This window comes from Polaribacter uvawellassae, from assembly GCF_039748955.1.
GTDB classification, from domain to species: Bacteria; Bacteroidota; Bacteroidia; order Flavobacteriales; family Flavobacteriaceae; genus Polaribacter; species Polaribacter uvawellassae.
Map to the genome: position 1 here is coordinate 403,700 of NZ_JBDIZN010000003.1, position 57,671 is coordinate 461,370.

The 57,671-nt window shown below is 30.4% G+C and carries 55 protein-coding genes (2 of these 55 running past the window's edge); 24 read left to right on the top strand and 31 right to left on the bottom strand.

The features are described 5' to 3' along the window. Positions 1–1,161: the 5' portion of an FUSC family protein gene (locus ABDX67_RS09015; protein WP_347174684.1), read on the bottom strand. It extends 972 nt beyond the left edge of the window; the window shows 1,161 of its 2,133 coding nt (coding positions 1–1,161); the start codon lies at positions 1,159–1,161; the stop codon falls past the left edge of the window. Between the two features lie 300 nt (positions 1,162–1,461). Here ABDX67_RS09015 and ABDX67_RS09020 point away from each other — a divergent pair, with 300 nt between their 5' ends. From ABDX67_RS09020 to ABDX67_RS09050, 7 genes are all read left to right on the top strand, one after another. After that, on the top strand, positions 1,462–1,893 hold the full coding sequence (locus tag ABDX67_RS09020; RefSeq protein ID WP_347174685.1) for a DoxX family protein: 432 nt from the start codon (positions 1,462–1,464) through the stop codon (positions 1,891–1,893). A 6-nt stretch (positions 1,894–1,899) separates the two neighbouring features. Then, positions 1,900–2,205: a phosphoribosylpyrophosphate synthetase gene (locus ABDX67_RS09025; protein WP_347174686.1), complete on the top strand. Its 306-nt coding sequence runs from the start codon at positions 1,900–1,902 to the stop codon at positions 2,203–2,205. An 18-nt stretch (positions 2,206–2,223) separates the two neighbouring features. Then, complete coding sequence (locus ABDX67_RS09030; RefSeq protein ID WP_347174687.1) at positions 2,224–3,108, top strand: pirin family protein; 885 nt, start codon at positions 2,224–2,226, stop codon at positions 3,106–3,108. A 134-nt stretch (positions 3,109–3,242) separates the two neighbouring features. Beyond that, positions 3,243–3,791 carry an RNA polymerase sigma factor gene (locus tag ABDX67_RS09035; protein ID WP_347174688.1) on the top strand — a complete coding sequence of 183 codons (549 nt, stop codon included), beginning with the start codon at positions 3,243–3,245 and terminating at the stop codon, positions 3,789–3,791. Positions 3,792–3,802: 11 nt separating this feature from the next. Next, positions 3,803–4,333 (top strand): hypothetical protein, encoded by a 531-nt coding sequence (locus ABDX67_RS09040; RefSeq protein WP_347174689.1) that lies wholly within the window; start codon positions 3,803–3,805, stop codon positions 4,331–4,333. Next, complete coding sequence (locus tag ABDX67_RS09045; protein WP_347174690.1) at positions 4,314–5,399, top strand: hypothetical protein; 1,086 nt, start codon at positions 4,314–4,316, stop codon at positions 5,397–5,399. Before ABDX67_RS09040 ends, ABDX67_RS09045 begins: the two co-directional genes overlap by 20 nt. A 24-nt stretch (positions 5,400–5,423) precedes the next feature. Beyond that, the gene (locus ABDX67_RS09050) at positions 5,424–6,152 is read left to right on the top strand and encodes a head GIN domain-containing protein (protein WP_347174691.1); all 729 of its coding nucleotides are present in this window, start codon (positions 5,424–5,426) and stop codon (positions 6,150–6,152) included. Positions 6,153–6,206: 54 nt separating this feature from the next. Here ABDX67_RS09050 and ABDX67_RS09055 read toward each other — a convergent pair whose 3' ends face one another. The 4 genes from ABDX67_RS09055 to ABDX67_RS09070 all read right to left on the bottom strand — a co-directional run bounded on the left by ABDX67_RS09055 (position 6,207) and on the right by ABDX67_RS09070 (position 9,597). Further along, positions 6,207–7,382: a GlmU family protein gene (locus ABDX67_RS09055; RefSeq protein ID WP_347174692.1), complete on the bottom strand. Its 1,176-nt coding sequence runs from the start codon at positions 7,380–7,382 to the stop codon at positions 6,207–6,209. Positions 7,383–7,488: 106 nt separating this feature from the next. Beyond that, entirely contained in the window at positions 7,489–8,343 is an 855-nt protein-coding gene (locus tag ABDX67_RS09060) for a DUF5777 family beta-barrel protein (RefSeq protein WP_347174693.1), read from the bottom strand. A gap of 62 nt (positions 8,344–8,405) precedes the next feature. After that, positions 8,406–9,194, bottom strand: coding sequence for a choice-of-anchor V domain-containing protein (locus tag ABDX67_RS09065; protein ID WP_347174694.1), 789 nt, complete (start codon positions 9,192–9,194; stop codon positions 8,406–8,408). 10 nt (positions 9,195–9,204) lie between these two features. Further along, positions 9,205–9,597, bottom strand: a complete 393-nt coding sequence (locus ABDX67_RS09070) for an OB-fold protein (RefSeq protein WP_347174695.1) — start codon at positions 9,595–9,597, stop codon at positions 9,205–9,207. 90 nt (positions 9,598–9,687) lie between these two features. On the opposite strand from ABDX67_RS09070, the gene ABDX67_RS09075 reads away from it, so the two are divergent. Together ABDX67_RS09075 and ABDX67_RS09080 are read left to right on the top strand one after the other, a co-directional pair. Further along, positions 9,688–9,822 (top strand): hypothetical protein, encoded by a 135-nt coding sequence (locus ABDX67_RS09075; RefSeq protein ID WP_347174696.1) that lies wholly within the window; start codon positions 9,688–9,690, stop codon positions 9,820–9,822. Between the two features lie 223 nt (positions 9,823–10,045). After that, positions 10,046–10,588: a YceI family protein gene (locus ABDX67_RS09080; protein ID WP_347174697.1), complete on the top strand. Its 543-nt coding sequence runs from the start codon at positions 10,046–10,048 to the stop codon at positions 10,586–10,588. Positions 10,589–10,650: 62 nt separating this feature from the next. Here the strand turns inward: ABDX67_RS09080 and carB are convergent, their stop codons facing one another. Further along, a complete protein-coding gene (gene carB / locus ABDX67_RS09085) occupies positions 10,651–13,506 on the bottom strand; it encodes a carbamoyl-phosphate synthase large subunit (RefSeq protein WP_347174698.1) in 2,856 nt (951 codons plus the stop codon). 104 nt (positions 13,507–13,610) lie between these two features. Then, positions 13,611–13,772 carry a 50S ribosomal protein L34 gene (rpmH, locus tag ABDX67_RS09090; protein ID WP_301400877.1) on the bottom strand — a complete coding sequence of 54 codons (162 nt, stop codon included), beginning with the start codon at positions 13,770–13,772 and terminating at the stop codon, positions 13,611–13,613. A 227-nt stretch (positions 13,773–13,999) separates the two neighbouring features. On the opposite strand from rpmH, the gene pyrG reads away from it, so the two are divergent. The 3 genes from pyrG to ABDX67_RS09105 all read left to right on the top strand — a co-directional run bounded on the left by pyrG (position 14,000) and on the right by ABDX67_RS09105 (position 18,873). Beyond that, positions 14,000–15,610 (top strand): CTP synthase, encoded by a 1,611-nt coding sequence (pyrG, locus tag ABDX67_RS09095; RefSeq protein WP_347174699.1) that lies wholly within the window; start codon positions 14,000–14,002, stop codon positions 15,608–15,610. Between the two features lie 272 nt (positions 15,611–15,882). Next, complete coding sequence (gene yidC / locus ABDX67_RS09100; protein WP_347174700.1) at positions 15,883–17,760, top strand: membrane protein insertase YidC; 1,878 nt, start codon at positions 15,883–15,885, stop codon at positions 17,758–17,760. 240 nt (positions 17,761–18,000) lie between these two features. After that, positions 18,001–18,873: an Abi family protein gene (locus tag ABDX67_RS09105; RefSeq protein WP_347174701.1), complete on the top strand. Its 873-nt coding sequence runs from the start codon at positions 18,001–18,003 to the stop codon at positions 18,871–18,873. A 191-nt stretch (positions 18,874–19,064) separates the two neighbouring features. Here ABDX67_RS09105 and ABDX67_RS09110 read toward each other — a convergent pair whose 3' ends face one another. The 3 genes from ABDX67_RS09110 to ABDX67_RS09120 all read right to left on the bottom strand — a co-directional run bounded on the left by ABDX67_RS09110 (position 19,065) and on the right by ABDX67_RS09120 (position 24,638). Next, positions 19,065–20,381 (bottom strand): sugar MFS transporter, encoded by a 1,317-nt coding sequence (locus ABDX67_RS09110; RefSeq protein ID WP_347174702.1) that lies wholly within the window; start codon positions 20,379–20,381, stop codon positions 19,065–19,067. Positions 20,382–20,547: 166 nt separating this feature from the next. Next, on the bottom strand, positions 20,548–21,546 hold the full coding sequence (locus ABDX67_RS09115) for a glycosylasparaginase (protein WP_347174703.1): 999 nt from the start codon (positions 21,544–21,546) through the stop codon (positions 20,548–20,550). A 161-nt stretch (positions 21,547–21,707) separates the two neighbouring features. After that, positions 21,708–24,638 carry a GH92 family glycosyl hydrolase gene (locus tag ABDX67_RS09120; protein ID WP_347174704.1) on the bottom strand — a complete coding sequence of 977 codons (2,931 nt, stop codon included), beginning with the start codon at positions 24,636–24,638 and terminating at the stop codon, positions 21,708–21,710. 63 nt (positions 24,639–24,701) lie between these two features. Here ABDX67_RS09120 and ABDX67_RS09125 point away from each other — a divergent pair, with 63 nt between their 5' ends. The 3 genes from ABDX67_RS09125 to ABDX67_RS09135 all read left to right on the top strand — a co-directional run bounded on the left by ABDX67_RS09125 (position 24,702) and on the right by ABDX67_RS09135 (position 30,281). Next, the gene (locus ABDX67_RS09125; RefSeq protein ID WP_347174705.1) at positions 24,702–26,996 is read left to right on the top strand and encodes a glycoside hydrolase family 20 protein; all 2,295 of its coding nucleotides are present in this window, start codon (positions 24,702–24,704) and stop codon (positions 26,994–26,996) included. Positions 26,997–27,088: 92 nt separating this feature from the next. Continuing rightward, the gene (locus tag ABDX67_RS09130; RefSeq protein WP_347174706.1) at positions 27,089–27,817 is read left to right on the top strand and encodes a copper homeostasis protein CutC; all 729 of its coding nucleotides are present in this window, start codon (positions 27,089–27,091) and stop codon (positions 27,815–27,817) included. Then, positions 27,807–30,281, top strand: a complete 2,475-nt coding sequence (locus ABDX67_RS09135; protein WP_347174707.1) for a beta-mannosidase — start codon at positions 27,807–27,809, stop codon at positions 30,279–30,281. The genes ABDX67_RS09130 and ABDX67_RS09135 overlap by 11 nt, the downstream gene beginning before the upstream one ends. 209 nt (positions 30,282–30,490) lie before the next feature. On the opposite strand, the gene ABDX67_RS09140 is transcribed toward ABDX67_RS09135, so the two are convergent. The 10 genes from ABDX67_RS09140 to ABDX67_RS09185 form a co-directional block, all read right to left on the bottom strand. Then, positions 30,491–31,495, bottom strand: coding sequence for a glycosyltransferase family 2 protein (locus tag ABDX67_RS09140; protein ID WP_347174708.1), 1,005 nt, complete (start codon positions 31,493–31,495; stop codon positions 30,491–30,493). After that, entirely contained in the window at positions 31,449–31,811 is a 363-nt protein-coding gene (locus tag ABDX67_RS09145; RefSeq protein ID WP_347174709.1) for a VOC family protein, read from the bottom strand. Before ABDX67_RS09145 ends, ABDX67_RS09140 begins: the two co-directional genes overlap by 47 nt. Positions 31,812–31,885: 74 nt before the next feature. Then, positions 31,886–32,989, bottom strand: a complete 1,104-nt coding sequence (locus ABDX67_RS09150) for a T9SS type A sorting domain-containing protein (RefSeq protein ID WP_347174710.1) — start codon at positions 32,987–32,989, stop codon at positions 31,886–31,888. Positions 32,990–33,197: 208 nt separating this feature from the next. After that, positions 33,198–34,850: a DNA repair protein RecN gene (gene recN / locus ABDX67_RS09155; RefSeq protein WP_347174711.1), complete on the bottom strand. Its 1,653-nt coding sequence runs from the start codon at positions 34,848–34,850 to the stop codon at positions 33,198–33,200. A gap of 25 nt (positions 34,851–34,875) precedes the next feature. After that, the gene (gene porD / locus ABDX67_RS09160; protein ID WP_347174712.1) at positions 34,876–35,769 is read right to left on the bottom strand and encodes a type IX secretion system protein PorD; all 894 of its coding nucleotides are present in this window, start codon (positions 35,767–35,769) and stop codon (positions 34,876–34,878) included. Positions 35,770–35,867: 98 nt separating this feature from the next. Then, positions 35,868–37,085 (bottom strand): bifunctional phosphopantothenoylcysteine decarboxylase/phosphopantothenate--cysteine ligase CoaBC, encoded by a 1,218-nt coding sequence (gene coaBC / locus ABDX67_RS09165; RefSeq protein WP_347174713.1) that lies wholly within the window; start codon positions 37,083–37,085, stop codon positions 35,868–35,870. Then, entirely contained in the window at positions 37,085–37,405 is a 321-nt protein-coding gene (locus ABDX67_RS09170; RefSeq protein ID WP_347174714.1) for a DNA-directed RNA polymerase subunit omega, read from the bottom strand. The genes coaBC and ABDX67_RS09170 overlap by 1 nt, the downstream gene beginning before the upstream one ends. Before the next feature lie 2 nt (positions 37,406–37,407). Next, positions 37,408–38,223, bottom strand: coding sequence for an outer membrane protein assembly factor BamD (locus ABDX67_RS09175; protein ID WP_347174715.1), 816 nt, complete (start codon positions 38,221–38,223; stop codon positions 37,408–37,410). Between the two features lie 158 nt (positions 38,224–38,381). Continuing rightward, on the bottom strand, positions 38,382–39,260 hold the full coding sequence (gene dapA / locus ABDX67_RS09180; RefSeq protein ID WP_347174716.1) for a 4-hydroxy-tetrahydrodipicolinate synthase: 879 nt from the start codon (positions 39,258–39,260) through the stop codon (positions 38,382–38,384). A gap of 131 nt (positions 39,261–39,391) precedes the next feature. Continuing rightward, on the bottom strand, positions 39,392–39,910 hold the full coding sequence (locus tag ABDX67_RS09185; protein WP_347174717.1) for a DUF6913 domain-containing protein: 519 nt from the start codon (positions 39,908–39,910) through the stop codon (positions 39,392–39,394). Between the two features lie 56 nt (positions 39,911–39,966). Here ABDX67_RS09185 and ABDX67_RS09190 point away from each other — a divergent pair, with 56 nt between their 5' ends. Further along, positions 39,967–40,728: a 5'-nucleotidase C-terminal domain-containing protein gene (locus tag ABDX67_RS09190; protein WP_347174718.1), complete on the top strand. Its 762-nt coding sequence runs from the start codon at positions 39,967–39,969 to the stop codon at positions 40,726–40,728. 3 nt (positions 40,729–40,731) lie between these two features. After that, the gene (locus tag ABDX67_RS09195; RefSeq protein WP_347174719.1) at positions 40,732–41,646 is read left to right on the top strand and encodes a bifunctional metallophosphatase/5'-nucleotidase; all 915 of its coding nucleotides are present in this window, start codon (positions 40,732–40,734) and stop codon (positions 41,644–41,646) included. Between the two features lie 6 nt (positions 41,647–41,652). On the opposite strand, the gene ABDX67_RS09200 is transcribed toward ABDX67_RS09195, so the two are convergent. The 3 genes from ABDX67_RS09200 to ligA are packed head-to-tail and all read right to left on the bottom strand — an operon-like array spanning position 41,653 to position 44,624. Further along, positions 41,653–42,315 carry a lysoplasmalogenase gene (locus tag ABDX67_RS09200; RefSeq protein ID WP_347174720.1) on the bottom strand — a complete coding sequence of 221 codons (663 nt, stop codon included), beginning with the start codon at positions 42,313–42,315 and terminating at the stop codon, positions 41,653–41,655. A 9-nt stretch (positions 42,316–42,324) separates the two neighbouring features. Then, a complete protein-coding gene (locus ABDX67_RS09205) occupies positions 42,325–42,627 on the bottom strand; it encodes a hypothetical protein (RefSeq protein WP_347174721.1) in 303 nt (100 codons plus the stop codon). Then, positions 42,627–44,624, bottom strand: a complete 1,998-nt coding sequence (ligA, locus tag ABDX67_RS09210; RefSeq protein WP_347174877.1) for an NAD-dependent DNA ligase LigA — start codon at positions 44,622–44,624, stop codon at positions 42,627–42,629. The genes ABDX67_RS09205 and ligA overlap by 1 nt, the downstream gene beginning before the upstream one ends. Positions 44,625–44,699: 75 nt before the next feature. On the opposite strand from ligA, the gene ABDX67_RS09215 reads away from it, so the two are divergent. Beyond that, positions 44,700–45,362 carry a hypothetical protein gene (locus tag ABDX67_RS09215; protein WP_347174722.1) on the top strand — a complete coding sequence of 221 codons (663 nt, stop codon included), beginning with the start codon at positions 44,700–44,702 and terminating at the stop codon, positions 45,360–45,362. 329 nt (positions 45,363–45,691) lie between these two features. Here ABDX67_RS09215 and ABDX67_RS09220 read toward each other — a convergent pair whose 3' ends face one another. Together ABDX67_RS09220 and ABDX67_RS09225 are read right to left on the bottom strand one after the other, a co-directional pair. Beyond that, complete coding sequence (locus ABDX67_RS09220) at positions 45,692–47,134, bottom strand: glyceraldehyde-3-phosphate dehydrogenase (protein ID WP_347174723.1); 1,443 nt, start codon at positions 47,132–47,134, stop codon at positions 45,692–45,694. Between the two features lie 137 nt (positions 47,135–47,271). Further along, entirely contained in the window at positions 47,272–48,651 is a 1,380-nt protein-coding gene (locus ABDX67_RS09225) for a trypsin-like peptidase domain-containing protein (RefSeq protein ID WP_347174724.1), read from the bottom strand. Between the two features lie 138 nt (positions 48,652–48,789). Here ABDX67_RS09225 and dapF point away from each other — a divergent pair, with 138 nt between their 5' ends. From dapF to ABDX67_RS09250, 5 genes are all read left to right on the top strand, one after another. Beyond that, positions 48,790–49,578: a diaminopimelate epimerase gene (dapF, locus tag ABDX67_RS09230; RefSeq protein ID WP_347174725.1), complete on the top strand. Its 789-nt coding sequence runs from the start codon at positions 48,790–48,792 to the stop codon at positions 49,576–49,578. Positions 49,579–49,602: 24 nt separating this feature from the next. After that, positions 49,603–50,019 carry a GxxExxY protein gene (locus tag ABDX67_RS09235; protein WP_347174726.1) on the top strand — a complete coding sequence of 139 codons (417 nt, stop codon included), beginning with the start codon at positions 49,603–49,605 and terminating at the stop codon, positions 50,017–50,019. Between the two features lie 12 nt (positions 50,020–50,031). Next, on the top strand, positions 50,032–50,553 hold the full coding sequence (locus tag ABDX67_RS09240) for a GNAT family N-acetyltransferase (RefSeq protein ID WP_430438128.1): 522 nt from the start codon (positions 50,032–50,034) through the stop codon (positions 50,551–50,553). Next, a complete protein-coding gene (gene mltG, locus ABDX67_RS09245; protein ID WP_347174728.1) occupies positions 50,522–51,580 on the top strand; it encodes an endolytic transglycosylase MltG in 1,059 nt (352 codons plus the stop codon). Before ABDX67_RS09240 ends, mltG begins: the two co-directional genes overlap by 32 nt. Before the next feature lie 79 nt (positions 51,581–51,659). After that, positions 51,660–52,535, top strand: a complete 876-nt coding sequence (locus tag ABDX67_RS09250) for a DUF2279 domain-containing protein (protein ID WP_347174729.1) — start codon at positions 51,660–51,662, stop codon at positions 52,533–52,535. Here the strand turns inward: ABDX67_RS09250 and ABDX67_RS09255 are convergent. Genes ABDX67_RS09255 through dnaA form a run of 3 tightly spaced genes read right to left on the bottom strand, consistent with a single transcriptional unit; the run spans position 52,532 to position 55,128 of the window. After that, positions 52,532–53,242 (bottom strand): SAM-dependent methyltransferase, encoded by a 711-nt coding sequence (locus tag ABDX67_RS09255; protein WP_347174878.1) that lies wholly within the window; start codon positions 53,240–53,242, stop codon positions 52,532–52,534. The genes ABDX67_RS09250 and ABDX67_RS09255 overlap by 4 nt on opposite strands. After that, the gene (locus ABDX67_RS09260; protein ID WP_347174730.1) at positions 53,232–53,690 is read right to left on the bottom strand and encodes a low molecular weight protein-tyrosine-phosphatase; all 459 of its coding nucleotides are present in this window, start codon (positions 53,688–53,690) and stop codon (positions 53,232–53,234) included. Before ABDX67_RS09260 ends, ABDX67_RS09255 begins: the two co-directional genes overlap by 11 nt. Before the next feature lie 10 nt (positions 53,691–53,700). Further along, the gene (gene dnaA / locus ABDX67_RS09265) at positions 53,701–55,128 is read right to left on the bottom strand and encodes a chromosomal replication initiator protein DnaA (RefSeq protein WP_347174731.1); all 1,428 of its coding nucleotides are present in this window, start codon (positions 55,126–55,128) and stop codon (positions 53,701–53,703) included. Between the two features lie 172 nt (positions 55,129–55,300). Here dnaA and ABDX67_RS09270 point away from each other — a divergent pair, with 172 nt between their 5' ends. Beyond that, on the top strand, positions 55,301–55,696 hold the full coding sequence (locus tag ABDX67_RS09270) for an acyl-CoA thioesterase (protein WP_347174732.1): 396 nt from the start codon (positions 55,301–55,303) through the stop codon (positions 55,694–55,696). Here the strand turns inward: ABDX67_RS09270 and ABDX67_RS09275 are convergent. The 3 genes in view from ABDX67_RS09275 to ABDX67_RS09285 are tightly spaced (at most 2 nt apart) and all read right to left on the bottom strand, a layout consistent with a single transcriptional unit that may run on beyond the window. Continuing rightward, entirely contained in the window at positions 55,688–56,299 is a 612-nt protein-coding gene (locus tag ABDX67_RS09275; RefSeq protein ID WP_347174733.1) for an IMPACT family protein, read from the bottom strand. The genes ABDX67_RS09270 and ABDX67_RS09275 overlap by 9 nt on opposite strands. 2 nt (positions 56,300–56,301) lie before the next feature. Next, positions 56,302–57,162, bottom strand: a complete 861-nt coding sequence (locus ABDX67_RS09280; protein ID WP_347174734.1) for an EamA/RhaT family transporter — start codon at positions 57,160–57,162, stop codon at positions 56,302–56,304. Beyond that, positions 57,159–57,671 carry the 3' portion of an HAD family hydrolase gene (locus ABDX67_RS09285; RefSeq protein ID WP_347174735.1) on the bottom strand. Its footprint extends 99 nt past the window's final position, so the window shows 513 of its 612 coding nt (coding positions 100–612); the start codon falls outside the window, past its right edge; the stop codon is at positions 57,159–57,161. The genes ABDX67_RS09280 and ABDX67_RS09285 overlap by 4 nt, the downstream gene beginning before the upstream one ends.

Consider the following 57,671-nt stretch of genomic DNA (forward strand, 5'->3'; position numbering starts at 1 on the left):
TAATGTGTAACCGATCATAATAGTTACGGCTAATCGTAAGGAATGTCTAAAAATAATAGATTTAAAGCTAAAATTTCTTATTAATAACTTAGGATTATAATCTTGAGGTTCTACAAAGCGTTTAGCAACTTTTTTATCGATAATATCGAGCTCCATTGTGTTTGTATCTCCTAACAATCTTTTAATTCTTGTAAGTTTTTTGAACTGTTTTTCTTGATATTCTAGAAAACTTTGAAGCATTAGATATTCTCCATAATTCATTTTTTTACGAAGTACAGATATTTCAAACTTTACAGCCTTAAAACATGTTCTGATTTCATCATTATTTGGCAACTTTTTTTTATCATTTCCTGCGTCTGAGATAACTCGCAATTGCATCGCCATTTTAAAAATCAGATCCTGAAACAATTTAATGTATTGCGGATAATCTTTAAAAAGTGCATCCATTCGGTTGTAATTTACCGGATTGGCAATTGCCATTTCTAGCATATCAACTAGCTGCACAAAAACTAACAAACGTTTGTCTTGGTAATTAGACCAACCAGAAATCTTTTTAGAAAGAATTAGTATTTCTCTCAAAGTTTCATGATTTTCGGTAAGCTGGCTTTGAAGATTTAATAATTTAGATTGTAGTTTTTCATGGTCGTCATGTGGCCCAATTAATTTACCTCTTGTATCTAAAAATTCGGCTGTAAGTTCATACGTTTTAGTCAATATTTCTTCGGTCTCAGCTTTAGGGTTTATCAGATGCCAAATCTTAGCCAAAAGCAAATACCAAAGTCCACCAACACCAATCAACAAAGCATATTGATAAATTTCTAATTCTTCTGAATCATGAGCAAAACTTAGAACCAAAGCCAAAAGACCAGAAAAACTGATTAGAGAAGCTCGAAAACCATAGACAGAAATAAAAGCAATTCCAAAGCCAAGAACACCTAAAACTGGTAACGAAAGCCAAGTTTCGTAATGCAAATAACCTCCAATAAAACTGACGAACATTATCAATGCCGCTGAAATAAGAATACCATTTTTTTTATGCTGAAAACTACCAATAGTATCACTTGGCGAACTCCAAAAAGCTCCAAAACAAAGTGCCAATCCAATTTCAAAATGTCCAAATTGTATTCCTAAAATTATTGGTAACGTAACCGCAATTCCCATAAGGATTGCTTTTGAAAAACTAGTGCTTTTTAAAAACTGCTGAAGTTCTTTAAAGTTCTCTGAAAAAAAAGTGTAATTGTGTTCAAGACAGATTGTTTCAACTGCTAATATAAGGTTTATTAAAAATAAATTTTATTCTACCTTTAGAAATAAATAAATTTCGTTAAACATATAATTTGGTGTTTCCATAAGAAAAACTAATATCAAAAAAAAGCTGTATTTTCACAAATAAATAACCAAATTGTAATGATTTTTGGTTAAACAAAAAGAACTATATTATAATATGTAAAAAAGTAAAAAATGAAAGAAATAACAAAAAATTTATTCAATCCAGGAAATTACGAAAATAAAATAAATGTAGCATTATTTCTGCTTCGCTTGTCAGTTGGAATTTTAATGTTAACACACGGTTTTGGTAAACTTACTTCTTTATTTGGAAGCGAACCTATACGATTTGGTGACCCAATTGGTTTAGGTGTAACCGCATCATTGGCACTTGCTACTTTTTCTGAGTTTTTGTGTTCAATACTCCTAATCTTTGGACTTGGAACACGCTTTGCTGCAGTTCCTTTACTAATAACCATGTTGGTTGCTGCGTTAATAGTTCATGCAGATGATCCGTTTAGAAGACAAGAATTACCATTACTTTATGCAACTATTTACATGGTTATTCTAATAGTTGGTGCAGGTAAAATTTCTATTGATAATTGGATATATAACAAGAAAAAATAAGATAAAATGAAAACAATATATACGAGTTTATCTGAAGCTATTAATGCTTTAACAAAAAAAGGATACACGCATAATTTTAGTGTGAAGAAAGATTTGATTGAATGTAAAAGCCATGATTTAGAACTACAAATTGATGAATTTGAGGTTGATGGAGTCTTTCGTTTTCAAGAAATGTCTGATGTTGATAATGAAAGTATTTTATATGCTATTTCTGCAACAAATGGAGACATAAAAGGACTTTTAGTAAATTCCTATAGTATGTATTCAAAATCTGTTTCAAGAAAAATGATTGCAAAATTGCACAAACGTTAAATTAATTTCTCACTTACTATGTCAAATATTAAACTAATAATAGAAGAAAGAGCAGCCAATATTGGCAAATTTATGGTAGGTCGTTTATTACCATTCAGACAAAAAAGAATGGTTGGTCCTTTTATTTATATTGATCATATGGGACCAGTTAAATTAAGTGAGCGAGAAAATTTTGATGTTTTGCCACATCCACATATTGGGCTTTCAACATTAACTTTTTTATTTGAAGGAAGTATTATGCATCGTGATACTCTTGGCAATGAAGTAGAGATAAAACCCGGAGCAGTTAATTGGATGACTGCTGGAAAAGGAATTGTACATTCTGAACGCACGCCAGAATATTTACGACATTCTCAATTATTTATGCACGGTTTGCAAATTTGGGTAGCTTTACCAAAAGAATTAGAACAAATGGAACCCGCATTTTCTCATATAGAAGAGAAAGAAATTCCGAGTTGGACAGAAGGAGATTTGGAGTTTAAATTAGTAGCTGGAGAAGCCTTTGGAAAAAAATCACCTGTTCCTGTTTTTAGCAAGCTGTTTATGATTGAAATAAAAAGTAAATCAAAACAAGTTGTAAATATTGGCGATCAACTTTATGGCGAATCTGGTTTGTACATTCTTAAAGGAGCCATAGAAAGTGATGGAAATATTTATGAACCAAAACAATTATTAGTAGCAAAAGACACCAGCTTATGCCAATTTACAATTGCTAAAAATAGTACCATTTATATTTTTGGTGGAGATGCTTTTCCTGAAAAACGCTTTATTGATTGGAACTTTGTTTCTTCAAACAAAGAACTGATTGAAGAAGCTAAACAAAAATGGGAATCACAATCATTTCCTAAAATAGAAGGAGACGAAACTGAATTTATTCCTTATCCAACTTTTCCTAAAAAATAAAAACTTATTATAAAATAAGTGAATCTTCAAACGATTTTTGCTCAAAAAAACGCCTCAACTAAAAAAATGTATTTTTATTGTGTATAACTGTCACAAATCGAAAAGCATTTTGTCTATAGTATAGAAACGTTTCATTGAAGGAAAATAATCAACATATCAACCAACTATTAGAACGCTGTAAAAAAGGCGATAATTCTGCTCAAATGCAGATTTATAAAGACTATTACAGAGCAATGTATAATACATCGTTAAGAATACTTAAAGATGAGTTTGAGGCAGAAGACATCATGCAAGAAGCATTTTTAACTGCCTTTACAAAGTTGGATACATTTATTGGAGAAGTTACTTTTGGAGCTTGGTTAAAACGAATTGTTATCAATAAAAGTTTAACTCAGTTAAAAAAAAATAACAAATACCAGGATGTAAAAATGGAAGTAATTAAAGACACTTCTATAGAAAATGAAGACGCTATAGATTACACTACATTACATGCCAGTAAAGTGTTAGAAAGATTAAATTCTTTAAAAGATAATTATAGAGTTGTATTAACGCTAAACCTAATTGAAGGATATGATTATGAAGAAATTGCACAGATATTAGGATATACAAACGAAAATGTGAGAACCACAATTTCTAGAGCAAAAAAGAAATTAAAACAAGAATTAGTTTTAGAAACAGCATAAAAAACCAAGTAATGAAAGATCAGTTTAATCAATTTTTTAAAAATACCGACTTCGATATAGAAGAGCCAAGATTTGGTCATCTAGAAAGATTTCAGGAAAGATTAAAAAATCCAGCAAAAAAGAAAAAAACTTTTTCATATAAATGGATGAGCGTTGCAGCATCAGTAATATTAATAGTTGGTTTTTGGTTGGGAGCAAATGTTACCAATAAAACACTAGTACTAGCTGATGTTTCACCAGAAATGCAAGAAGCAGAAATGTTCTTTGTATCTACCATAAAACAAGAATTAAGAACTATAGAAAAATTTAGAAATCCAACTACAGAGCGTGTAATTGAAGATGCACTTAATCAGTTAGAGAAATTGGATGATAAATACCAAGACCTAGTAGAAGCACTAAATAAAAGCAATAGCGACAGACGTGTTGTCTATGCTATGATAAGTAATTATCAGAACAGAATAGAGATTTTACAAAATGTCTTAACACAAATAGATGAAATAAAAAATTTAAAAGTAAACAACAATGATGAAATCTACATTTAAAATAGCACTCCTACTTTTTTTAATCCCTTTGGTGAGTTTTGCTTATAATGATACAAATCCGAAGCAAGAAAAAAGCAAGACAATTAAAAAACAATATGCTGTTGATAGAAACGCAACGGTAGATATTGACAATAAATACGGAAATATTAATATTGTTACTTGGAATAAAAATAGTGTTGAAATTACAGTGGTAATTACTGTAAAAGGAAACGATTTAAGAACTGTTGAAAAAAAATTAAGTGGAATTACTGTCGATTTTAACGCAAATTCTGATTTGGTTTCTGCAAAAACAAGGTTCGAAAATTCTTCTAGCAGTTGGAGCTTCTGGGGAAAATCTAAAAGCACTAGTTATAAAGTGAATTACACCATAAAAATGCCGGTTTCTAACAACGTAAAGTTAGATAACGATTACGGAAATATTTTAATCAATGAAATTAATGGAACGGCAGATATTAATTGTGATTATGGAAAATTGATTATCGGTGATTTAAACAGTTCTAATAATAATATCAATATTGATTATTGTAATAGTTCTACAATCAACTTTATGAAATCTGGATCTATTAATGCTGATTATTCTAAACTTTCTGTTGATAAAACGGATGTAGTAAAAATCAATTCAGATTATTCAAATATAAATATTGGAACTGCAAATACAGTTTCTTACAATGCTGATTACGGAAGTATTGCTGTTGATGATGTAAATAATATTACAGGAAATTCAGATTATGTAAGCATCCGACTAGGAACTGTTTCTAAAAACTTAAATATTAAAGCTGATTACGGATCAATTAGAATAAGTGAATTAGCAAGAGGATTTAACAAAGCAGAAATTTCAAGTGAATATGCAGGCATCACAATTGGAACAAGAACAAGCAACAATTTTAACTTTGAAATGGACCTACAATACTCTAGTTTTAGGTATAACGACGACAATGTAGAAATGTTTAAAAGCATAGAAAAAGGATCTAAAAAGCATTACGAAGGAGTTTACGGAAAAGGAAAATCTAATTCAAGATTAATTATCAAATCGCAATATGGCGGAGTAAATTTAAAAGAACTATAATCTAAAAAATAAAATTAAACAATCATGAAAAAATTAATCATAACAAGTATCATCTTAACATTGAGTTTCTCAGTAAATGCACAAAGTTGGTGGAATACCAAAAAAGTAAGAGGAAACGGAAATGTTACAACAGAAACTAGAAAAACATCAGATTATGATGGCGTAAGTTTTGGCGGAAATTTTGATGTAGAATTAGTAACAGGAAAAGAAGGAAAAATCACTCTAAAAGGAGAAGAAAATTTATTAAAATATATTGAAGTTGATGTTAAAAGAGGCATCTTAAAAATTCAAGTTCAAAAAGGTGTAAACATTAGAACAACAAGAAAATTAGTAGTTACTGTTCCTTATAAAGACATCGAAAAAGTTTCTTTGAGTGGTTCTGGAGATTTAACAAGCAACGGAACGATAAAAGCTGATAAATTGTCTTTTTCTATTGCTGGATCTGGTGACATGAATGTAACTGTTGATGCAAATGAAGTAAAAACAAATATTGCAGGTTCTGGAAACATTAAAGTAGATGGTAAAACAATGGATCTAAGCTGCAATATTGCTGGCTCTGGAGATATTAATGCTTACGGATTAAAAGCTACTTCTACTTCTGCAAAAATAGCAGGTTCTGGAAACATAAGAACTTCCGTTTCTGATAAAATAGTTGCAAAAGTTGTAGGTTCTGGAAACATTTACTACAAAGGAAATCCAGATAAAATTGATAGTAAATCTCTTGGTTCTGGAAGTGTAGTTAGTAGAAATTAATTTCTATTTCTAATAAATTAAGAAAGCCTCGGATAATTTCGAGGCTATTTTAATTTAATCTTTTCTATATTGAGAAGACAACTCAAATACTTTTTCTAGTATTTTTTTGTCTTGTTCTTCAAATATTAAACTTCTACGTTTTAAAACAACTTCTGCAACTTCAAAAACCTTAGGTAATTGATAGGTTGTAAATCCAGAAGCACCGCCCCAACTAAAAGACGGAATAAAATTTCTTGGAAATCCGCTACCAAAGATATTGGCAGAAACTCCAACTACAGTTCCAGTATTAAACATGGTGTTGATTCCACATTTAGAATGATCGCCCATAATTAATCCACAAAACTGCAAACCCGTTTTAGCAAAACGTTCTGTTTCATAACTCCAAATTCTAACTTCAGCATAATTATTCTTTAAATTAGAGTTGTTAGAATCTGCGCCAATATTACACCATTCTCCAAGTACAGAATTTCCTAAAAATCCTTCATGTCCTTTATTAGAATAACCAAATAAAACCGAATTATTGAGTTCTCCAGCTACTTTACAATATGGACCCAAAGTTGTAGCTCCATAAATTTTTGCGCCCATTTTTACTACAGCATTTTCGCACATTGCAAACGGGCCACGAATTAAACTACCTTCTAAGACTTGCGCATTTTTACCAATATAAATAGGTCCTTCAGAAGCATTTAAAGAAGAATACAAAACGGTTGCGCCTTCTTCAATAAAAATATTTTCTTTGTTAATTGCATGAACATCTTTCGGAATTTCTTGCGAAGTTCTATCTTCTGTCAGCAAATCAAAATCTAACTGAATTGCTTTATCGTTTAATGAGAAAATATCCCAAGTATTTTTAATTTGTAAAATTTCTTCCTCAAACTCAATTTGTTTGTATGATGAAAAATCTACTTCTTCTTGTGTATCTGTGGTGTAAAAAGCAATGACATTATCGCCTTTAAAAATAGCTTCATTTTCTGATAGCCTTTTTACATTTTCTACCAAGTTTTTAGTTGGAATATAAGAAGCATTTATTAAGATATTTTGCTCCATTTCTACCATCGGATATTTTTCTTCTAAATATTCCTCTGTAATTGTAGTTGTTGTCAATCCAAGTTGATTCTCCCATTTTTCTCTAATGGTTAAAATTCCAACTCTAATATCTGCCACAGGTCTTGTATATGTGAAAGGTAACAATGCATTTCTAACATCGCTATCAAATAAAATATAATTCATTTTTTGTAAAGCTTTTTACAAATATAAAGCAAAAAAGCCGAAGCACTTGTGCTGAATTTAATTCAGTAAAGCTTCGACTTGTTAGAAAATAAATTCATTTTTAGGTTTAAAAAACTCTCCAAATATTAAATCCGAAATAAATATTTCCAGAACCCCAATCTCCTATAGCACTTGTCATATAACCAGATTCGTTCATTAATTGAGCATTAGTTACATGTAATTGAAAAACGTGTCCACCGGTTTCTATATCAACTCCTAATGATAATGGATTTTTAAATTTACTGTTTGCAACACGATTCATATGTGCATGATATTCTGCATTTATCGTTACTCTTTTGCTTATTTTATACCTTCCTCCAAAACCTAAAATATATTGTGTATTATCTTGCAAATCATTTTCTACAAAATTTTGGTGTAAATAAATAGGTGTAACTTCTAAAGATAAATTCTCATTAAATTTTCTAGAAATTAAGATTTCATGAGCATAAGTATATCTATGTTTAGACTCTAATAATGGATAATTAACCTTATCTAAACCTGTATTAAATTCTATACTATTAAAACCAACTATTGTAAAAGGAAATTTGCCTTCTTCTTGATGCATTAACCTATATTTTAAATGTGCGTCATAGGTTTTATTTGATGAACTTCTAGATAAACCTACATTTAACCAATCATTTAAACCATAAACAAAACTAAATCTAATATTAGAATTATCTAATCCAAAAAGATCTTTAATTCCAGATTTTATTGAACCAAATCGATGTGAAATCACAAAATAGAAATCCTTCTTGGCTGCCAATTTGGTAGATTCCATATTGATTATTTTCAGCCCTTTAAATACCGATGAAGTTTTATTATCAATCTTTACATCGTTATTTAACTCGTCTAGTAAATCATCTTGAGCAACTAAAGATGCATTGATAAAGAACATGATTAATAATAATCCTATTTTTTTCATATTTTTTGATATTAAAAAAGTCAACCAAATAAATGATTGACTTTTTATAAGTTGATTTTGTCTTATTTTTTAATAAATTGTCTAGATCCTAATTTTCCTTCAGAATTTAATTTCAAAATATAAACTCCTGTACTTAATTCAGAAACATTTATTGTATTGTTCTGAGCAGAAATATTTACATTTCTAATTAATTTTCCAGACATATCAAAAACACTAACATCGGCTTTTATTACTCCTGTTGGTAATTGAATATTCAAATTATCTCTAACTGGATTTGGATACACTGTAAAATCTAATTGATTTTCTTTTGCCAAACTAAGTACATTAAAATTACTAGAAGTTGCAGTAACAACCTGATCTCCACTAGTGCTTCCATTTGCGTTTGCTGCTAAAGCTGCCACATAAAACTTTACCTCTCCAACATCTGTTGTAGGTGAAGTCCAATTAAAGTTCCAAGTATTTTTTGTGTTTCCTGCTGAAGTATGTGTAACATGAGTTCCACCATTTACAAGTTTATTGTCTGTTCCGCTTACAGTAAAAGTACCTACTTTAGCATTATCGCTTACACGTTCTGCGGTAATTTGAAATCCATGTTTAGTTGCAGATGACCCTGTAACATCAACCTGAATTCCGTAAGAAGTATTTAAAGCATATCCGCCTGTTGGTAATTCTGTTTGTATAGCAACTGAAGCTCCGAAGTTACCACCACTATGACAACTTGTACATGAGTTCGAGGAATCTCCAGGTGATCCAGAAAATCCGCCATCTCTACCACTAGAAACTGCCATTAAGACAAAAGCGGTTAAAGGAATTAAAAATAAAAATGTTTTAAAAATGTAATTTTTTTTCATGCCTGATAATTTAATTGTTAATAAAAGTTACTTGATCTAATTTTATATATTCTAAAAGTTCGTCGTACCCAATATTTCTCCCTTTTACAATAATTATTGATTTTTCTTGAATTTGTGTTAAAGTTAAACTATCTGTATAGCAAACAATAAAATCATCCAACATAAAATTACTTTGCTCTACCTCTGTTACTTTTCCTTTTAACTGAATTGTTTTATCTAAATATTTTGTAATTGCTATTTTTGAATTTGTATTGAATTCTTTAATAAAATCAGTCGTATTTAAGGTAAACTCTGCTTTTTCTGCGGAGATATTTCTATGGTCTTTGTAGATATAATTATATCCAAATATTCCTAAAAAAAGAACGAATATAAAAGCTAAAATTAAAATCTTACGCTTGTTCATGAAGCTAATATAATAAGTTTTTACTATTTTTAATCATTATAAATAATTAATTTACAGCAAACTATAATATTATCAACCAAAAAAAAAGAAATGAGAAAACTACTTACGCTACTTTTACTTGCCATTTTATTTACTAATTGTACATTAGATAGCACTGACGATTTAACTTTGCCAACACCAACTTCTATTACGTATACAATAAATGTAAAAACAATAATAGATTAAAGTTGTGCAACTAGTGGTTGTCATAATGCAACTGGTAATTCAGGCGGTTTAACTTTAGAAACCTTTGCCCAAGTTAAAAATGCGTTTATAAACAGAAATGCTTTAGGCAGAATGGAAAGCACAAATAATCCTATGCCTGCAAGCGGGAATTTACCAAATACTTCAATTCAGATTATTAAAAACTGGAGAGATCAAGGGTATATAGAGTAATAAATCAACTATTATGAAACATAAAATATTATTACTAGCATTTCTATTTTCTGCAATTTCATTTTCACAAGATAAATACTACACAAAATCTGGTTCAATTACATTTGAATCTTCTGTACCTTCTTTCGAAGAAGTAAAATCGACTAATAATAAAGTTACTGCAATTTTAAAATCAGACGGAACAATTGCTTCTTTAGCTTTAACCAAAGGGTTTCGTTTTAAAATTGCATTGATGGAAGAACATTTTAACGAGAATTATATAGAATCTAGCAAGTTTCCTAAAGCTTCATTTTCTGGAAAAATTATTGATTTTAATATGAGCAACCTTACATCAACATATAAAATTTTTAAAATTAAAGGCACTTTATTAATTAGAGGAGTTAAAAAAGAGATAACTATTGACAGTAAAATAAAGTTTGTAGATAATATCATCCATTTAGGTGCCAATTTCTCGGTAAAACCAGAAGATTTTAATATTAAAATTCCAAATATTGTTAGAAAAAAAATAGCTAAAAAGGTAGATGTTTCTTTCCATTTTGAACTCAAGAAAAGATAAAGCGCAACCATAAAAAAAAGCCTCAATTAAATTGAGGCTTTTTTTTATGGTTAAAAATCTATTTACTTACTCAAATACATTTTACGTCTTGCATATAAATCATAAAAGTCATCGTCTTTTAAGCTATCAATAAATAAGATACTTTCTCCGGTTGATTTCATTTCTGGTCCTAAGTTTTTATTTACATTCGGGAATTTGTTAAAAGAAAACACTGGTTGCTTAATTGCATATCCATCTAATTGCGGATTGAAATTAAAATCAGTTACTTTTTTCTTTCCCAACATTACTTTTGTTGCGTAATTAACATACGGTTCTTTGTATGCTTTTGCAATAAAAGGAACGGTTCTAGATGCTCTTGGGTTTGCTTCAATAATATAAACAACATCATCTTTTATTGCAAACTGAACGTTGATCAACCCAACTGTTTTTAATTCTCTTGCAATTGTATGTGTATGATCTTTAATTTGTTGTAAGACTAAATCTCCGATATTAAATACTGGCAATGTTGCATTTGAATCTCCAGAATGCACTCCACAAGGCTCAATATGTTCCATGATTCCGATAATATATACATTTCCGTCAGCATCACAAATCGCATCTGCTTCCGCTTCAATTGCACCGTCTAAATAATGATCTAACAACAATTTATTTCCTGGCATTCCTTTTAATAAATCAACTACATGTTCTATCAATTCTTCTTTATTGATGACAATTTTCATTCCTTGTCCACCTAAAACATAAGATGGTCTTACCAAAATCGGAAAATCTAATTTATCAGCTAAAGCCAATGCTTCATCTGCTGATTCTGCAATTCCAAATTCTGGATATGGAATGTTATTTCTTTTTAATAGTTCTGAAAAACTTCCTCTATCTTCAGCTAAATCTAAGGCTTCAAAAGAAGTTCCAATAATTTTAATTCCGTATTTCGTTAATTTTTCTGCTAACTTTAAAGCTGTTTGCCCACCTAACTGAACAATTACACCTTCTGGTTTTTCATGTTTGATAATGTCATAAATATGTTCCCAGAAAACTGGTTCAAAATATAATTTATCAGCAGTATCAAAATCGGTAGAAACCGTTTCTGGATTACAGTTAATCATAATGGTTTCGTAACCACATTCTGCAGCTGCTAAAACTCCATGTACACAACAATAATCAAATTCAATTCCTTGCCCGATTCTGTTTGGTCCAGAACCTAAAACGATGATTTTTTTCTTATCAGAAACAATACTTTCGTTATCTACATATCTTTTTCCGTCTGCAGTTACTACATCGTTTTCGAAAGTAGAATAATAATAAGGAGTCATTGCTTTAAACTCTGCCGCACAGGTATCCACCAATTTAAAAACTCTATTGATATTTAATTCTTCACGCTTAGCATATACTTGACTTTCTAGACATTTAAGCATGTGAGCAATTTGTCTATCACCATATCCTTTTTGTTTTGCTTCTAGTAATAAATCACGTTGAATGGTATCAATAGTAAACGTTGAAATCTCTTTTTCTAACAAGAACAACTCTTCGTATTGTTTTAAATACCACATGTCAATCTTCGTGATTTCGTAAATCTGACTTAGCGGAATTCCCATTGCAATGGCGTCGTAGATTGCAAAAACTCGGTCCCAACTTGCATTGGTTAATTTGTCTATAATTTGATTGTAATCTGTATATCCTTTTCCATCTGCTCCTAAACCATTACGTTTAATTTCTAACGATTGTGTTGCTTTGTGCAGTGCTTCTTGAAACGAACGTCCAATTCCCATTACTTCTCCAACAGATTTCATTTGTAACCCTAAGGTTCTGTCAGAACCTTCAAATTTATCAAAGTTCCAACGTGGAATTTTTACAATAACATAATCTAAAGTTGGTTCAAATAAAGCTGAAGTTGATTTTGTAATCTGATTGTCTAATTCATCTAACGTATAACCAATGGCTAATTTTGTTGCAATTTTTGCAATCGGATACCCCGTTGCTTTACTCGCTAAAGCGGATGAACGCGAAACACGTGGATTAATTTCAATAGCAATAATATCTTCTTTTTCATCTGGAGAAACCGCAAACTGAACATTACATCCACCTTCAAAATCTCCGATAGAGCGCATCATTTTGATAGACATGTCGCGCATTTTCTGAAATGTTTTATCAGAAAGTGTCATTGCAGGTGCAACGGTAATTGAATCTCCTGTATGAATTCCCATCGGATCCATATTTTCGATAGAACAGATAATTACTACGTTGTCATTTCTATCACGCAACAATTCTAATTCGTATTCTTTCCAACCCATCATGGCTTTATCAATCATCACTTCGTGAATTGGTGATGCTTCTAAACCTCTACTTAATAATTCGTCAAAATCTTTTGGATCATACACAATTGAAGCTCCTGCTCCACCTAATGTATAAGAAGATCTAATTACTAGTGGAAAACCGAATTCTTGTGCAATTTCTTTGCCTTTTAAAAATGATGTTGCCGTAGCTTGTGGCGCCATTGGTACATCAATTTTCAACATTAATTCTCTAAACAATTCTCTATCTTCAGTAATGTTTATTGCATCAATATCAACTCCGATTAACTCTACACCAAAATCTTTCCAAATTCCTTTATCATCTGCTTCAATACATAAATTTAATGCAGTTTGACCACCCATTGTTGGCAAAACAGCATCAATTTGTGGATGCTCTTTTAAAATTTGTATGATTGATTTGGTAGTTAATGGCAACAAGTAAACATGATCTGCCATCGATGGGTCTGTCATGATTGTTGCTGGATTCGAATTAATTAGGATGGTTTCAATTCCGTCTTCTCTTAAAGATCTTAAAGATTGCGAGCCTGAGTAATCAAATTCACAAGCTTGACCAATAACAATTGGTCCTGACCCGATTATTAAGATAGATTTTAGATCTTGTTTTTTTGGCATTTTGTGTGTGTTGTAATATAGTTGGTAAAAGTAAAAATTGCTTGGATATAAAAAAAGGTGTTACTAAAAATAGTAACACCTTAATTATTAACAATTGTTAATCATTATTTCTTATGTCTTGTTTCTGTAGAAACAGATAATTTCTTTCTTCCTTTTGCTCTTCTTCTAGCTAAAACCTTACGACCATTAGCAGAAGCCATTCTATCTCTGAAACCGTGTTTGTTTCTTCTCTTTCTATTCGATGGTTGGTACGTTCTTTTCGGCATTACTTGTATTTTTAAATATCGTCTTTATTCTGTTTTGCTTTTTGTGAATTTTCGTCTGCTAAAAGCGTGTGCAAATATACAACTACTTTTGTTTTTGACAAATACAATTTTAAAAAAAAATAAATTATTTTTTAGAAGCTCAAATTTACAAATTTTATTGCACTTTTTATTGCTTTTTAATTTGTCAAAACTTCTAGAGTTAGTACTTTTGTCCAAACCTAATCACCATGAAAAATACCAAATACGTTTTTGTAACTGGAGGCGTAACATCATCACTAGGAAAAGGAATTATTGCTGCATCTTTAGCAAAACTCTTACAAGAAAGAGGCTATTCTGTAACTATTCAAAAATTAGACCCATATATTAATATAGATCCTGGAACATTAAATCCGTACGAACATGGCGAATGTTATGTTACAGATGATGGTGCAGAAACCGATTTAGATTTAGGGCATTACGAGCGTTTTTTAAACATTCCAACGAGTCAAGCAAACAATGTTACAACGGGTAGAATTTATCAATCTGTAATTAATAAAGAACGAAAAGGCGAGTTTTTAGGTAAAACAGTTCAAGTAATTCCGCATATTACAGACGAAATTAAACACAGAATTCAGATTTTAGGTGAAACGGGTGATTATGATATTGTAATAACAGAAATTGGTGGAACGGTTGGTGATATTGAATCATTGCCTTATGTAGAATCTGTTCGTCAAATGTTGTGGGAAAAAGGAAGAGAAAATGTAATTGTTATTCATTTAACATTGGTTCCTTATTTAGCAGCTGCTGGAGAACTAAAAACAAAACCGACACAACACTCTGTAAAGATGTTGATGCAAAGTGGAGTAAGTCCAGATATATTAGTATGTAGAACAGAACATGAAATCTCTGACGATATCAAGCGTAAATTAGCGTTGTTTTGTAATGTAAAGCAAGAGGACGTTATACAATCTATTGATGCAGAAACTATTTACGACGTACCTAATTTAATGTTTGATGAAGGTTTAGATAAAGTGGTTTTAAAGAAATTACATTTATCATCAGAAAAACAACCACAATTAGTAGCATGGAATAATTTTATTAGAAAACATAAAAACCCAACTTCTACTGTAGAAATTGGTTTGATTGGTAAATACATAGAATTACACGATTCATACAAATCAATTACAGAAGCATTTATCCACGCAGGATCTACAAACGAAACTAAAGTAAAAGTTCGTTGGATTCACTCTGAAAGTTTAACTCCAAAAAATGTTGAGAAAAAACTTCAAGGTTTAAACGGAATTTTAGTTGCACCTGGTTTTGGTGATCGAGGAATTGAAGGAAAAATCAAAGCTGTAAAATATGCTCGAGAACAAAACATTCCGTTTTTCGGAATTTGTTTAGGAATGCAAATGGCTGTAATAGAATTTGCTAGAAACGTTCTGCATCTAGAAAATGCAAGTTCTACAGAAATGAATAAAAGCACAAAAAATCCTGTAATTAACTTGATGGAAAGTCAGAAAAATATAACTGAAAAAGGCGGAACGATGCGTTTGGGAGCTTGGGATTGTGAAATCAAAAAAGATTCTAAAGTTTTTGACGCTTACAAATCAGAAATGATTAGCGAACGTCACAGACATCGTTACGAATTTAACAATAAGTATTTAAAAAAGATTGAAGCTGCCGGAATGAAAGCAACTGGAATCAACCCAAAAACTGGTTTGGTAGAAATTATAGAAATCCCAAATCATCCGTGGTTTGTTGGTGTACAATATCATCCAGAATATAAAAGTACGGTGTTAAATCCGCATCCTTTATTTGTAAGTTTTGTTAATGCCGCTTTAAATCATTCTAAATAAATTATCAATTATGTCTGTTCGAGCTGTCATATCGAGCGGAGTAGAGATGCGAGAACTCTTTTATAATTTAAAGACCTCTCGACTCCGCTCGAGGTGACACTAAAGAATAAAAAATACGATTAATTCAAAAAACGGAACAACATTTGACCTATTAGTAACATCAAAAATAAACCTAGTAAAATCAACTAAAAACAGTACAGTTTTGCTACATTTGTCGCGCTTATCTTCAAATCTTGAAGACAAAATGACAAGTTGACACTTAAGAACAATCAATGGAACAGAAAAAATTTGACGCAAATTCGTTTATCGGATTATTATTATTAGGAGCAATTATGCTTTGGTTTATGTACTCTAACCAAGACGAAATTACACCAACCGAAAACACTACAGAAACAGTTGTAGATACTACTAAAACTACACCAACTCTTACAAATAACACAACTTCTATAGTTACAAATGATTCTTTAACAAATATTGCACTACAAAATCAGTTAGGCGCATTTGCTTACGGAGCACAAACTGCAACTGAAGGAACTACCATTTTAGAAAACAAAAAATTAAAATTAACGATAGATAATAAAGGAGGTCAAATTATTGAAGCCTTGGTAAAAACGTATAAAAGATACGATTCTTTGCCTTTGTATTTAATAAAAGACAACAATGCTTCTTTTAATCTTAATTTCGGAACAACAGACAATCGTATTTTAAATACTCAAGATTTATTGTTCACTCCATCACTTACTAAAAACGGAGAAAATCAAGTGCTTTCTATGAAACTGAAAGTTTCTGAAACACAATATTTAGAATACAGATACGAAATGAAACCAAACGATTATATGGTTGATTTTGCTGTGCGTTCTCAAGGATTAGGAAATGTAATTAACTCTTCTAACACCATTAATTTAGATTGGAATTTAAAAACATTCCGTAACGAGAGAAGTATTTCTACAGAAAATATGTATTCTGAATTGAAATTCTATACAGATGAAGCTGATTACCTTTCTGCTGGTGGTAACGACAATGAAATTGTAGATAATGTACAATGGGTTGCTTATAAACAACACTTTTTTACATCTGTTTTATTAACTGAAAAACCGTTTGATAAAGCATCTTTAATTTCTACCAATTTAGTTAATGATGATAAAATTGACACAGTTTTTACAAAAAAATACGAATTAAACACTCCGTTAGCATTAAACAACGGCGAGTTAAATTACAATATGAACTGGTATTACGGACCAGTAGATTACAAACCTCTAAAAGCTTATGAAGGTAAACACTTAGAAGAAATTGTTGATTTAGGTTGGGGAATTTTCGGTGCTATTAACAGAGGTATTTTTATTCCTATTTTTGGATGGTTAAGCGGATTAATGTCTAACTACGGATTGATTATTATATTAATGACCATTGTAGTTCGTATTTTAATGTCACCTTTAGTGTACAAATCGTATGTTTCTAGTGCAAAAATGAAAGTAATTCGTCCAGAATTAACAGCGATTAACGAACGTTTACCAGGAAAAGAAAACGCAATGAAGCGTCAGCAAGAAACCATGGCAGTTCAGCGAAAAGCTGGAGTTAGCATGATGTCTGGTTGTATACCAGCATTGTTACAAATGCCAATTTTCTTTGCATTATTCCGTTTCTTCCCAGCAAATTTAGAATTAAGACAAAAAGGATTTTTATGGGCAGACGATTTATCATCTTACGATGCAGTTTTCCAATTGCCATTTAATATTTGGTTTTATGGAGATCACGTAAGTTTATTTCCAATCTTAGCTTCTGTTGCCATTTTCTTTTATATGAAAATGAATCAAAGTCAGCAAGCAAATATGCAGGCACCAGCGCAAGAAGGAATGCCAGACATGCAAAAGATGATGAAGATGATGATTTATTTATCTCCAATAATGATGTTATTTTTCTTTAACAACTACGCAAGTAGTTTAAGTTTATACTACTTTGTTTCTAACTTACTAACTATCGTAATTATGTTGGTCATAAAAAACTATGTAATTGATGAAGATAAAATTATTGCTCAGATCGAAGAAAACAAAAAACGTCCTGAAAAGAAAAAAGGAAAGTTTAGACAACGGTTAGATGATGCAATGAAACAAGCGCAAGAACAACAAGCACAAAACAAAAAACGCAAGTAAAAGGCAACGCCTTTAAACAATAAAAACTGAAACATAATTGTTTCGGTTTTTTTTGTTTTTAGTTTGAATACCAAATGTAGAACGAAGAAGAATCTCAAAAACGAATGTCATATCGAGCGGAGTCGAGATATCTTATAAAAAACAAACTTCTTTATTTTTGATAAACATGTAGTTTTACTTCTTGATTATATTACTAAAAAAGTTAACTTGCTAACTCTGAATAATCTGTTCTAAACTAAAATGAGTAAAAAAGTATCAACTATAGAAGAACAAATAAATCTTCTTAAAAAAAGAGGAATGATTTTCGACTGTGGAGAAGAGAAAGCTAAAGAAATATTATTAGATATAGGCTATTATAGGCTTGGTTTTTATTGGTTTCCTTTCGAAATGGATAAAGATCATAATTTTCAAAAAGACACTCTATTTTCGAATATAATTAACCTTTACTATTTGGATGTAGATTTAAGAAATATTTTATTAAAGTATTTAAAGCGTATAGAAGTTAATTTTAGGACTAAAATTATTTATTACATATCTAATAAGCATAATGATGACCCTATTTGGTATTCCAATCCTAAAATAATGGCTTCTTGGTTTATAAAAAGCTTAGACACAAAACTATATACAAATAAATTTAAAGAGGATAATAAACAAATAAAACTTCATCATGTTAAATATAGAAATGACATATATGCGCCTACATGGAAAACTTTTGAATTCTTAACTTTTGGAGCTATTGTTACTATTTTTAGAGCATTGAAAAATGATGAATTAAAAAAAGAAATTTCAAAAATTTATGGATTAAATAATCTTAAAACTTTTATCAATTTTATTCATACTATAAAATTTATTCGAAATATTTGTGCTCATGCAGGTGTTTTATTTGATTTAAATTTTCCTCAAGGTATCTACAAAATTCCTAAAATAAGATTTAACAACAACAATAATCAATCTCTAGATGCTGGAATAAAAACAATCTCATATATATTAAAAAATATCTCTGAAGAACGTAATGATGATATGAATAATGAAATAAATATATTATTTAAAAAATATGAAAACAATGAAATTATTAAACTAATAATTACAGGTAAAATTGGTTATAATATGTAAATGTTGTATATTTGCTCTATAAAGTGCCTAGCTATTCATTACGCTTTAGTGTTGCACTATAAAAAATTATACAGAACCTAGACATTTTGCTCTAGGTTTTTTTACTTTAATACTAAAGTATACTTATAAAAAAATAAATTTTGTGATTTATTGCTAATCTAACCCGATTACGGAAATAACTACTATTTTTTCTACGCTTTCTTCGTTTTAAATCGTCCATAAAACAGAATATACCCATAACATACAATTGTTAAAATAAACGCTGTTTTAAAGCCAAAACCATCAATTAAATTTCCAAAGAAAAACGGAATTATTGCGCCACCAACAATTGCCATACACAACAACCCAGAAGCTTGTGCTTTTAAATCTCCCAAACCTTCTAAACTCAAAGTAAAAATAGTTGGAAACATAATAGAGTTGAACAAGCCAACGGCTAAAATAGACCACATAGAAACTAAACCAGTTGTGCTCATAGAAATTACAATCATGCTAATTGCCAACAAGGCAAAAATGCTCAACACTTTTCCTGCCGACATAATTTTGGTTAAATACGCACCCACAAAACGACCAATCATTGCGCCGCCCCAATAAAAAATGACAAAAATTCCTAATAAAGATTTTGGATCTTTACCAGAAAAGGATTGGTTAAAAGTATTGGCAATAGTGTTTGCAATATTCATCATGGTATCGTTTTCTGCAACAATTGGTGCCAAACCTGAATCGTAAAAATAGTTGACTAAAAAACTTCCGATGGCAACTTCTGCACCAACGTACACGAAGATTCCCAATGCGCCCATCAACATTATTTTGTTTTTTAGCAATTTAAAATAGCCGCCTTTCGGACTTTCTTCAATCAACTTTGGCAATTTTGTAAATAGAAATATGACTGCTAACAATAGAATAAATCCAGCAATTAGTAAAAACGGAGTTTGAACTGTTGCTGCTTCCGAAATATAATATTCGCTTTTTTGAGTTTCAGTTAGTAAACCAATTTCGTCGGATGATTTTACAGAATCGCTCAATAAAAATAATGCTCCAACAACAGGTGCAATTGTTGTTCCTAAAGAATTAAACGCTTGCGATAAATTCAATCTACTACTCGCGCCTTCTTCACTTCCTAACAAGGCAACAAACGGATTTGCTGCAACTTGTAAAATGGTAATTCCGCCCGCTAACGTAAAGTATCCAACTAAAAAAACAGAAAACAATCTGTGTTCTGCCGCAGGATAAAATAACAAACAACCAACTGCCATAGTTACCAAACCAAGAACAATTCCTTTTTTATATCCAATTTTTGATAAGATAAATCCGGCTGGTAATGAGAATACAAAAAATGCCACAAAAAATGCGAATTGTACCAAGACTGTTTTTGCATATGACATTTCAAAAACATCTTTCAACCTCGGGATTAAAGAATCTACCAACACGGTAATAAATCCCCATAAAAAGAACAAAGAAGTTAAAAATATAAATGCAGATTTGTATGATTTGTTCGTTGATGTATTCATTAATTTTACCTTTTTAGATGATTCCTTTTCACTTTATAATTTTATAGCTAAAACATAAAAGATTGCTTCATTTCATTCGCAATGACAACTTTTTAAGCTTTGCAACTCTGCTACTTTGAACCTTTGCAACTTTGCCACATTGAGCCTCTGCAACATTAAAACTACTTTATCCTTTTTTTGTGTACGAGTTAGACTCTACATAAATTTGTTCTCCTTCTTGATATTTGCTAATTCCAAATCCGCCATGAATACAATAACAACCATATTCTCCTTGTTTATTTAGCGCAACATAACCTACTTGAAAATTTTGATAATTTGGATTGGATTCTACAATTCTTTTTACACCTTCTTCACAGGCTTCTTGCGGCGTTCTTCCTTGACGCATTAATTCTACAATTAAATAACTTCCAACGGTTTTCAAAACCTCTTCTCCCATTCCGGTTGCTGTTGCTCCGCCAATTGTATTATCAATAAATAATCCTGAACCAATAATTGCAGAATCACCAACTCGACCAGCCATTTTATATGCCATTCCACTTGTAGTACAACCACCAGAAATATCACCTTTTTTATCAATAGCTAACATGCCAATTGTATCGTGATTTTCGATGTTGATAATCGGTTTGTATTCTGATTTTACTTTCCATTTTTCCCAAGCTTTTTTAGAGGCTTCGGTTAATAAATTTTCTCTTTTAAAACCTTGTTCAACCGCAAACTGTTCTGCGCCTTTTCCTGCTAACAAAACATGTGGAGTTTCTTCCATGACTTTACGAGCTACAGAAATTGGATGTGCAATGTTCTCCATACAAACAACCGCTCCGTAACCACCATCTTTATTCATTATACAAGCGTCCAACGTTACATTTCCGTCTCTATCTGGAGCACCACCTTTACCAACAGTTGTATTTTTTTCGTCGGCTTCTTCTACTCTACAACCTGCCTCAATGGCATCGATAGATGTTCCACCTTTTTCCAAGACTTCCCAAGCTGCTTTTGTAGCATTATGAAAACGCCAAGTTGCCACTACAACTGGCACAACTTTTTTACCTTTTGATATAGATTTTTTTTCTTTTTTATCATCCGTTTCACAAGATATAACTGTTGGTGCAACTGCCAAACCTAACCCTGTTAAGGAAGCTCTTTTTATAAAATTTCTTCTTTTCATTTTATGCTGAATTTAGTTCAGTATCTTTAATTATATAGATTCCTGCCTACGCAAGAATAACATTTCTTATTTTATTTTATCATTACGAGGAACGAATTAATCTCTTTTTTAATCATGAGATTACCACAGAAAGCAAAAACTTTCTTCGCAATGACGTTCATTTATTTTATTTGAATTTCATCAACAAACAACCAAGATCTACCATCGTGTTTATAACCTAAATGCCATGTTGGTAAAACCCCCAATTTTTTTGCGACTACTTTTATATATCTATATTTCCCTTTTATTTTATTAAAAGTGGTTCTTTTTATTATAACATCTTCTGATTTCTCAACATTATACTTTCTAGAATGTTTTTCATAATTTATAAAATTTACTCCATCGTTAGAAACCAAAACACTAACTTCAGTTGGAAGGAATATCCAACTACGTTGGTCTTGTAAAAAACCTACAGAAACTTCATTAATTTCTTTTTGTTTTCCTAAATCTACAATTGCAATTACATCTGTATCAGAATATCCTTGCCAAGTTCCGGTTCTAAAATCTTGTGCTCCGATGATTCCATCAATCAACGCATTTTTTCCACCAGCATTGTATTGATTTGCATATTCCGTTTTTAATTCGATTTTAATATTTGGATCAATTTTAAAGAAATCTGTTGTAATAATTGCACTTTTCGTTTCTCCTTTTTGTGCATACATTTTTAATGCAACTTTATCTACAATTACAATTGGATTTTCATATTTTTTAAACTCTTCTCCGATCGAATAATAAATAGTTGCGTCTTTATTTACTGAGTTTAACGTTACAGAAGTTTTTCCTTTAAAAGCAATTTCTCCAGTTTCAATAAAAGGTGCAGCAACAATTAAATGCTCTTTAATTTCTGTAACCGGAATGTGTTTGTCGTTTGTACCCCAAGTTGATGGTTTGTCTGTCATTACAAATCGCAAACTTCCGCCAGCAATAATGTCTTTGTGTTTTAAAAATGTGTACGGATAATTTTTACCGTTCAATTCAACCGATTTGATGTATTTATTTTTGTTAGAAATAGAATCGGAAACAATGGTAAATGTTTTTCCGCTTTCTAAATTGATGGTTGCTTTCGGGAATAATGGCGCTCCAATAATGTATTGATTTGAAGCCGGAGTTACAGAATAAAATCCCATAGAACTCAAAATATACCAAGCACTCATTTGTCCACAATCTTCGTTTCCTGAAATTCCCGCTGGATCATTTGTGTACAATTCAGTCAAAATTTGACGAACTTTTTCTTGTGTTTTATGCGGTTTATTCACAAAATTATACAAATAAGCCATGTGATGACTTGGTTCGTTTCCGTGTGCATACTGACCAATTAAACCTGTAATATCTGCTTGATCTCTACCAGAAGTTTCATTTTTTGCAGTAAATAATTTATCCAATTGCTTTTCTAAATTTTCTTTTCCGCCTAATAAATTAATGAATCCAGAAACATCTTGCGGCACATAAAAACTGTATTGCCAAGAATTAGCTTCTGTATAATTGAAGTTTACTTCAAAAGGATCAAAAGGTGCAAACCACGTATTTCTAAAACGTCCACGCATAAAATGTGTTGAAGGATCGAACACATTTTTATAATATTGCGCTCTTTCTGTGTATGTTTTGTAATCGTCTTCTTTTCCTAACGATTTTGCCATTTGTGCAATTGTCCAATCATCATAAGCATATTCTAAGGTTTTAGAAACCGATTCTGATTCTTTTTGAACCGGAATAAATCCAAATTTTTTATAAGAATCCAATCCTAATTTATCTCTTGTTGCAGAATGTTTCATTGCTTCAAAAGCTTTGTTTACATCGTAATTTCTAATTCCTTTTAAATAAGCGTCAGCAATTACAGGAACTGCGTGGTAACCAATCATACATCCTGTATAATTTGCAGATAAATCCCAAATTGGCATAATTCCGCCTTCATCATATTTTGCTAAAAACGTATTGATAAAATCGTTGGTTTTGTCTTGTTCAATAATTGTATACAACGGATGCGCCGCTCTGTAGGTATCCCAAAGTGAGAAAACTGTGTAATAATCAAAATCTAATGTTTCATGAATTTTCATATCCATTCCTCGATAACGACCGTCAATATCTTGATATAAATTTGGTGCAATCATTGTGTGATATAAAGCTGTATAAAAATTAGTTTTATAATCAATATTATCAGATTCTATGACTATTTTTTCTAATTGTTTTTCCCAAACTTTTTGTGTTTCTTTCTTAATTTCTTCAAAAGTTTTACTTCCAATTTCTAAATGCCAATTGTGCATTGCTCCTGCTTCATCAACCGGTGAAATTCCGATGGTAACTCTAATTTCATTTCCTGTAGTGTTGTCAAATTCAAACGCTGCTTTTACTTTTTTTCCTTCTGTTTTATCTTCTAATAAAGTAACGTTTGTAAATGGTTTAGAAAATAACAGGTCAAAAAATAATCGTTGATCTGTAGCCCAAGCTTTAGAAAAACGATATCCAGAAATTGCTGTTTTAGAATTGATAGTTAATTTAGAATCTAAGACTTCATCTCGATGCTCTAAATCTAAAATGATAATTTGTTTTGATCCTTCAGCAAAATTATATTTATGAATTCCGCTTCTTTCTGTAACTGTTAATTCAACATCAATATTTGTATCATCTAAATGTACTTTATAATAACCAGGTTCTGCTACTTCGTTGTCATGAGAAAATTTAGATTTGTAGCCTTCTTTTCCGTCAGCGCCATTATTAAAAACCACTTTATTTGTTGGCATTAATAAAATATCTCCGTAATCAGAAACTCCTGTTCCGCTTAAATGTGTGTGTGAAAATCCGAAGATTTCAGAATCAGAATAATGATATCCGGAACATCCGTCCCAACCATCTAATCGTGTATCTGGACTTAATTGCATCATTCCAAACGGACTTGTAGCACCAGGATATGTGTGTCCATGACCGCCAGTTCCGATAAACGGATTTACATAAGAAATTAATGCTTGATCTTTTTGAGCTAAAGAAACTGGAAGGTTAGGTTTACATGAATCTAAGAAAAATGATAGTAAAACTATTAGCAGAAAATATTTTTTCATTCTGTGTTTGGATTTATTTATTTGACTAAATTAGCAAGATAACAATAATCAACCTATTTATTTATGTGGAATTTTAAACACACCAAGTATTTTTTAATCTTTTCATTTGCTATTTTACTTATAACTTCGTGTTCAGAAGAAAAGCAAATCGCTATACATCCTGCAATTATTCCAGCTCCATCAACACAACAAATTAATGATGGTATTTTTGAAATGAGCAATGCAACTGGTATTTTTTCTGATGATGCATTTAGGCAAGTTGCAGATTTTTTAAAATCCTATATCGAATATGGAAGTGAAATCAAGTTAAAATCAGAAGACTATAAAAATGTCATCAACTTTAAAAAAGATGCCTCTATAACAAACGAAGAAGGTTATCAACTAAAAGTAACTACAAACGAAATAACTATTACTGCGAGTTCTGCAAAAGGAGCATTTTATGCCGTACAATCTTTACGTCAATTATTGCCAGCTTCTTTTGAGAATAGCACTTTTAAAGGAAGTACTGTTTCAGTTCAAAATTTAGAAATTACTGATGCGCCACAGTTCAAATATCGTGGAATGCATTTAGATGTTGGACGTCATTTTTTTCCAGTTGATTTTATTAAAAAATATATTGATTTGATGAGCATGTTAAAAATGAATACGTTTCATTGGCATTTAACAGAAGATCAAGGTTGGAGAATCGAAATAAAAAAATATCCAAAATTACAAGAAATTGCAGCGTACAGAAATGAAACGTTAATTGGACATTATAGCGATCAACCACATCAGTTTGATGGAAAAAAATATGGCGGATTTTATACGCAAGAAGAAATTAAAGATATTGTAAAATATGCTACTGAAAGACAAATTGATGTAATTCCTGAAATAGAAATGCCGGGTCATGCTCAAGCTGCAATCAGTGCATATCCAGAATTAGGTTGTACCGGAAAACCAATTGATGTTGCAACAAAATGGGGCATTTTTGAAGATATTTATTGTCCGAAAGAAGCAACTTTTAAATTTTTAGAAGATGTAATTGATGAAGTGATTGCATTATTCCCTAGTAAATATATTCATATTGGTGGCGATGAAGCTCCGAAAACAAGATGGAAAAACTGTGCGCATTGTCAAGCTTTGATAAAAAAAGAAGGACTTAAAGACGAATACGGTTTGCAAAGTTATTTTATCACAAGAATGGAAAAATACATCAACTCTAAAGGAAAACAAATTATTGGTTGGGACGAAATTTTAGAAGGCGGATTAGCGCCAAATGCAACTGTTATGTCTTGGCGAGGAACAGAGGGTGCAGTTATTGCAGCACAACAACATCACGATGTGATTTTAACTCCTGGTTCTCACTGTTATTTTGATCATTATCAATCTACAAAAGAAGAAGAGCCTTTGGCTATTGGTGGATTTTTACCTTTAGAAAAAGTATATAGTTTTAATCCGATTCCGAAAGAATTAACCAAAGAAGAATCTAAATATGTATTGGGAGCACAAGGAAATGTGTGGACAGAATATATGAAAGATTCTAAGCAAGTTGAATACATGGCTTTTCCAAGAATGATTGCTTTGAGTGAAGTTGTTTGGTCTGAAAATAAAAACAAAGATTTCGAGAATTTTAAAAATAGATTAGAATTTTATCAGCAAAGATTAGACGCTAGAGATGTAAATTATGCCAATCATTTATATGAAGTTTTAGGAAAATCAGAAATAAAAGATGGCGTTTTATACATGAATTTAAAAACGAATTCTGGCACAAAAACCATTCGTTATACTTTAGATGGAACTGAGCCAAACATCAACTCTACTATTTATAAAAAACCGTTGCTTATAGACAAAAGTGTTACCATAAATGCCGCTTCGTTTAGTGATAAAAGTCAGGTAAGTGGTGTTTTTAATGAAACTGTAAAAATGCACAAAGCGGTTGGAAAAAAGATAAGTTTTGATGTTGCACCGAGTGAAAAATACAATGCTGGCGGTAATAATGCATTAATCAACGGAATTAGTGGAAGCAACAAGCGTTATGGTGATGATCAATGGTTAGGTTTTAATGGAAAAGACGTTGAAATTACGATTGATTTAGGAAAAGAAATGAATGTAAATTCTATTGCTACACGTTTTAACAATCAAGTTGGAAGTTGGATTTATGCTCCGACTCAAGTTGTGGTTAGTTTTCCAGGAAACGAAGAATATTTACCAATTGAAATGGAACAAAGCGAAGAAAAAATTGTTGATTTAAAATTAGAAACCAAAATTTTTACACGATACATTAAATTAAAAGTAATGAATTACGGCATTATTCCTGACGGAAAACAAGGCGCTGGTCATTTACCTTGGACATTTATTGATGAAATTATTGTGGAATAAAATGACTGTCACTCCTGCGAAAACAGGAATCCATTTTATAACATTTAACTACTTTTAATAAGGTTCCTGCTTTCGCAGGAATGACACAAAATATGAAACTAGAAATCTGTGCAAATTCATATCAATCTGCAATCAATGCAGAAAAAGCTGGAGCAAATAGAATCGAATTGTGTTCTGAATTGGCTGTTGGCGGAATTACTCCTTCATACGGATTGTTAAAAAAAGTGGTTGAAGATTTAACGATTCCAATTCATGTATTGGTAAGACCACGAAGCGGAGATTTCACCTATTCTGATGAAGAGTTTCAAGTTTTAAAAGAAGATATTTTAATTTGTAAAGAATTAGGCGTTTCTGGAGTTGTTTCTGGCGTTTTACATATTGACAATACCATTGATGTAGAAAGAACCAAGGAACTTGTTGCAATTGCTAAACCAATGAATTTTACATTTCATAGAGCTTTTGATTGGGTTGTAAATCCGATAGACGAAATCAAAAATTTAGAAAAAATCGGTGTGGTTAGAATTTTAACTTCGGGGCAAGAAACATCCGCTGAAAAAGGATTAAAAAATTTAATTGAATTTCAAAAAACAACTTCAAAAATTACGATAATGCCTGGCGGCGGAATTCATAAAAACAATATCAAACTGTTTCAAAAAAACGGATTTAAAGAAGTTCATTTATCAGCAACTACACAAAACAAAACCATTGAAAAACCAACAATATCAATGAATAGCAACAAGCATTTTGATGAAACTCAAGTAGCTCTTTCTGATATTGACCACATAAAAACCTGTTTAGAAATCATTTCTAATGAAATATAAATACCTTTTTTTTCTTTTACTAATAACAAGTATTGTTGGTTGTAAAAAAACAACTTCAGAATTACCAATCGTTTTGAATATTCATGAAAATTGGGAATTCAAATCTGCTAAAGATTCTGATTGGAAATCGGCTTCCGTTCCAGGAAACATTTTTACAGATTTACTGAATCATAAACTCATTCCAGATCCGTTTGTAAAAACAAATGAAGAAAAAGTACAATGGGTTTCTAAAAAAGATTGGGAATACAAAACTACATTTACTGTAAATGAAGCAACTTTACAAAAAGAAAATATCAACATTTCTTTTGAAGGATTGGATACCTATGCAAAAATCTTTTTAAACGACCAGCTTCTTTTAACAACTTCAAATGCATTTAGAACTTTTACAATTGATGTAAAAAAACAGCTAAAAATTAATAATTCACTGAAAATTGTATTTACGAATACGGATGCAATAGAAACTGTAAAAGAAAAAGAAAATCCATATCAATTACCTGAAGGAAAGAGAATTTACACTCGAAAAGCACAATTTCAATATGGTTGGGATTGGGGACCAAAACTCAATACTTCTGGAATTTGGAAAAACATTTCTTTAAAGGCATGGAACAACATCAAGTTTGATGACATTTTTATCAAACAAAAAAACATTACAGAAAATAATGCAAGTTTAGAAATTGAAGTCACCATTGACAGTGATGAAGATAAAAACATCATGCTTGTTACTACTGCAGACAAGCAAACTTATTCAAATCACCTTAAAGTTGCTAAAGGAAAACACAGCTATTCTGTTCCGTTTGATATTAAAAATCCGATGTTATGGTGGACACATAATTTAGGAAAACCACATTTGTATAATTTTGATTTTAAGTTGTTAGAAAACAATATCATAAAAGACGAAAAATCAATAAAAAAAGGTATTAGAACGATAAAATTGATTACAGAAAAAGATTCAATTGGAGAATCATTTTATTTTGAATTGAATGGAAAACCTGTTTATATGAAAGGTGCCAATTATATTCCACAAAACAGTTTTCAAAATAAAGTAACCAATCAACAGTATCAAAAATTACTTTCTGGTGTTGTAAACTCTAATATGAATATGTTGCGAGTTTGGGGAGGCGGAATTTACGAAAATGATGTTTTTTACGATTTATGTGATGAAAAAGGCATTTTAGTTTGGCAAGATTTTATGTTTGCGTGCGCGATGTATCCTGGTGATATTGAATTCTTAGCAAACGTACAGCAAGAAGCAGAAGATCAAGTAAAAAGATTGCGAAATCATGCTTCAATTGCGTTGTGGGCAGGAAACAATGAAAACTCTGAAGGTTGGAAACGTTGGGGTTGGCAAGATGGAAGAAGTGAAAAAGAAAAAGCAGAAATTTGGTCTGATTATTTAGCTGTTTTTGATTCGATTTTACCTCAAACTGTTGCAAAATATAGCGAGACAAGTTATTGGGAAAGTTCACCAAAATTTGGAAGAGGAAATCCGAAATACGAATTTGAAGGCGATGCACACGATTGGTGGGTTTGGCATGATGCAAGACCGTTTGAACATTTTGAAAAACAAGTCCCGAGGTTTATGAGCGAATTTGGTTTTCAATCTTTTCCGTCTTACGAAACGATCAATTTCATCAACCAAAAAGAACAAATTGATTTAAAAACAGACGGCATCAAATCACATCAAAAACACATCAGAGGTTTTCAATTGATTGATGAATATATGCAACGTGATTATAACATCCCGACTTCAGATGAAGATTATATGTATGTAAGTCAGTTATTACAAGCCAAAGGAATTGTCATGGGAATTGAGGCACACAGAAGAGCAAAACCGTATAATATGGGAACCTTATATTGGCAATTAAACGATTGTTGGCCATCAATATCTTGGTCTAGCATTGATTATTTTGGCAACTGGAAAGCCTTGCAGTACAAAGCTAAAAAAGCATTTGAAAATGTGCTGATTTCATACAAAGAAGATAAATTCGACATTGTAACGCACATCATCAACGATACTTTTGATGTTATTTCTGGGGAATTAAATGTAAAAATTATTGATTTTAATGGAAACGAAATCTGGTCAAACTTTAAAGATATTTCTGTAAAAGAAAATGCAAGTCAGCAAGTATATAGCATTCCAAATGTAGATATTGATAGAAAGAATCATGTGTATATTACCGAATTTAATGGCAAAAAAGCGCTTCATTTTTTTAGCAATCCGAAAAATTTAAACTTACCAAAAGGAGAAATTCAGAAAGAAATTACAAAAACAAAAACTGGATTTTCAATCACTTTAAAAAGTGCTGTTTTACAAAAAGATGTTTTCTTGTTCAGTAAAAATAAAGGTCATTTCTCTAACAACTTTTTTGATTTATTACCGAATGAAGCAATTACAATTGAGTTTATAACTGATGCAGAATCTTTGGATGATTTGCATTTAAAAACCTTGAATCAATTAAAGTAATTGTTAGTTCGAGTGAAAATGAGAAGTATGAACAATTTTGTATCGAGAACAACATGAAAGATATCTCGATACAAATTTATTTTTCTCAATATAAATTCACTAGATATGACAGAATGTTTTAATTTTTCAAAACAAAATGTCATTCCTGTGAAAACAGGAATCTATATGTAGTTTGTTTGAATTCCTGCCTACGCAGGAATGACAAATCATCAATTTTTCTTTAAAAACTTAGATTCCAAAAACCCCAATCCATACCCCAAATGTTGGGTAAAAGTGGTAATTATACTTAAAAAAGCAACAACAAAGTTTTTATTTTGAAATAAGGAACCTAAGCATATCAAAATAAAATAGAACCCATAGAATGCAATGAGTTGCCAATATCCAAATAATGCAGCAATACAACTGATGTCAAACCCAATAATAAATAAAGAAGGAAACCAATACGTAATTTTTGCAGTTTCTGGATACCGTTTATTTAATTGTGGTCTTGCTGTACCAAAAGCAAAAGTTTGCTTAAAAAATTGCTTTATTGTACTTCTACGTTTGTGATACACAAATGCTTTTTCTATCAATTGGGTTTTTAACCCGTTTTCCCACAAACGAAATGTCAAATCAATATCTTCTCCGACTTTTAATTCTGCAAAGCCATTGGTTTTTTCAAAAGCAATTTTCGATAATCCTAAGTTAAAACTTCTAGGTTGAAATTTCCCTATAGCATTTTTCTTACCACGAATTCCGCCAGTTGTCAACACAGAAGTCATAGAGTAATTAATGGCTTTTTGCAACGAAGTAAAACTTTTATGTGCAGCATCTGGACCACCAAAAGCATCTGTAAAATTATATTCTAATCCTTTTTTTACTTCTGATAGATATTGTTTTGGAACGATGACATCAGAATCTAAAATGATAAAATAATTTCCATTTGCGTTTTCCATTCCGAAATTACGGCTTGCTCCTGCTCCACTATTTTCTTTAAAGAAGTATTTTAAATTAAGTTTTGATTTATAGTTTTCTACAATACTTTCACTTCTTTCTGTCGAACCATCTTCTATAATCAACACTTCAAAATCATCTGTAAAATCTTGTTTAGTAAGACTTTTTAACAATTCGTCGATCTCATTAGGACGATTATACACTGGTATTATTATGGAAAAGTTTAGGTTCAAATTATTCTGGGAGTTTAAAGTACGGATTGTAAATAAATCCAATAACATTATTCCAAGGGTCTCTAACAGAAGCAACCATTAGTTCTCCACCAACATTATTAGGTTTCTCGTGTTCTGTTGCTCCTAGTTTTATAAATCTGTTATATGTTTCTTCTATTTTTTCAGTTCCCCAATAACTTAGTACATTATCAGATTTTTTATTTTTTTTTTCTTCTGGCAACAATCCTAGTTCATATCCTTGAATTGAAAATCCAACATAAAAAACTTCTTCAAAATAGGCTTTCGTTTCAAAAGCTTTCGAATACCATTCTTTTGCTTTTTGCAAATCAGAAACTTTATAAATTGTTGTTCTAAGTCCTAACATTTTTCGTTTTTTGCTAATGTAAACAAAAAATGCAAATCGAATCGATTTGCATTTTTTTTAAATATTAAAATTCATTATTCTTTGATTAATCTATAAGAACCTAATTTATCTGCAACTTTTATTTTCAACACATATAATCCTGAATTTAATGAAGAAACATCAAGATTAAACAACTTGTTATCAGGATATTTAAGAAGAACTTGTTGCCCCAATATATTGTAAACTGCAATTTCTTTAATTTTTTCTTGAGCATCTAATTGCAATATGTTTTTTGTTGGATTCGGAAATAATTTAAAACCTTCTATAGAATTTTCTTCTATACTTAAAACTTTAGTCGTAAAATTAAATGGTCCTGCCCAATCACTATCAATACTTCTTTTACATTTGTCTTGAACATAAAAATCATATGAAGTATTTGGATTTAAATTTCCTATCGATATAGATTTTTGGTTTGTTTGTCCTGTTTTTGTCCCAGTTCCTAAAGTAAATCCTTGAGTTCCATATTCAACAACCCATTCGGTGTCACTAGTATTAGTTGACGACCATGTTAAATCTGCAGAATGTTCTCCTAAGTTGCTAGCACCTAAATTAGTTGAAGTTGAACATTTAAAAGAAGTAATTGTTGGTGAAGTAGCACAAAAACCCCAACCATTTGTGTCATTATCATCATAAACCAATCTGTATTTAAAATTTTGCAGCTGATTTGTTGTAAAAGATGAAATGTTTATTGCTATTTCTGCATTAGAATCTTCACCTAAAGTACATGATTTATATGCATTACTGGTATCGTTATTAACTGGCGCTGTAGCATCAGTGGGTGTTACCCAACTTGCAGCATCTGCATCATAATACTGAACCATTAGCGTTTCCGTATTCTCTATTCGATAAGATATGTTAAACTTAATTTCAACAGCTATTTCCCCATTGTCAAATGCTGGTTTTAAATTTATTACAGGAGATTCGGCAGCAATATCATTATTATCCGATCCAGAATTAACGGCATTATCATCAAACTTAAATTGCGCTCCTGTTGTTGGATTTGATAATAATCCAGCTGCTGTAAAAGTACCAGTAACGGTCCAATTAGCATTTGGCCAATTAGCAGGTTGATTTAATGTTTGAGAATAACTCATTCCTACTACGAAGAAGAAAATGAGTGAGAGTAGTTTTTTTTTCATAATTAATCTATTTTAAATATTTGTTACGATTAAATTACTGAATATCAACAACAAAAACAAACACTTTTAAACTTGATACACTAATTTATATCAGATATAAATAAACAAATACTTATAAACGTATTTAATTTTGACAAATGCATCTAGTATTTGACTTAATAAAAATGATGTGATTTTGATTGAAAAATAAAAATCTTTAGAATACTATTTAATTCAATAATTCTTTTGCGTGTGTAATTGCAGAATCTGAAATGTCTTTTCCACTTAACATTTCTGCAATTTCTACAATACGCTCGTCTTCTGATAATTGTTTTAAGTTGGTTGTAGTTACACCTGCAACATCTTCTTTAAACACTTTGTAGTGTTGATTTCCTTTTGCAGCAATTTGTGGTAAATGTGTAATGGTAATTACTTGCATTTGCGTAGACATTTGCTGCATAATTTTAGCAATTTTATTAGAAATTTCTCCAGAAACACCTGTATCAATTTCATCAAAAATAATAGTTGGTAGTTGTGTATTATCTGATAATATTTTTTTGATTGCTAGCATAATTCGAGACAATTCACCACCAGAAGCTACTTTTTTAAGTTCTCCAAAACTGCCGCCTTTATTAGCAGAAAACAAAAAGTTTAGTTTGTCTTTTCCGTTTGATAAAAAAGAATCTGATTTTGATATATCAATTGAAAAACGTGCTTCGGGCATTCCAAGTTCTGACAATAAATATTCTAATTCCTTTTTCAAATTCGGAATTATTTTTTTTCTAGCAGAAGAAATCAAATTAGCTACTTCGTCTAATTTCGTTGAAACCTCATTTATTTGTTGTTGCTTTTGATTGATGATTTCTTCCGCATTTTCTACTTGATCTACTTTTATAGATAAAACTTCTTGAATTTCTAACAATTCTGGAATAGAATTAACGTAATGTTTCTTTTGTAAATTATAAATTAATTGCAATCTGTCGTTTAGTTTTTCTAACTCATTCGGATTAGAATCTATTGATTCAGTTGCGTCCTCAAGTTCAGAAATAATATCGTCCAATTCAATTTTTACACTTGTAATTCTGTTAGAAATTTCTTCGTATTCTTTAGAAAATGGCGCAATTTTCTGCAATCTGTTTTCCAACGTATTTAGCAATGTCTGAATCCCAATTTCATCAGCAGAAGCAATATGTACCGCTTCCGATAAGTTTAACTCAATTTCTTCTACATTATTTAATTTTTCTAATTTCTCTTCTAATTCTAATTGTTCATCAGCTATTAAATTAGCTTCAGTTAACTCGTTAAATAAATGTAAATTATAATCGTATTGTTGATTTGCCTCACGTTGTTGTGCTTCTAATTCTTGTAACTCCTTTTGATAAAAATTTAGTTGTTTTAATCCACGTTGATAAGAAGCTAATTTCTGTCCGTTTTTAGCCAAAGCATCTAAAATATGAAACTGAAAACCAGCATCTGATAATTCTAATGTTTGATGTTGAGAATGTACATCAATCAATTTTGATTTTAATTCGTTTAAAACCGACAACTTTACAGGTGTATCGTTAACAAAAGCACGTGATTTCCCTGAAGGTAAAATTTCTCTTCTAATAATTGTTTGTGCTTCGTAATCTAAATCAACAGAAGTGAAAAAATCTTCTAAATTGTAATTAGAAATTGCCAAATGAGCTTCAACCACACATTTTTTAGAAGTGTCTTTTAAAGTAGAAGTATCTGCTCTGTTTCCCAAAACCAAACCTAAAGCGCCTAACAAAATAGATTTTCCTGCACCAGTTTCTCCAGTAATAATAGACAAACCATTATTAAAGTCAATTGACAACTGATTGATTAATGCGTAATTTTGTATGGAAAGTGATGTTAACAAATTCAACTAATTTTAAAAGATAAAATTACTTAATTTTTTGCCACTTATCGTTATTTGTTGGAGAAATTCTTTGTAGCAATTTTTGCATTTTAGAAGCATTGCTAGTTCTTGGTCCGTCAGAAAAAATAGTTGCAATTTCATCTGCCTTAGCATCTAAAAAAAATCGAATAATAGGATTCCCAATTGCTACATTATGCAATTGTTCTAATTGTAAAACCGCACTTTCTATCGTTGATTTAGCATTGTTTTTATCTTTAGAAAAAACATCCATACCAAGTCTGTGATACGTATATAAAACATTTTTAAATCCTGTTAATTTAGCAGAAGTTAAATTATCTATTAGTGAGTAACGGTTTTGTTTACCAACTTCATCAGCCCAACCAGAACCTCCACTTTGTTGCGCTAATAATAACACATTTTTTGCTTTTTGATAATAAGAATTTCCTCCGTTTAATTTAAAAGTATCAGCATCAACTCCTAAAATGATATGAACATAAAACACAATTGTAGAAATTAAATTAGATTCAAATACCGTTTCATTATAATTAAATGGCTGAAATTCATCGTATTTAAAATTAAAATCTAAATCGTTGATATTTATGATTGGCGTTGTGTATGAAGTTCCATAAACAGGTCTAGCTGCCTGAATTTGAATACTAGCTTCAAAACGGTTAGTACTTACTTGTTTGTTAATCGTAATTGTAAATGCACTGCTTATTCTTTCTTGTGACTTAAAATTCTTGTTTGTCCACTTTTTTTGATTGATAAACTCTGTAAGTGAAGTTTGAAGTGTTGTAAAAACCTGTTTATTTGATCCAGGGATTTGATCAGAATTTACAGTTACTAATGCATTTAATTCTTGTGCATTAGTAGTAAGGACAGAAACAAAGCCTAAAAGAAAAAGGAAAAATGTACGCATATATTATATTCGATAATGTTTGATCGAGCTTGTCATATCGAGCGGAGTCGAGATGCGAGACCTCATTTTTAAACCTCTCGACTCCGCTCGAGGAGACATCAACATTTGTTAAACATCTTTTTTAATACTTCATTTATAATATCGTTTGCAACTTCAGATTTTGATTTTAATTCAAATGGAGTTTCACTTAAATCAGAGTCAATAATAGTTACTTTATTGGTGCTTTTTGCAAATCCTGCACCTTTATCCTGCAAGGAATTTAAGACAATTAAATCTAAATTTTTTCGCTGTAATTTTCCTTTTGCATTTTCAATTTCGTTATTTGTTTCTAAAGCAAATCCAACTAAAAATTGATGTTTTTTAATAGCTCCTAAAGAAGCTAAAATATCTTTTGTTGGTGCTAACTGAATCTCTAACGAATTAGCTGTCTTTTTTATTTTCTGAGTTGCAACATTTTTTGGTTTATAATCTGCAACGGCAGCAGATAAAATTGCAATATCAACATTTGCAAACTCTTTATGAACGGCATCATACATTTCTGATGCTGAAGTAACATTTATTCTGTTGATAAATGAATGTTGGACTTGTTGATTTGATGGACCAGAAATTAAAACAACTTCTGCGCCTAAATTTGCAGCTGCTTTTGCTATTTCAAACCCCATTTTACCGCTAGAATGATTTCCAATAAAACGAACTGGATCAATTGCTTCATAAGTTGGGCCAGCAGTAATTAATACTTTTTTCCCTTTTAATGGAAGTTTAGATACAATATCATTTTCTATAAAAGAAATAATGTCTTCTGGTTCTGCCATTCTTCCTTCACCAACCAAACCACTCGCTAACTCGCCACTTGTAGCTGGAATTAAAATATTATCAAAACTTTGTAATTTTTCTAAAGAATTTTTTGTTGATGGATGTTGATACATGTCTAAATCCATTGCAGGAGCAAAATAAACTGGACATTTAGCTGACAAATACGTTGCTAATACTAAATTATCGCAAGTTCCATTTGCCATTTTAGACAATGTGTTTGCTGTTGCAGGCGCAACCAACATTATATCTGCCCAAAGACCTAAATCTACATGATTGTTCCACATTTCATTCTCCTCTTCTTTATCATAAAAAGTAGATGAAACTGGATTTTTAGAAAGTGTGGAAAGTGTAAGCGGAGTGATAAAATCTTTTGACGCAGGTGTCATAACGACCTTTACTTCTGCGTCAGATTTTATAAATAAACGAACCAAATTGGCCGTTTTATAAGCGGCAATACCAGCACTAATTGCTAGTAAAACTTTTTTACCGCTTAAAATAGACATTACTCTGTTTCAGGAGTTCTATAATAAACTCTACCTTCTAACCATTCCTCTATAGCAATTGCAGTAGCTTTTGGTAATTTTTCGTAGAATTTAGAAACTTCAATTTGCTCTTTGTTTTCAAAAACTTCTTCTAAACTATCATTGTAAGTAGCAAATTCATCTAACTTATCTAACAATTCTGTCTTTAAATCTGCATTAATTTGAGTTGCTCTTTTTGCAATAATATTTATAGCTTTATAAATATTTTCTGTTGGAGCTTCAATAGCATCTTTATTGTACGTAATTGTTGTTACAGGTGCATTGGTTTCTTTATAATCCATTCTTAACTTTTTATTAATTGTTTTTGTTCTTTCTCTAAAGTGGCTAACATTTTATTAGAATCTTCTAAATATTTAGTTTTAGGAAAGTTTCTTTTTAACTTTTCGTATGCTTTTATTGCATCTTTAATTCTTCCTTCTTTTTTTCTAACAGAACTTTTTAACGCTAAATCGTGCGATGCTTTAAGTCTGTAATATAATGCTTCTTCTTTAAAATCTGATCCTAAATACTCTTCCAATAAATTATCAAATGCCTGAATTGCTGCCGTATAATTTCTACCAGGATCGTAATCTGCAGTTGTATAATATACTTTTGCAATTTCAAAAGCTTTCTTTTGCAGTTTATATCTTATCTCTTGATAATATTTATTTGCTTCTGGTATTCTTTCAGAATCTGGATACGTTTCAATAAATGTTTGAAAAGCATCTAATGCTTTATGAGTATCTCTTGGATCTAAACTAAAAACTGGCGAAGCTAATTTATAACTATACGCAGATAAAAATGCTGCTTCTTCTTTCTTAGAACTTTTAGGATAATTTTGAGTAAACCTTTGATAATAATAACCTGCTAAATCGTAATTTTTAGTATTAAAATTAGATTGGGCAACCATAAATTGAATTCTTTCCATTTGTGGTTTACCTCTGTAAGTTGGCGTTATTTTCTCAAATAAATCTAAAGCTTTATTGAATTTTTTTGCTTCATACATTTTTGTCGCCATCGCATATTGCTGCTCTACCGTACCTTTATTCAATACTTTTTGATACTCACTACAAGACGTAAAGAGCAATCCTACAAAAGCAATATATATTAAATTCTTCATTCTAAACATTTGGCAAAATTAGTGATTAATTATGGATTATTAAAACGATTTTTACACAGTAAAATTGTTAGGCGCAATTAAGTATAAAAACCCTTAAATGATTCTTATATTTTTACTAAAAGTTTGTTAATGTTAACTTCATAAATTTGATATTATCTTCAAGAAAAACTTGCTACAAAATTAGCGATTTTTTCTTGATTCTTAGCTGTAGTTTTCACTAAAGGTAAACGAACTTCGTCTGTAGTAATTTTTAACTCTTTTAAAACTGTTTTTATTCCTGCCGGATTGTTTTCTGCAAAGATTAAATTAATAATTTCCATTAGTTTAAAATGAATTTCAAATGCTTCTTTATTTTCACCTTTTAATCCTAAATTAATTAGTGTAGAAAACTCTTTTGGATAAGCTTGTCCGATTACAGAAATAACTCCAGAAGCACCAGCTAAAACAACTGGCAATGCTAAATCATCATCACCAGAAATAATTAAAAAATCGTTTGGTTTATTTTTAATCAATTCTAAATATTGCTGCACATTATTTCCTGCTTCTTTTACTGCAATTATATTTTCAAAATCATTGGCCAAACGAATTGTTGTTGCTGGTTCCATATTTCTTGCTGTTCTACCAGGAACATTGTATAAAATAATTGGCTTTGGACTTGCTAAAGCGATTGCTTTAAAATGCTGATAAAAGCCTTCTTGAGTTGGCTTGCTATAATATGGTGCAACCGATAAAATGGCATCAATTTGAGATAAATCTGCCGTTTTTAATTCGTTAATAACATTGGTAGTATTGTTGCCGCCAATTCCTAAAACTAACGGAACTCTTTTCTTGTTTACGTTGGCAATAACACTGATGATTTCTTTCTTTTCTTCGGATGTAATTGTTACACTTTCGCCAGTTGTACCGTTAATTACAAGATAATTTATTCCGCTATCAACATTAAAAGCTACTAATTTTTTAAGCGCATTAAAATCAACTGTTTTATCTGAATTAAATGGCGTTACTAAAGCAACACCTGTACCAACAAATTTTTGCATTTTTTAGGTTTTTAAATATTGGGCAAATTTATAGTTTTCAATATAAGATTCAGTTAATTATTCGTTATAAAATACTTGATAAAAGGAAATATAACTGATTTACATGAAGTTGTTAAATTTAAAACTGATTGTTATATTTTATGTAGTAATTCTAAATATTTTTTAATAACATCAATAAAACTATCTATATTTTTTGGGTCTTCAGTAACAACTAAGTCAAATATTTTATCATTTACTTTAGAAAAACCGATTTTAAAAGTTGCTTTAGATTTTAATGCACAATATTCTAAGTACAAATTATTAGTATCAAAATACCCAATTAACAAATCAAATGGGTTATCTAAAAAACTCTCTAAACTAGCATCTTTTATCTTACCGTTCCAATCAATATCTTTTTCTGTGAAGTGTTTGTATGTAATTGGATCAGATTTTTTAAATGCTCTATAACTGTAAATGTGAACATTTCTAACAGATTCTATCCTACTTTTTACATGTTCTGAAATATCAATTTCTTCATACAACTTGTTGTTCGTTAAAATTGCTACAGAATGGATTTCTTTAGAATTAGGCGTTCTCGTTTCTGGAATTAAGTTTAATTCCTTTTTAAACTTCTTTAATAAAGATTTCTGTTTAAATTTCCCGAAGGCCATAAAATTCTATATTCTAAAATTGTATATTCGTTTCTTACAAATTTAACTAAAAAAACATGCGCACAACATTTAAAAGAATTGCTTTTGTATTTTTTTTAAGCTTTTTATTTTTTTCATGTAAAAAAGAAAAGTATGTAGTTACAAAAATAACTGCAAACACTATTGCAATTGACTCTAGCTTAGTTCCTGTTAGCAACATCACCAAAACAATTGCTCCCTACAAAGAGAAAATGATTAAAGAAATAAATACTAAAATATCGTATACAACAAAAGATATTGTTAGAACTGATGGCGATTTAGAAAGCAGTTTAGGAAATTTAATAGCAGATTTATCATACGAAAGAGCAAATCCAATATTTTATAAAGAAACAGAAAAAAACATCGACTTTTCGATGTTTAATTATGGCGGAATTAGAGCTGGAATTCCTGCAGGAAATATTACAAATAAACATGCTTTTGAGTTGATGCCTTTTGATAATATGTTTGTTGTTGTTGAGTTAACTGGTGATAAAATAGTAGAACTTATCAACTATTTAATCACAAAAAAAACGGCGCATCCTTTATCTAAACACATTCAATTAACAATTACTAAGAACGGATATGAGTTTTTTATACAAGGAAAAAAGTTTGACAAAAATAAAAGTTATTATGTGTTAACAACAGATTATTTACAAAGTGGTGGCGATAGTATGAACTTTTTTAAAAACCCAAAAAACTTGTACAAACAAAATTACAAAATGCGTGATGCAATTGTAGATTATTTTAAAAGTGTAGATACTATAAAAACTGTTTTAGACAATCGTTTTAAAAGAAAATAAAAAATGGATAGAAGAAAATTTTTACAACAAACAACAGCAGCAGCTTCTTTAACAGCAATTGGCGGATTAACATTGCCTTCTTTTACAACAAAAAAGAAAAAACATATTACCATTTTACACACTAACGATACGCACAGTCATGTAGAACCTTTTGAAGCAACACATTATAGATACGCAAATAAAGGTGGTGTTGCAAGAAGAGCAACATTAATAGAAAATATCAGAAAAGAAAATCCGAATACATTATTATTAGACGCTGGTGATATTTTTCAAGGAACTCCGTACTTCAATTATTTTGGTGGCGAATTAGAATTTAAGCTAATGAGTATGTTAAAATATGATTTGGCAACAATTGGAAATCATGATTTTGATAATTCTATTGAAGGTTTGTATAAACAATTACCAAACGCAAATTTTAATTTTGTTTCTGCCAATTACGATTTTAAAAACACCGTTTTAGATACGCACGTAAAACCGTATCAAATCTTTAAAAAAGACGGAATTAAAATCGGAATTTTTGGTTTAGGAATTAAGCTAGAAGGCTTGGTTCATCCAAAAATGTATAAAGAAACCAAGTATTTAGATCCTATAGAAGTTTCTCAAGATATGAGTAGAATTTTAAAAGAAGAACAACAATGCGATTTGGTAATTTGCTTATCACATATTGGATATTACAACAGAAGAAATCCTAAAATTATTTCTGATTTAAATTTGGCAAAAGCAACAAAAAATATCGACTTAATTATTGGTGGCCATTCTCATACATTTTTACCAAAACCAACAATTATAAAAAATGCTGATGACCAAAATATGTTGGTAAATCAAGTTGGTTGCTACGGTATAAATGTTGGGCGAATTGATTTCTTTTTTGATGAAGAAAAAAACGTAACTACTAAAGGAAAAAGCATTCTGGTTTAAAAAACTTTAAAAATTTGTCTTTACAATCATAGCTTTACAGATTAAAAATTGTGCTAAAATATAAGTAACCATAATAGCAATTCCGTAAATCTCATTTGGTTCGTAAAATTTATTTAACGCAATTAAACTATCTGATAAAATAAATAAAATTGCGCCAATGCATAACCATAAATTTTCTGTTGATTTCTCGCTTCTATAATTCAATAATGCTACAGCTCCAAAAGTAGAAATTACAATTCCGTAAACTACAACAGGAATTAACAATCCACCTAAATTCGGAAAAATTAAATACATTAAAATTCCGAAGAAAATAACAAACGGAAAGGCAGAAGAAATCTTTTTTGTACTTAAATTGTTAGGCAAAAAACCTGCTACAACCTTTATATAAACAACATGCGCAAACAAGAAAGCAGAAAGTCCAAACATAAAAAAGTTAGCGCCTTTAAACATCAACAGCACATCGCCAACAAAACTAAAAAACATACCTAAAACATACCAAAAAATGGGTTTTTTAACGGATGCTAAATACACAAGTGCTAACAAAGTTAACAACATTGGTTTTGCAATCGTTTTCATCGTTTCATTTACGGTAATAATTCCCCAAATATCTGCAATTACAGCAATAAAAAACAATACTGTTGGAATAATTATTTTTGTTTGATTGCTCATAATAACTAATTAAAAAATTGTTTGGTTTTGAATCGTATAAATTGCTAAAATAGTTAATGCAATTAACACAAAAGAAGTTATTATGATGCTAATCCATTTTTTATTTGTTGATGATTCTTTTCTTCCTTTAATAATATAAATTACACTAATAATTCCGCAAACATATGATATAAAAAGTAGTGGAATTAACGGAATAACAATAAAAAAAACAGGAAGAATATACACAATTAACAAACCTAAAACCAAAAACAAAAGTTGTAAGATTGTGTATCTTAAAGCAGTATCTACATGTGTTTTTTCTTTTATCATCATTAATTAATTAAGTTTATAAAATCTTGTTCAGAAATAATTGCAACACCTAAATCTTCTGCTTTTGTTTTTTTACTTGGCCCCATATTATCTCCGGCAACAATAAAATCTGTTTTTTTAGAAATCGATGAACTTACTTTTCCGCCATTATCTTCTATAGCTTTTTTCAATTCGTTTCTAGATAATTGATGAAAAATTCCAGAAACTACAAACACTTTTCCGCTTAATTTATCTGTTTGATTCTCTAAACTTTCTGCAGATACTTCTAATTGCACTCCGTAAGATTTCAATCTATTAATCAATTGAATATTTCCTAAATCATTAGAAAAATCGATAATACTTTGTGCAATTCTATCACCAATTTCATCCACAGCAATTAAAGTTTCAAAATCAGCTGCCATTAAATTGTCAATAGATTTAAAATGTTTTGCCAATTTTTTTGCAACGGTTTCTCCAACAAATCTAATTCCCAATGCAAACAGTACTTTTTCAAACGGAATCTGTTTTGATTTTTCAATTCCTTCAATCATATTTTGAGCAGATTTTTCTGCCATTCTTTCCAACGGAATAATTTGCTCAACTTTTAAATCATACAAATCAGCATAATTTTCTATCAATCCTTCTTTACGCAATAAATCAACAGTTTCTCCACCCAAACCATCAATATCCATAGCTTTTCTACTGATAAAATGCTGAATTCTCCCTGTAATTTGTGGTGCACAACCAAACTCATTCGGACAATAATGCTTTGCATCTCCTTCGGTTCTTACCAATGCTGTATTGCATTCAGGACAATGCGTTGCGTACTTTGTTGGTTCAGAATTTTGCGAACGTTTTGTGAAATCTACCGCAATAATTTTCGGAATAATTTCTCCACCTTTTTCAACAAAAACAGTATCATTAATTCTAATATCTAACTTTTCTATTTGATCTGCATTGTGCAACGAAGCACGTTTTACAATTGTTCCTGCTAATTGCACTGGTTCTAAATTTGCAACCGGAGTAATCGCTCCGGTTCTACCAACTTGATAGGTTATTTCATGTAAAATTGTAGAAACTTGTTCTGCTTTAAATTTGTATGCAATTGCCCAACGTGGCGCTTTTGCAGTGTAACCTAATTCTTCTTGTTGTTGTAAATTATTTACTTTAATAACAACGCCGTCCGTTTCGTAAGGCAATTGATGACGTTTGGTATCCCAATAATTTACAAAACTAAAAACCTTATCAATACTTTTTGCTAAAGCCATTGTTTCTGGAACTTTAAAACCAACTTTTCTAGCATTTTCTAAACTTTCAAAATGTGTTTTGTATTTGCGTTCTGAAGTTACAATTTGATACAACAAACAATCTAAAGGACGTTTTGCTACTTCTGCGCTATCTTGTAATTTTAAACTTCCGCTTGCTGTATTTCGTGGGTTTTTATATTCTTCTTCTCCGTTTTCTACACGTTCTTCGTTCATTTTATTAAAACCATCTAATGGTAAAATAATTTCTCCACGCATTTCAAAATCTTGGGCAAAGTCTTTTTTAATTGATAACGGAATTGATTTTATAGTTCTGATATTTGTAGTAACATCATCGCCTTGAAAACCATCGCCACGCGTTACTGCCTTTACAAATTGACCATTTTCAAAAGTTAGGTTGATGGAAGCACCATCATATTTTAATTCGCAAGTATATTCAATTTCATCGGTTCCTAACATTTTTTGAATGCGTTTTTCCCAATCTAACAAATCTTCTTTAGAGTACGAGTTATCCAACGAATACATTCGGTTTTTATGCGTCACCGTTTCAAAGTTTTTAGTAATTTCTCCGCCAACTCTTTGCGTAGGTGAATTGGCATCAAAAAACTGCGGATTTTCTTCTTCTAATTTTTCTAATTCTTTTAATTTGATATCAAATTCAAAATCAGAAATCGTTGCATTGTCTAATACATAGTAGTTATACGTGTGCAAATTTAACTCTTCGCGAAGTAAATATATTCTTTCTTGAGCGGTCATATTATCTATAATAAAACTTGTTTTTGGTAATGATATTTCGTATACTTTATATTCATTCAAAAATGATTTAAAAAAATGAAATACGCTATAAAAATACACAAAATTTCTACAGTTGATGACCTTGAAAACTCTTGGAGTATTCAAGATTATAAACAATTGTTAGAACAATTTGATTTCGCTAACGATGATGTGAATGATATAAACGAATTAAGAGAATTACTTTTTATGGCAATTTCTGATAGAGAGCCAAATGAAGCTGCCGCAATTGTATTAAATTATAAACTATCTAACCATTTAAATGAAAGACAAATTGATTCGGTTTCTTATGAAATGTTAGTTGATAAGATTTCTGAAGAATATCCTGAAATTAGTTTACACAAAACACTTTTTTGCGTTAATCAATTACTTTACAAAGCATTTAACGGAAAGTTTCCTAATACAAAAGCAACTATTGTAGATTTTGAAATAAAACCTTTGGCAAATGCAGATACAACTATTACCAACGAAATTGTGTTAAAATGTTTTGCTCAAAATTTAGATAATCACAATGTTTTAAAACGCTTGTTTGGAAATCAATTAAACGCTAAGGATGCTTTTGAAGAAGCAAATGATGTTATTTGGGAGTTACAAAAAAACGATACAACTTATAAAATGATTACTTCTGATTATTGGATGAGCAAAGACGAGTTTTTAGCTGAAGAATTTGAAGCTAAGATTGTCTTTTTTGAAAAGGAATAGTTTCGTTAAATTTTATTTTTCTTATTTCTATTGATGAAAAACACACTTAGAAATTTACACTTCAGATTATAAAATACTTAGCCTTGATTTAGGTGGTATCCTTTTTATTCTCAAAATAAATTTTCGACTTTACGAGTAGAGCTAAGTAATCTCATCTTAAAAAAGAGATTGCCACAGTTTACAAAAAAAGTAAACTTCGCAATGACAAGAATAAAAAGATATAACGGAAAGCAGGAAAAAGCTTCAAAACAAAAAACCCGAAACAAATTTGTTTCGGGTTTTATTATATTAATGAGATTCCTGTCTTCACAGAAATAACAATTTATTGATTAATAATACGTAAAACGTCTCACTTTTGCAATGTGTTTTGCCAAACGAATTACTTGATGAGAATATCCGTATTCATTATCGTACCAAACATAAATTACAATGCTATTTCCGTCTGTAATTGTTGCTTTACTATCAAAAATTGATGGAGCAGAACAGCCAACAATATCAGAAGAAACCAATTCATTATCAACAGAATATTTAATTTGCTCTACTAAATCGCCTTCTAAAGCATATTTTTTCATGATTGCATTTACAGATTCCACAGTTACATCAGAATGTAATTGCAAGCTTAAAATTGCTAAAGATCCGTTAGGAACAGGAACACGAATAGCATTTGAAGTTAACTTACCAGCTAATGCTGGCAACGCTTTTGCAACTGCAGCTCCTGCTCCAGTTTCTGTAATTACCATATTTAAAGCTGCTGCTCTACCTCTACGATATTTACTGTGCATATTATCAACCAAATTTTGATCGTTTGTATATGCGTGAATGGTTTCTAAATGTCCTTTATTAATTCCGAAATTATCTTCTAATACTTTTAAAACTGGCGTAATTGCATTTGTTGTACAAGAAGCTGCAGAGAATATATCTACAACATCTGGATTGTTTTCTTCATGATTTACACCATGTACAATATTTGGAACACCTTTTCCTGGCGCAGTTAACAATACTTTACTTGCTCCTTTTGCAACTAAATGTCTGCTTAATGCTTCTTTATCTCTAAAAGCTCCAGTGTTATCTATAATTAATGCATCGTTAATTCCGTATGCAGTATAATCTATATCTTCTGGCTGATTTGCAGAAATCATATAAACAGTTGTTCCGTTTATAATTAATGCATTGTTTTCTACATCAACTTCAACAGTTCCTTTAAATTCTCCATGAACAGAATCAATACTTAATAATGAAGCTCTTTTTTCTAAAACTGTTTGATCAATTTTGCCACGAGTTACAACGGCTCTAAGTCTCAATTGAGAACCTTTACCCATTTTATTCATTAACTCACGTGCTAATAAACGACCAATTCTACCAAAACCATAAAGAACTACATCTTTTGGTTCAATATTTTCTGATGCTGTTGCTCCTTTTAATTGACTCTTTACAAAAGCTAATTTATCTGAGCAATCTGCTTCATTTAACTGGCATTCGTACGCTAATTTTCCAATATCTAATTTAGATGCTGGTAATTCTAATTTCTGAATTGCTTTTGCAATGTCTAAAGCATCAAAAATGGTAATTGGTTTTGCTACAAATTCTTTTGCGTAGTTAATTAAATTTAAAACTTCGCTCGCGTGCTTATCTATTAATTGATTTCTAAATAAAACCAATTCGATAGATTTATCGTACCATAAATCGTTTACAATATTGATAAATTCTACGGTAGCTCTACGAGTTTGAACTTGAGAAGATACTTGATCTTCATAATTTGTTGTTGTTGACATAGTTGTGTTATATCTGGTTGTTTTTCAAATTTTGTGCAAAAATACTTATTTCTATCGATTTGGATGCTATTTTTCAAAAATAAAAATCTCACTTTAAACTAATAAAGCGAGATTCATAAATTCTATTTTTAATGACTCTACCTAAGATAAAATTTTACTATTTCTCCGTTTAAATCTAACATTTCTATAGTAACCGAATATCTTTTTTGGGAATCTAAGAAAGTTGCAACCTGAGAAGCACTTGTTACTTTTTTATTATTTATTTTAGTGATGATAAACCCTTTTATACTGGAGCCATCAGCTCTTTGAGCGAAATCTTGTACTATTTTTACACCATAAGAAATTCCTAATTTCTTCATTTCTGGTTTTGTTAAATCTTTAAGATCTAAGTGATAACTATCAGACCTAAACACATCTTTTTTAGAAAGTCTTACTTTTTTATTTAAAAACGAACCATTTCTATTTATAGTAACATCCACAAAATCTCCTGGTCGTTTTGCTCTTAACTGTCCTGCTAAATCTGAAAATTTAGAAATTTTTACATTGTTTACTTTTGTAATGATATCTCCCGTTTTTAACCCAGCTTTTTTTGCCCCACTATTTTCTGGAAAACTACCAATTTTAACGCCTTCTTCAGAATATTCTAAATCAATAGAAATTCCTAATACAGATTGTTGCACTCTACCAAACTCCATTAAATCTTCAATTACTTTTTTTGCAATGTTTGATGGAACTGCAAAAGAATAACCAACAAAAGAACCTGTTTTAGAAGAAATTGCTGTGTTAATTCCAACTAATTCTCCACGTGTATTTACCAGCGCACCTCCACTATTTCCAGGATTTACTGCAGCATCAGTTTGTATAAATGAATCTGTAATATTTCCATTTCCTCTTAAATCTCTTCCTTTTGCACTTACAATTCCTGCTGTTACTGTAGAAGTTAAATTATACGGATTTCCAACTGCCAACACCCATTCACCTATTTTTAATGCATCAGAATTAGAAAAAGTAATGTAAGGTAATTTAATGTCTGCATCAATTTTTAACAAAGCAATATCATTGTCTGTATCTGTTCCAATCAATTCGGCTTTGTATTTTTTTTGATTGTTTAAAGTAACCTCTAAATCAGATGCTCCGGCAATTACATGATTATTGGTAACGATAAATCCATCTTCAGAAATAATAACGCCACTTCCTGTTCCTACTTGTTCGTATTTTCTTGTTCCACTTCCTCTTCCGTAAAACAATTCTGCCCAAGGATCAGATTGTGTTTTTATTGCTGTGTTTTTTACGTGAACAACAGAATGAATTGTCTTTTCTGCTGCTTCCGTAAAATTAGTTGGTGTATTTGTTACTGGTAAACTTGTGTTTTCAAAACTGGTTTTTACAATTTTCGAAGAAGGTTCAACCGTTCGTTCGATAACAACTTGTGGTTTTTCTAAAAATATTTTATAACCGCCAAGAGTTAAGATTCCTCCTAAAATTGCAATACCTAATAAACGAGCTGTTTTTTTCATTTTTCTTATCATTTTTTAGAACTTATCAAATATACAATTTTAACATTTTACACAAATCTGTTTTAACTGGATTTTAACGATTTTTAACCGTGTTTTAACAAACTTTTTTCAGACCATAAATTGTTATCTTTGCTGCTTATGAATATTACTTTTTACAAATACGAAGGAACTGGAAACGATTTTATCATGATTGATAATAGAGATAATTCATTTCCTAAAAAGAACATTGCTTTAGTCAATAAATTGTGTGATAGACATTTTGGAATTGGTGCAGATGGATTAATTCTATTAGAATATGATGCTGAAACAGATTTTAAAATGGTGTATTTTAATGCTGATGGAAATGAAGGAACAATGTGTGGAAATGGCGGAAGATGTATTGTTGCTTTTGCATATAAATTAGATATAATTTCAGAAAAAACTACCTTTAATGCTGTTGACGGATTACATCACGCAAGCATAGAAAATGGTTTGGTTTCCTTGCAAATGATTGATGTAAACAAAGTTGATGTTCATGCCAATCACGTTTTTGTAAATACTGGTTCTCCACATCATGTTCAACTAGTAAAAAGTATTGATACTTATAATGTTGTTACAAATGGAAGAAAGTTAAGAAATGAATATGGAGACGAAGGAAGCAATATTAATTTTGTAGAACAAATAAACAAATCTACTTTTAAAGTTAGAACATACGAACGTGGCGTAGAAGATGAAACATTGGCATGTGGAACTGGAGTTACTGCAGTTGCAATTGCAATGTACAAAACAAATAAAACAAACTTAAAAGTTATCAAATTACCAGTTTTAGGAGGAGAATTAGAAGTTTCATTCAACGTAGAAAATAATCAATACAAAAATGTGTTTCTAAAAGGACCAGCAACTTTTGTGTTTAAAGGAATTATAAATATTGACCACATAAACGCATAGTTTAACTGTTTCAGAAAATTTGACATGAATATAACTAAACAATTTCTTGATGATTTAACCTATTCTTTTTTAGGCTGTTGCATTAATGTTCATAAAGAATTAGGTCCTGGCTTATTAGAAAGTATTTACCATCAATGTTTAATTGAAGAATTAAAATACGAAAAGATTTCTTTTTCAACAGAAATAAATATTCCAGTTTCTTATAGAAATATTAAAGTTGATGCTAATTTAAGGGCAGATTTACTAATTGAAAACTGTTTAGTTGTAGAATTAAAATCTGTTCAAGAATTAAAACCTATTTTTAAAGCGCAATTATTAACTTACATGCATTTACTAAAAGCTCCAAAAGGTATTATCGTTAATTTTAATTGTTTGAATATATTTAAAGAAGGGCAAAAAACTTTTGTGAATAATTTTTTTAATGAATTACCAATAAAATAAGCTATGTCAACTATGTCTCTATGTGGTCAAAAAATTAATCTACGTGCTTTAGAGCCAGAAGATTTACAGTTTTTGTTCGACACAGAAAATGATGCATCCTTCTGGGAAATTAGCGATACACAAACTCCGTTTTCTAAATTCTTATTAAAAAAATATTTAGAAAATGCTCATTTAGATATTTTTGAAGCCAAACAATTGCGTTTAATTATTGAAGAAAAAGCAACTAATAAACCTGTTGGAATTATTGACCTTTTTGATTTTAATCCGCAACATAAAAGAGCTGGAATTGGAATTTTAATTCATACAAAATATCAAAAAAACGGATTTGCGTCAGAAGCATTAAAATTGTTAATCAACTATTGTTTTACGCATTTACAATTACATCAATTGTATGCAAATATTACTTCAGACAATACAAAAAGTATTACTTTATTTAAAAAACATAACTTTGTAAAAGTAGGTGTAAAAAAAGATTGGATTTTTTCTAATTCTACTTTTAAAGATGAAATTTTATATCAAATTATCAATGAATAAAAAGAAATTTATCATATTAATTATTGGCTTAACACTTCTTATTGGTGGCGTTTTTGCATTTAATACTTACAACAAAATTTACGCACCAAACACCGTTAAAGAAGGCTTTGTGTTTATCAAAACAAACAGCAGTTTAGAAGATTTAGAAAATGAAGTAAGACCATTTCTAAAACGTGTAGAATCATTTGTTTGGGTAGCCAAAAAAAAAGAATACAACAAAAATATTAGAGCTGGTAAATTTAAAATTCCGAAAGGAATTTCTAATAACGATTTAATTAACCTTTTAAGAAGCGGTAAACAAACACCTGTAAAACTTATTTTTAACAATCAACATTCTTTAGAGGATTTAGCTGGCAGAATTGCAGTTCAGATTGAAGCCGATAGTATTTCAATATTAAATGCAATGAAAGATGAAACTTTTTTAAAAGAACATCAATTTACTTCAAAATCTGCATTAGGAATGTACGTTCCGAATAGTTACGAGTTGTATTGGAATTCAACTGCCGAACAATTTAGAGATAGAATGTTAACAGAATACAATCGTTTTTGGAATGAAGAAAGAGAAAATCAAGCTAAAAAATTAAAATTAAGCAGAACAAAAGTTATTGCATTGGCATCAATCGTACAAAAAGAAACAGCAAAAATTTCTGAAAGACCAATTGTTGCTGGTTTGTATTTAAATAGATTAAAACGTGGTTGGCCGTTACAGGCTGACCCAACAATTATTTATGCGTTGAAAGAAAAACACGGACAAGATTTTGTTGTAAAACGAGTTTTATTAAAAGATTTAACAATAAAATCTCCTTACAACACGTATCAAAACAAAGGTGTTCCGCCAACATTAATTGCAATGCCAGATATTTCTTCAATTGATGCAGTTTTGTTTTCAAAAAAACACAACTATTTTTATATGTGTGCAAGTGTTGATAACATCGGATATCATGAGTTTGCAAATACTTTAAATCAACACAATAGAAACGCAAGAAAATATCAACGTTGGATTAGCAATCAAGGAATTAATAGATAATTGAATGCTAAAAACGAAAAACAAAATAATTTTGTCATTCCCGAGAAATCGGGAATCTGTTTTTTATCAACATTTTTTAGTGTTTTTTTTGCTCTTTGCAATTAATCTTCAAGCACAAACTTCATCTTTTTACACAAAATCTGACACCTTAAATATTAAAAGAAGAAATGCTGTAATCATTACAAAATCTACATTAGCTGTCGGTGCTTTAATTGGATTGGATAAATTATGGTATTCAGAACATCCGCGTTCTAGTTTTCATTTTATCAATGATAATAAGCAATGGAAACAGATGGATAAAATTGGTCATGTTATGACTTCTTATTATGTTGGAAAAACCGGAATGGAAGTTTTGGATTGGGCTGGAGTTTCTAAAAAAAATCAATTGATTTATGGTGCAACATTTGGATTTACTTTTTTAACTGCTGTTGAAGTTTTAGATGGATTTTCAAAAAAATGGGGCGCTTCTTGGGGTGATATTTTGGCAAATGCAAGCGGAACAGGATTGTTAATCGGACAAGAAATCCTTTGGGAAGAACAGCGAATTACTTTAAAATATTCTTTTCATCAAACAGATTTTGCAAAACAAAGATCTAATGTTTTAGGTGACACTTTTTTGCAACAAGCGTTAAAAGATTACAACGGACAAACCTATTGGCTATCTGCAAATATTTGGTCTTTTGCTAAAGAAAGTAATTTTCCGAAATGGTTAAATGTTGCTTTTGGTTACGGTGCAGAAGGAATGTTGTATGGAGAAACAAGTCCAAATAATCAGTTTTCTCAAGATCCTTATAGGCAATTTTATTTGAGTTTAGATTTGGATTTAACGAAGATAAAAACAAAATCTAAATTCTTAAAAACGGTATTTTCTACCATTAATTTTATTAAAATTCCTGCTCCGACTTTAGAATACAACAGCAAAGGGAATTTCAAATTCCACTTTTTATATTTTTAATGTTCTTTATGGATGATAAAAATTGCAGGTCTTTTATGTAAATCTGGATTTTCGCTTTTCCAAGCTCGTATTTCTTTTGTTTTAATATATTCTGTTGGCAAAGTAATATCTGCAGCAACACATAAATTTGTTGTTGGTGTTAGTATTGTTTTTAAATCTGCCAATAATTTATCGTTTCTGTAAGGCGTTTCGATAAAAATTTGTGATTGATTTTTTTCTTTTGATAATTTTTCTAATTCTTTAATTGTCTTTTTTCTCTCAGATTTATCAATCGGTAAATAGCCGTTAAATGCAAAACTTTGTCCGTTCATCCCAGAGCTCATCATCGCCATTAAAATGGATGATGGACCAACTAACGGAACAACCTGAATGTTTTTATCGTGTGCCAATTTTACAATGGTTGCTCCTGGATCTGCAACCGCAGGAACTCCAGCTTCTGATAATAATCCAACAGAAATTCCTTCATTACAAACATCTAAATACGCTCTCGTTTCTAATTCATCCGCATATTTATCAAGCATCATAATTGTTAAAGATGGTTGCGATTTTTTTGGTGTTATTTTTTTGATAAAACGTCTTGCTGTTTTTTCATTTTCTACAATAAAATAATCGAGTTGTTCAATTACTTTTTTTACAGAAATCGGCATTACTTCTAGCGGTTCGTTATCGCCCAACGTAGTCGGAATTAAATATAATTTACCTTTCATCATCTTCTATTTTTTTAGCAATAATATCGCAAGCTTCATCTAATAGTTGATACACATTTTCAAAACCAGCATCTCCACCAAAATATGGATCTGGAACACTTTGGTTTGAACCTGGAGAAACTTCATTTAAAATTAATTTTACTTTTCGTTCATCATACTTGTCTCTTGCCTTCGATATTACTTCCTGATAATTTCCTTGATCCATTACATAAATCATACTAAAAGTATCAAAATCATTTACTGTAAATTTTCTACAACGTTGTTGAGAAATATCAATGCCGTATTTTTTAGCAACCGCAATAGACCTTTCGTCTGGCAAATGACCAACATGATAACCAGCTGTTCCAGCAGAATCTACTTTAATATCTGATTTTACTTTTGATTGCAAAATACCTTCTGCTAATGGAGAACGACAAATGTTACCCAAGCAAACCATTAAAATTCTCATGTTGTGAAGTTTAGAATGTTAACTTCTTTGTTAAATCGTCTACGTATTTTCTGAATTGCTTATCAGTTTCCGTTAAGTTATCTACTGTTTTACAAGCGTGCAAAACTGTTGCGTGATCTCTGTGACCAATTTGAGAACCAATACTTGCCAATGATGATTTTGTCATTCTTTTTGCAAAAAACATGGCCAATTGACGCGCTTGAACAATATGACGTTTCCTTGTTTTAGATTGCAAGGTTGCAACATCCATATCAAAGTATTTAGAAACTACTTTTTGAATGTAATCTATAGAAACTTCTTTCTTTGTATTCTTAACAAATTTATCTACAATTTGTCTTGCCAATTCTAATGTATATTCTCTTCTGTTAAAAGAAGCTTGAGCAATCATCGAGATAATTACGCCTTCTAATTCACGAACATTCGATTTGATATTTTTTGCAATATATTCTACAATATCTTCTGGCATTTCTACGCCATCTCTAAACAATTTGTTTTGAAGGATAGAAATTCTAGTTTCGTAATCTGGCGCTTGTAATTCTGCGGATAATCCCCATTTAAAACGAGATAACAAACGTTGTTCGATATCTTGCATATCAACCGGAGCTTTATCAGAAGTTAAAATAACTTGTTTTCCGTTTTGATGTAAATGGTTAAAAATATGGAAAAAGACATCTTGCGTTCCTGTTTTACCAGATAAAAATTGCACATCATCAATAATTAGCACATCAATCATCTGATAAAAATGAATAAAATCATTTCTAGTATTTGATTTTACAGAATCAATAAATTGCTGTGTAAATTTTTCTGATGATATATATAAAACGGTTTTATCAGGATATTTATCTTTAATATCAACACCAATTGCGTGTGCAATATGGGTTTTTCCTAAACCAACTCCACCATAAATTAACAATGGATTAAAAGAGGTTCCGCCAGGTTTATTGGCAACTGCCATTCCTGCAGAACGCGCTAAACGGTTTGAATCTCCTTCAACAAAATTATTAAAATTGTAATTTGCATTTAATTGAGATTCTATTTTTACTTTTTGCAATCCTGGAATTACAAAAGGATTTCTTAATTCTCTATCTTTTGTTTCTAAAGGAACAGTAACTCTTTGAGGTTTTAAAGGATCTCTATTTGAGCTTGGAATTTTTACTGTTTGTGGACTGTTGCTGCTGTACGTATTTTCCATTCGTACATCATAAATCAGTTTAGCATCTTTTCCTAACTCTCTAACCAGAGCTACACGAAGCAATTTAATATAATGTTCTTCTAACCATTCATAAAAGAATTTACTAGGCACCTGAATTGTTAAAGCTTCGCCAGCTATTTTAATTGGTTTGATAGGCTCAAACCAAGTTTTATATGCTTGCGGTTTTATATTATCTTTAATAAAAGAGAGGCACTCGTTCCAAACTGAGTTAGCAGTTTTAGTCATTCTAAATTAGGCAGATATTAATGTTAAATAAATTGTTTCTTATCTAGGGTTTTTCTTCTTTTTCTAAAGCTTTACAAAAGTGTGAATAAAATTCAGTATAAAAAAATGAATTTGCTATTGATTATTAACTTTTTTTTTCGTAAAATCAAATCCACAAAAAAAAGCATAATTCTTGTTCACACAATCCACCTCATTTAGAATACGTTACGGAGAAACAGACCAAATGGGAGTTGTTTATCACGGCAACTACGCACAGTTTTTTGAAATCGGCAGAATAGACTGGCTAAGGTCTTTCGGCATTTCTTACAAAAATATGGAAGAAAATAATGTAATACTTCCGGTTGTAACTTTACAATGTAATTTTAAAAAATCTGCTGAGTTCGACGATGAAATTACGGTAAAAACTACATTAAAAAAAATTCCAACTGTTAAGATTGAATTTGACTACGAAATTTTCAATCAAAAAAACGAACTTTTAACAACTGGAAGTACAATGTTGGCTTTTATCAATAAAAAAACAAAAAAACCGATGCGTTGTCCGGAATATATTTTGGAGAAATTACGCTAATTCTTTAATCTCAACTTTATACAAATTGGTAAAGATTTCAAAGATTGATGTTGCATCTTTTTTCCGAACAGAAATTACATATGTACAATCTAATTCTAATGTTTGAGAAATAATATCAATTTTTTTCTCTTTGATAATACGCATTACTTTATTCATCAAATCGTATCCAAACGATAACTGAAAATGCACATCAATTGTTTTATCAACAATTTTTGATGCTTCTAAAGCTAATTGTGCAGAATTTTTATAAGCGTTTATCAATCCGCCAACGCCTAATTTTGTTCCGCCAAAATAACGTACAGAAACTATTAAAATATTGGTTACTTCATAAGATTGAATCTGTCCATAAATTGGCATTCCGGCAGAGTTATTGGGTTCTCCATCATCATTTGCTCTGTAGGAAATTGTTTCAACGCCCAATTGCCAAGCATAACAAAAATGACGCGCAGTATGATGTTTCTTTTTTAATTCTTCTAACGCATTTTTAATATCATCTTCATTTAAAACCGGAAAAGCATATCCGAAAAACTTACTATTTCTGTCTTTAAACAGCGTTTCTTCTGATGGCTTTTCTATTGTTTTGTAACTGTCTTTTATCTCCATAATTATGCAAAGGAAACCAATAAAATACTAAAAATTGCCAATGCTATTCCAATCCAATTTTTTTTGATGAGTTTTTCTTTGAAAAACAGCAAGGCAAAAACAGTTGTAAGAATTACAATTCCTACATTATTAATGGTAAATAATGTAGAACTTTCTATATCGGTTTTAAATGCTTTTAATAAAAACTCCATCGAATAATAATTTGGAATTCCCAATGCAATTCCACCTAAAATATTTTTCCAATGAAATTGAAATTTTCCATTTATTAGTTGAGAAACCACAACAAAAAAGCCCAACACAAAAGCACAGCCAAAAATAGTTGCTAAAAACAAAGGTTCTTCTCCTTTAGAAACCGAAGTAGTTTCTACATATTTTAAGCCTGTATCTAAAATACCAGATCCAACAAAAAGCAACAGTGGAAATAATAAGTTTTTAAATTTTACAGGATTTGTATCGCTTTTTGCTGATGATAAATACACCGCAATTAACGCCATTAAAATTCCAACAACTTTAACAAAACCAACACCTTCTTTATACACAATAATTCCGAAAATAATTGGAATTACCACAGACATTTTTCCAGCAACTGAAGCTACTGAAAGTCCATTTTTCTGAGCCGTAATTCCCATTACATTAAAGATAGAAATAAATAAAAACCCCAGAAAAAATGCTCCAAAAAACCATGGTTGTTGTGGAATTTCTACAATGGAAACCGATACATTTGAAGTTCCTAAACCAAACAACAATGCAATTGCATAATTTACAACAATTGCTTGCTGTGTATTGATTTTAAGAACATCAAACAACTTAAAAATTACGAATAATGAACTTGAAATAAGAATGCTTAAAACTAGATAAATCACGTTGTGAATTCTTTTTTAGTTAATAAATTAACGACATCTTCTTTACCCGGAATTAAGTGCCAAGTTTGTATTCCTAACTCTTTTGCAGCTTCCGTATTTTCTTTCGTGTCATCTATAAAAAAAGTTTCGGCAGCTTTTAAATTATTTTCTTGCAATACAAATTCGTAAATATCTGAATTTGGTTTTCTAAATCCGATTTCATGCGACAAATAAAATTGTTCAAAACAGTTTTTAAATTCTTGATACAATTTTGCTCCCCAATCTTTTTGAATCCAAGAAATATGCATTTCATTAGTATTGCTCAACAAAAACAATCGATATTTTTTACTTTTAGCAAGCTCTTTCAAAAATTGCAATCGATAGGTTGGAAAATTTAATAAAATAGCATTCCATGCAAAAATTAAATCTACTTTAGAAATAGCAAATTCTTTATGAAAAAAATCAATAAAATTATTCGTAGAGATTTCTCCTTTTTCATATTGATGTGCAATTGCCATCATTTCATCAGG

Bases quoted from the DNA above. Each gene is read 5' to 3' on its own strand.
- ABDX67_RS09020 (WP_347174685.1), top strand. From the start codon at position 1,462: ATGAAAGAAATAACAAAAAATTTATTCAATCCAGGAAATTACGAAAAT.
- ABDX67_RS09025 (WP_347174686.1), top strand. From the start codon at position 1,900: ATGAAAACAATATATACGAGTTTATCTGAAGCTATTAATGCTTTAACA.
- ABDX67_RS09030 (WP_347174687.1), top strand. From the start codon at position 2,224: ATGTCAAATATTAAACTAATAATAGAAGAAAGAGCAGCCAATATTGGC.
- ABDX67_RS09040 (WP_347174689.1), top strand. From the start codon at position 3,803: ATGAAAGATCAGTTTAATCAATTTTTTAAAAATACCGACTTCGATATA.
- ABDX67_RS09045 (WP_347174690.1), top strand. From the start codon at position 4,314: ATGATGAAATCTACATTTAAAATAGCACTCCTACTTTTTTTAATCCCT.
- ABDX67_RS09050 (WP_347174691.1), top strand. From the start codon at position 5,424: ATGAAAAAATTAATCATAACAAGTATCATCTTAACATTGAGTTTCTCA.
- ABDX67_RS09055 (WP_347174692.1), bottom strand. From the start codon at position 7,382: ATGAATTATATTTTATTTGATAGCGATGTTAGAAATGCATTGTTACCT.
- ABDX67_RS09060 (WP_347174693.1), bottom strand. From the start codon at position 8,343: ATGAAAAAAATAGGATTATTATTAATCATGTTCTTTATCAATGCATCT.
- ABDX67_RS09065 (WP_347174694.1), bottom strand. From the start codon at position 9,194: ATGAAAAAAAATTACATTTTTAAAACATTTTTATTTTTAATTCCTTTA.
- ABDX67_RS09070 (WP_347174695.1), bottom strand. From the start codon at position 9,597: ATGAACAAGCGTAAGATTTTAATTTTAGCTTTTATATTCGTTCTTTTT.
- ABDX67_RS09075 (WP_347174696.1), top strand. From the start codon at position 9,688: ATGAGAAAACTACTTACGCTACTTTTACTTGCCATTTTATTTACTAAT.
- ABDX67_RS09080 (WP_347174697.1), top strand. From the start codon at position 10,046: ATGAAACATAAAATATTATTACTAGCATTTCTATTTTCTGCAATTTCA.
- carB (WP_347174698.1), bottom strand. From the start codon at position 13,506: ATGCCAAAAAAACAAGATCTAAAATCTATCTTAATAATCGGGTCAGGA.
- rpmH (WP_301400877.1), bottom strand. From the start codon at position 13,772: ATGCCGAAAAGAACGTACCAACCATCGAATAGAAAGAGAAGAAACAAA.
- pyrG (WP_347174699.1), top strand. From the start codon at position 14,000: ATGAAAAATACCAAATACGTTTTTGTAACTGGAGGCGTAACATCATCA.
- yidC (WP_347174700.1), top strand. From the start codon at position 15,883: ATGGAACAGAAAAAATTTGACGCAAATTCGTTTATCGGATTATTATTA.
- ABDX67_RS09105 (WP_347174701.1), top strand. From the start codon at position 18,001: ATGAGTAAAAAAGTATCAACTATAGAAGAACAAATAAATCTTCTTAAA.
- ABDX67_RS09110 (WP_347174702.1), bottom strand. From the start codon at position 20,381: ATGAATACATCAACGAACAAATCATACAAATCTGCATTTATATTTTTA.
- ABDX67_RS09115 (WP_347174703.1), bottom strand. From the start codon at position 21,546: ATGAAAAGAAGAAATTTTATAAAAAGAGCTTCCTTAACAGGGTTAGGT.
- ABDX67_RS09120 (WP_347174704.1), bottom strand. From the start codon at position 24,638: ATGAAAAAATATTTTCTGCTAATAGTTTTACTATCATTTTTCTTAGAT.
- ABDX67_RS09125 (WP_347174705.1), top strand. From the start codon at position 24,702: ATGTGGAATTTTAAACACACCAAGTATTTTTTAATCTTTTCATTTGCT.
- ABDX67_RS09130 (WP_347174706.1), top strand. From the start codon at position 27,089: ATGAAACTAGAAATCTGTGCAAATTCATATCAATCTGCAATCAATGCA.
- ABDX67_RS09135 (WP_347174707.1), top strand. From the start codon at position 27,807: ATGAAATATAAATACCTTTTTTTTCTTTTACTAATAACAAGTATTGTT.
- ABDX67_RS09140 (WP_347174708.1), bottom strand. From the start codon at position 31,495: ATGTTATTGGATTTATTTACAATCCGTACTTTAAACTCCCAGAATAAT.
- ABDX67_RS09145 (WP_347174709.1), bottom strand. From the start codon at position 31,811: ATGTTAGGACTTAGAACAACAATTTATAAAGTTTCTGATTTGCAAAAA.
- ABDX67_RS09150 (WP_347174710.1), bottom strand. From the start codon at position 32,989: ATGAAAAAAAAACTACTCTCACTCATTTTCTTCTTCGTAGTAGGAATG.
- porD (WP_347174712.1), bottom strand. From the start codon at position 35,769: ATGCGTACATTTTTCCTTTTTCTTTTAGGCTTTGTTTCTGTCCTTACT.
- coaBC (WP_347174713.1), bottom strand. From the start codon at position 37,085: ATGTCTATTTTAAGCGGTAAAAAAGTTTTACTAGCAATTAGTGCTGGT.
- ABDX67_RS09170 (WP_347174714.1), bottom strand. From the start codon at position 37,405: ATGGATTATAAAGAAACCAATGCACCTGTAACAACAATTACGTACAAT.
- ABDX67_RS09175 (WP_347174715.1), bottom strand. From the start codon at position 38,223: ATGAAGAATTTAATATATATTGCTTTTGTAGGATTGCTCTTTACGTCT.
- dapA (WP_347174716.1), bottom strand. From the start codon at position 39,260: ATGCAAAAATTTGTTGGTACAGGTGTTGCTTTAGTAACGCCATTTAAT.
- ABDX67_RS09185 (WP_347174717.1), bottom strand. From the start codon at position 39,910: ATGGCCTTCGGGAAATTTAAACAGAAATCTTTATTAAAGAAGTTTAAA.
- ABDX67_RS09190 (WP_347174718.1), top strand. From the start codon at position 39,967: ATGCGCACAACATTTAAAAGAATTGCTTTTGTATTTTTTTTAAGCTTT.
- ABDX67_RS09195 (WP_347174719.1), top strand. From the start codon at position 40,732: ATGGATAGAAGAAAATTTTTACAACAAACAACAGCAGCAGCTTCTTTA.
- ABDX67_RS09200 (WP_347174720.1), bottom strand. From the start codon at position 42,315: ATGAGCAATCAAACAAAAATAATTATTCCAACAGTATTGTTTTTTATT.
- ABDX67_RS09205 (WP_347174721.1), bottom strand. From the start codon at position 42,627: ATGATGATAAAAGAAAAAACACATGTAGATACTGCTTTAAGATACACA.
- ligA (WP_347174877.1), bottom strand. From the start codon at position 44,624: ATGACCGCTCAAGAAAGAATATATTTACTTCGCGAAGAGTTAAATTTG.
- ABDX67_RS09215 (WP_347174722.1), top strand. From the start codon at position 44,700: ATGAAATACGCTATAAAAATACACAAAATTTCTACAGTTGATGACCTT.
- ABDX67_RS09220 (WP_347174723.1), bottom strand. From the start codon at position 47,134: ATGTCAACAACAACAAATTATGAAGATCAAGTATCTTCTCAAGTTCAA.
- ABDX67_RS09225 (WP_347174724.1), bottom strand. From the start codon at position 48,651: ATGAAAAAAACAGCTCGTTTATTAGGTATTGCAATTTTAGGAGGAATC.
- dapF (WP_347174725.1), top strand. From the start codon at position 48,790: ATGAATATTACTTTTTACAAATACGAAGGAACTGGAAACGATTTTATC.
- ABDX67_RS09235 (WP_347174726.1), top strand. From the start codon at position 49,603: ATGAATATAACTAAACAATTTCTTGATGATTTAACCTATTCTTTTTTA.
- ABDX67_RS09240 (WP_430438128.1), top strand. From the start codon at position 50,032: ATGTCTCTATGTGGTCAAAAAATTAATCTACGTGCTTTAGAGCCAGAA.
- mltG (WP_347174728.1), top strand. From the start codon at position 50,522: ATGAAATTTTATATCAAATTATCAATGAATAAAAAGAAATTTATCATA.
- ABDX67_RS09255 (WP_347174878.1), bottom strand. From the start codon at position 53,242: ATGAAAGGTAAATTATATTTAATTCCGACTACGTTGGGCGATAACGAA.
- ABDX67_RS09260 (WP_347174730.1), bottom strand. From the start codon at position 53,690: ATGAGAATTTTAATGGTTTGCTTGGGTAACATTTGTCGTTCTCCATTA.
- dnaA (WP_347174731.1), bottom strand. From the start codon at position 55,128: ATGACTAAAACTGCTAACTCAGTTTGGAACGAGTGCCTCTCTTTTATT.
- ABDX67_RS09275 (WP_347174733.1), bottom strand. From the start codon at position 56,299: ATGGAGATAAAAGACAGTTACAAAACAATAGAAAAGCCATCAGAAGAA.